General features: G+C 63.4%; 58 protein-coding genes, 1 tRNA gene and 1 other RNA gene (2 of these 60 running past the window's edge). 37 read left to right on the forward strand and 23 right to left on the reverse strand.

All coding sequences use genetic code 11. The features are described 5' to 3' along the window. From ACGYLQ_RS13750 to ACGYLQ_RS13765, 4 genes are all read left to right on the forward strand, one after another. On the forward strand, nt 1-403 hold the 3' portion of the coding sequence (locus ACGYLQ_RS13750) for an RNA polymerase sigma factor (protein WP_394443444.1). 194 nt of this gene lie to the left of the window's left edge; 403 of the gene's 597 nt are visible here — the last part of the coding sequence; its start codon lies beyond the left edge, outside the window; the stop codon is at nt 401-403. Further along, entirely contained in the window at nt 396-752 is a 357-nt protein-coding gene (locus ACGYLQ_RS13755; protein WP_394443445.1) for a hypothetical protein, read from the forward strand. Before ACGYLQ_RS13750 ends, ACGYLQ_RS13755 begins: the two co-directional genes overlap by 8 nt. A gap of 1 nt (nt 753) precedes the next feature. Continuing rightward, on the forward strand, nt 754-1272 hold the full coding sequence (locus ACGYLQ_RS13760) for a periplasmic heavy metal sensor (RefSeq protein WP_394443446.1): 519 nt from the start codon (nt 754-756) through the stop codon (nt 1270-1272). Between the two features lie 123 nt (nt 1273-1395). After that, nucleotides 1396-1902 (forward strand): hypothetical protein, encoded by a 507-nt coding sequence (locus tag ACGYLQ_RS13765; protein ID WP_394443447.1) that lies wholly within the window; start codon nt 1396-1398, stop codon nt 1900-1902. Here the strand turns inward: ACGYLQ_RS13765 and ACGYLQ_RS13770 are convergent. The 3 genes from ACGYLQ_RS13770 to ACGYLQ_RS13780 are packed head-to-tail and all read right to left on the reverse strand — an operon-like array spanning nt 1899 to nt 4419. Next, on the reverse strand, nt 1899-2447 hold the full coding sequence (locus tag ACGYLQ_RS13770; protein WP_394443449.1) for a TadE/TadG family type IV pilus assembly protein: 549 nt from the start codon (nt 2445-2447) through the stop codon (nt 1899-1901). The two genes, ACGYLQ_RS13765 and ACGYLQ_RS13770, sit on opposite strands and share 4 nt — an antisense overlap. Beyond that, nucleotides 2447-2986 (reverse strand): TadE/TadG family type IV pilus assembly protein, encoded by a 540-nt coding sequence (locus tag ACGYLQ_RS13775; RefSeq protein WP_394419224.1) that lies wholly within the window; start codon nt 2984-2986, stop codon nt 2447-2449. The genes ACGYLQ_RS13770 and ACGYLQ_RS13775 overlap by 1 nt, the downstream gene beginning before the upstream one ends. Further along, the gene (locus ACGYLQ_RS13780; protein WP_394443450.1) at nt 2983-4419 is read right to left on the reverse strand and encodes a pilus assembly protein TadG-related protein; all 1437 of its coding nucleotides are present in this window, start codon (nt 4417-4419) and stop codon (nt 2983-2985) included. Before ACGYLQ_RS13780 ends, ACGYLQ_RS13775 begins: the two co-directional genes overlap by 4 nt. A gap of 340 nt (nt 4420-4759) precedes the next feature. Between ACGYLQ_RS13780 and ACGYLQ_RS13785 the strand changes: the two genes are divergently transcribed. From ACGYLQ_RS13785 to ACGYLQ_RS13835, 11 genes are all read left to right on the forward strand, one after another. Further along, complete coding sequence (locus ACGYLQ_RS13785) at nt 4760-6190, forward strand: Glu/Leu/Phe/Val dehydrogenase (protein ID WP_168612392.1); 1431 nt, start codon at nt 4760-4762, stop codon at nt 6188-6190. A 152-nt stretch (nt 6191-6342) separates the two neighbouring features. Further along, nucleotides 6343-7596 carry a sarcosine oxidase subunit beta family protein gene (locus tag ACGYLQ_RS13790; protein WP_394443452.1) on the forward strand — a complete coding sequence of 418 codons (1254 nt, stop codon included), beginning with the start codon at nt 6343-6345 and terminating at the stop codon, nt 7594-7596. A 12-nt stretch (nt 7597-7608) separates the two neighbouring features. Next, entirely contained in the window at nt 7609-7881 is a 273-nt protein-coding gene (locus ACGYLQ_RS13795) for a sarcosine oxidase subunit delta (RefSeq protein ID WP_394443454.1), read from the forward strand. Beyond that, on the forward strand, nt 7878-10814 hold the full coding sequence (locus tag ACGYLQ_RS13800; RefSeq protein WP_394443456.1) for a sarcosine oxidase subunit alpha family protein: 2937 nt from the start codon (nt 7878-7880) through the stop codon (nt 10812-10814). Before ACGYLQ_RS13795 ends, ACGYLQ_RS13800 begins: the two co-directional genes overlap by 4 nt. Next, on the forward strand, nt 10807-11343 hold the full coding sequence (locus ACGYLQ_RS13805; RefSeq protein WP_394443458.1) for a sarcosine oxidase subunit gamma: 537 nt from the start codon (nt 10807-10809) through the stop codon (nt 11341-11343). Before ACGYLQ_RS13800 ends, ACGYLQ_RS13805 begins: the two co-directional genes overlap by 8 nt. 51 nt (nt 11344-11394) lie before the next feature. Continuing rightward, nucleotides 11395-11703, forward strand: a complete 309-nt coding sequence (locus ACGYLQ_RS13810; RefSeq protein WP_394443460.1) for a hypothetical protein — start codon at nt 11395-11397, stop codon at nt 11701-11703. A gap of 114 nt (nt 11704-11817) precedes the next feature. Further along, entirely contained in the window at nt 11818-13812 is a 1995-nt protein-coding gene (gene dnaG, locus ACGYLQ_RS13815) for a DNA primase (RefSeq protein ID WP_394443461.1), read from the forward strand. A gap of 135 nt (nt 13813-13947) precedes the next feature. Further along, on the forward strand, nt 13948-15930 hold the full coding sequence (gene rpoD / locus ACGYLQ_RS13820; RefSeq protein WP_067264850.1) for an RNA polymerase sigma factor RpoD: 1983 nt from the start codon (nt 13948-13950) through the stop codon (nt 15928-15930). A 101-nt stretch (nt 15931-16031) separates the two neighbouring features. Continuing rightward, nucleotides 16032-16445, forward strand: a complete 414-nt coding sequence (locus ACGYLQ_RS13825; protein WP_394443463.1) for a hypothetical protein — start codon at nt 16032-16034, stop codon at nt 16443-16445. A gap of 70 nt (nt 16446-16515) precedes the next feature. After that, nucleotides 16516-16995 carry a hypothetical protein gene (locus ACGYLQ_RS13830; protein ID WP_394443465.1) on the forward strand — a complete coding sequence of 160 codons (480 nt, stop codon included), beginning with the start codon at nt 16516-16518 and terminating at the stop codon, nt 16993-16995. Nucleotide 16996: 1 nt separating this feature from the next. Next, a complete protein-coding gene (locus ACGYLQ_RS13835; protein ID WP_168612400.1) occupies nt 16997-17413 on the forward strand; it encodes a secondary thiamine-phosphate synthase enzyme YjbQ in 417 nt (138 codons plus the stop codon). An 18-nt stretch (nt 17414-17431) separates the two neighbouring features. Here the strand turns inward: ACGYLQ_RS13835 and ACGYLQ_RS13840 are convergent, their stop codons facing one another. After that, nucleotides 17432-18103 carry an SDR family oxidoreductase gene (locus ACGYLQ_RS13840; protein ID WP_394443467.1) on the reverse strand — a complete coding sequence of 224 codons (672 nt, stop codon included), beginning with the start codon at nt 18101-18103 and terminating at the stop codon, nt 17432-17434. 186 nt (nt 18104-18289) lie between these two features. On the opposite strand from ACGYLQ_RS13840, the gene nrdR reads away from it, so the two are divergent. Next, nucleotides 18290-18757, forward strand: coding sequence for a transcriptional regulator NrdR (nrdR, locus tag ACGYLQ_RS13845; protein ID WP_067264800.1), 468 nt, complete (start codon nt 18290-18292; stop codon nt 18755-18757). Between the two features lie 29 nt (nt 18758-18786). After that, nucleotides 18787-19866 (forward strand): bifunctional diaminohydroxyphosphoribosylaminopyrimidine deaminase/5-amino-6-(5-phosphoribosylamino)uracil reductase RibD, encoded by a 1080-nt coding sequence (gene ribD / locus ACGYLQ_RS13850; RefSeq protein WP_394443515.1) that lies wholly within the window; start codon nt 18787-18789, stop codon nt 19864-19866. 3 nt (nt 19867-19869) lie between these two features. Here ribD and ACGYLQ_RS13855 read toward each other — a convergent pair whose 3' ends face one another. The 3 genes from ACGYLQ_RS13855 to ACGYLQ_RS13865 all read right to left on the reverse strand — a co-directional run bounded on the left by ACGYLQ_RS13855 (nt 19870) and on the right by ACGYLQ_RS13865 (nt 24441). Beyond that, a complete protein-coding gene (locus ACGYLQ_RS13855; protein WP_394443469.1) occupies nt 19870-21894 on the reverse strand; it encodes a capsular polysaccharide biosynthesis protein in 2025 nt (674 codons plus the stop codon). Nucleotides 21895-21903: 9 nt separating this feature from the next. Next, nucleotides 21904-23034: a polysaccharide biosynthesis/export family protein gene (locus ACGYLQ_RS13860; RefSeq protein WP_394412893.1), complete on the reverse strand. Its 1131-nt coding sequence runs from the start codon at nt 23032-23034 to the stop codon at nt 21904-21906. A gap of 114 nt (nt 23035-23148) precedes the next feature. Next, complete coding sequence (locus tag ACGYLQ_RS13865) at nt 23149-24441, reverse strand: capsule biosynthesis protein (protein ID WP_394443471.1); 1293 nt, start codon at nt 24439-24441, stop codon at nt 23149-23151. Between the two features lie 130 nt (nt 24442-24571). Here ACGYLQ_RS13865 and ACGYLQ_RS13870 point away from each other — a divergent pair, with 130 nt between their 5' ends. From ACGYLQ_RS13870 to nusB, 4 genes are all read left to right on the forward strand, one after another. Then, nucleotides 24572-25159 (forward strand): riboflavin synthase, encoded by a 588-nt coding sequence (locus ACGYLQ_RS13870; RefSeq protein ID WP_394443472.1) that lies wholly within the window; start codon nt 24572-24574, stop codon nt 25157-25159. Between the two features lie 81 nt (nt 25160-25240). Next, nucleotides 25241-26365, forward strand: a complete 1125-nt coding sequence (gene ribB, locus ACGYLQ_RS13875; RefSeq protein WP_067264809.1) for a 3,4-dihydroxy-2-butanone-4-phosphate synthase — start codon at nt 25241-25243, stop codon at nt 26363-26365. 5 nt (nt 26366-26370) lie between these two features. Continuing rightward, entirely contained in the window at nt 26371-26922 is a 552-nt protein-coding gene (locus tag ACGYLQ_RS13880) for a 6,7-dimethyl-8-ribityllumazine synthase (RefSeq protein WP_209219320.1), read from the forward strand. Further along, nucleotides 26919-27395, forward strand: a complete 477-nt coding sequence (gene nusB / locus ACGYLQ_RS13885) for a transcription antitermination factor NusB (RefSeq protein ID WP_067264814.1) — start codon at nt 26919-26921, stop codon at nt 27393-27395. Before ACGYLQ_RS13880 ends, nusB begins: the two co-directional genes overlap by 4 nt. Before the next feature lie 58 nt (nt 27396-27453). On the opposite strand, the gene ssrS is transcribed toward nusB, so the two are convergent. From ssrS to ACGYLQ_RS13900, 3 genes are all read right to left on the reverse strand, one after another. After that, nucleotides 27454-27608, reverse strand: a non-coding RNA gene (gene ssrS, locus ACGYLQ_RS13890) — 6S RNA. A 75-nt stretch (nt 27609-27683) separates the two neighbouring features. Beyond that, nucleotides 27684-28460, reverse strand: coding sequence for a hypothetical protein (locus ACGYLQ_RS13895; RefSeq protein WP_394443473.1), 777 nt, complete (start codon nt 28458-28460; stop codon nt 27684-27686). Next, entirely contained in the window at nt 28457-29782 is a 1326-nt protein-coding gene (locus tag ACGYLQ_RS13900; RefSeq protein WP_394443474.1) for a hypothetical protein, read from the reverse strand. The genes ACGYLQ_RS13895 and ACGYLQ_RS13900 overlap by 4 nt, the downstream gene beginning before the upstream one ends. A gap of 89 nt (nt 29783-29871) precedes the next feature. Between ACGYLQ_RS13900 and ACGYLQ_RS13905 the strand changes: the two genes are divergently transcribed. After that, the gene (locus ACGYLQ_RS13905) at nt 29872-30348 is read left to right on the forward strand and encodes an MmcB family DNA repair protein (RefSeq protein WP_394443475.1); all 477 of its coding nucleotides are present in this window, start codon (nt 29872-29874) and stop codon (nt 30346-30348) included. 60 nt (nt 30349-30408) lie between these two features. On the opposite strand, the gene ACGYLQ_RS13910 is transcribed toward ACGYLQ_RS13905, so the two are convergent. After that, the gene (locus ACGYLQ_RS13910; protein WP_209219317.1) at nt 30409-30597 is read right to left on the reverse strand and encodes a DUF6324 family protein; all 189 of its coding nucleotides are present in this window, start codon (nt 30595-30597) and stop codon (nt 30409-30411) included. A 337-nt stretch (nt 30598-30934) separates the two neighbouring features. Here ACGYLQ_RS13910 and ACGYLQ_RS13915 point away from each other — a divergent pair. Together ACGYLQ_RS13915 and ACGYLQ_RS13920 are read left to right on the forward strand one after the other, a co-directional pair. Then, nucleotides 30935-31011 (forward strand) — tRNA-His (locus ACGYLQ_RS13915). A 183-nt stretch (nt 31012-31194) separates the two neighbouring features. Then, nucleotides 31195-31650 (forward strand): PRC-barrel domain-containing protein, encoded by a 456-nt coding sequence (locus tag ACGYLQ_RS13920; RefSeq protein ID WP_394443476.1) that lies wholly within the window; start codon nt 31195-31197, stop codon nt 31648-31650. A 78-nt stretch (nt 31651-31728) separates the two neighbouring features. Here the strand turns inward: ACGYLQ_RS13920 and ACGYLQ_RS13925 are convergent, their stop codons facing one another. Together ACGYLQ_RS13925 and ACGYLQ_RS13930 are read right to left on the reverse strand one after the other, a co-directional pair. Beyond that, the gene (locus ACGYLQ_RS13925) at nt 31729-32211 is read right to left on the reverse strand and encodes a PaaI family thioesterase (protein ID WP_271689593.1); all 483 of its coding nucleotides are present in this window, start codon (nt 32209-32211) and stop codon (nt 31729-31731) included. A gap of 81 nt (nt 32212-32292) precedes the next feature. Continuing rightward, nucleotides 32293-33159 carry a methylenetetrahydrofolate reductase gene (locus tag ACGYLQ_RS13930; RefSeq protein WP_067264828.1) on the reverse strand — a complete coding sequence of 289 codons (867 nt, stop codon included), beginning with the start codon at nt 33157-33159 and terminating at the stop codon, nt 32293-32295. A gap of 94 nt (nt 33160-33253) precedes the next feature. On the opposite strand from ACGYLQ_RS13930, the gene ACGYLQ_RS13935 reads away from it, so the two are divergent. Beyond that, a complete protein-coding gene (locus ACGYLQ_RS13935; RefSeq protein WP_394433435.1) occupies nt 33254-34159 on the forward strand; it encodes a LysR family transcriptional regulator in 906 nt (301 codons plus the stop codon). A gap of 85 nt (nt 34160-34244) precedes the next feature. On the opposite strand, the gene ACGYLQ_RS13940 is transcribed toward ACGYLQ_RS13935, so the two are convergent. Further along, nucleotides 34245-35285 carry an NADP-dependent oxidoreductase gene (locus ACGYLQ_RS13940; protein WP_394443478.1) on the reverse strand — a complete coding sequence of 347 codons (1041 nt, stop codon included), beginning with the start codon at nt 35283-35285 and terminating at the stop codon, nt 34245-34247. Between the two features lie 167 nt (nt 35286-35452). Between ACGYLQ_RS13940 and ACGYLQ_RS13945 the strand changes: the two genes are divergently transcribed. Next, nucleotides 35453-36238: an inositol monophosphatase family protein gene (locus ACGYLQ_RS13945; RefSeq protein WP_394443480.1), complete on the forward strand. Its 786-nt coding sequence runs from the start codon at nt 35453-35455 to the stop codon at nt 36236-36238. Here the strand turns inward: ACGYLQ_RS13945 and ACGYLQ_RS13950 are convergent, their stop codons facing one another. Then, a complete protein-coding gene (locus ACGYLQ_RS13950; protein WP_271691728.1) occupies nt 36239-36529 on the reverse strand; it encodes a DUF6476 family protein in 291 nt (96 codons plus the stop codon). Between ACGYLQ_RS13950 and ACGYLQ_RS13955 the strand changes: the two genes are divergently transcribed. Further along, nucleotides 36528-37574, forward strand: a complete 1047-nt coding sequence (locus tag ACGYLQ_RS13955) for an RluA family pseudouridine synthase (protein ID WP_394443482.1) — start codon at nt 36528-36530, stop codon at nt 37572-37574. The genes ACGYLQ_RS13950 and ACGYLQ_RS13955 overlap by 2 nt on opposite strands. Before the next feature lie 173 nt (nt 37575-37747). After that, a complete protein-coding gene (gene rpoH / locus ACGYLQ_RS13960) occupies nt 37748-38644 on the forward strand; it encodes an RNA polymerase sigma factor RpoH (protein WP_067262445.1) in 897 nt (298 codons plus the stop codon). 56 nt (nt 38645-38700) lie between these two features. Here the strand turns inward: rpoH and ACGYLQ_RS13965 are convergent, their stop codons facing one another. After that, entirely contained in the window at nt 38701-39336 is a 636-nt protein-coding gene (locus tag ACGYLQ_RS13965; RefSeq protein ID WP_394443483.1) for a GntR family transcriptional regulator, read from the reverse strand. Nucleotides 39337-39423: 87 nt separating this feature from the next. On the opposite strand from ACGYLQ_RS13965, the gene ACGYLQ_RS13970 reads away from it, so the two are divergent. From ACGYLQ_RS13970 to ACGYLQ_RS13980, 3 genes are all read left to right on the forward strand, one after another. Further along, on the forward strand, nt 39424-39984 hold the full coding sequence (locus tag ACGYLQ_RS13970) for a hypothetical protein (RefSeq protein WP_394443485.1): 561 nt from the start codon (nt 39424-39426) through the stop codon (nt 39982-39984). Nucleotides 39985-40183: 199 nt separating this feature from the next. Next, nucleotides 40184-40570 carry a hypothetical protein gene (locus ACGYLQ_RS13975; protein WP_322329411.1) on the forward strand — a complete coding sequence of 129 codons (387 nt, stop codon included), beginning with the start codon at nt 40184-40186 and terminating at the stop codon, nt 40568-40570. A 166-nt stretch (nt 40571-40736) separates the two neighbouring features. Then, nucleotides 40737-41006 (forward strand): DksA/TraR family C4-type zinc finger protein, encoded by a 270-nt coding sequence (locus ACGYLQ_RS13980; RefSeq protein WP_394443487.1) that lies wholly within the window; start codon nt 40737-40739, stop codon nt 41004-41006. A gap of 2 nt (nt 41007-41008) precedes the next feature. On the opposite strand, the gene ACGYLQ_RS13985 is transcribed toward ACGYLQ_RS13980, so the two are convergent. The 6 genes from ACGYLQ_RS13985 to ACGYLQ_RS14010 all read right to left on the reverse strand — a co-directional run bounded on the left by ACGYLQ_RS13985 (nt 41009) and on the right by ACGYLQ_RS14010 (nt 47035). Then, nucleotides 41009-41251 (reverse strand): hypothetical protein, encoded by a 243-nt coding sequence (locus ACGYLQ_RS13985; RefSeq protein WP_394443489.1) that lies wholly within the window; start codon nt 41249-41251, stop codon nt 41009-41011. After that, nucleotides 41251-43071, reverse strand: a complete 1821-nt coding sequence (locus tag ACGYLQ_RS13990; RefSeq protein ID WP_394443491.1) for a M3 family oligoendopeptidase — start codon at nt 43069-43071, stop codon at nt 41251-41253. Before ACGYLQ_RS13990 ends, ACGYLQ_RS13985 begins: the two co-directional genes overlap by 1 nt. Nucleotides 43072-43127: 56 nt before the next feature. After that, nucleotides 43128-44726 (reverse strand): ATP-dependent DNA ligase, encoded by a 1599-nt coding sequence (locus tag ACGYLQ_RS13995; protein ID WP_394443493.1) that lies wholly within the window; start codon nt 44724-44726, stop codon nt 43128-43130. Continuing rightward, on the reverse strand, nt 44723-45727 hold the full coding sequence (locus ACGYLQ_RS14000) for a ligase-associated DNA damage response exonuclease (RefSeq protein WP_394443495.1): 1005 nt from the start codon (nt 45725-45727) through the stop codon (nt 44723-44725). The genes ACGYLQ_RS13995 and ACGYLQ_RS14000 overlap by 4 nt, the downstream gene beginning before the upstream one ends. A gap of 70 nt (nt 45728-45797) precedes the next feature. Further along, complete coding sequence (locus tag ACGYLQ_RS14005; protein ID WP_394443497.1) at nt 45798-46745, reverse strand: alpha/beta fold hydrolase; 948 nt, start codon at nt 46743-46745, stop codon at nt 45798-45800. Then, on the reverse strand, nt 46745-47035 hold the full coding sequence (locus tag ACGYLQ_RS14010) for an SCP2 sterol-binding domain-containing protein (protein WP_067262473.1): 291 nt from the start codon (nt 47033-47035) through the stop codon (nt 46745-46747). The genes ACGYLQ_RS14005 and ACGYLQ_RS14010 overlap by 1 nt, the downstream gene beginning before the upstream one ends. A gap of 74 nt (nt 47036-47109) precedes the next feature. Here ACGYLQ_RS14010 and ACGYLQ_RS14015 point away from each other — a divergent pair, with 74 nt between their 5' ends. From ACGYLQ_RS14015 to ACGYLQ_RS14035, 5 genes are all read left to right on the forward strand, one after another. Next, nucleotides 47110-47667, forward strand: coding sequence for a hypothetical protein (locus ACGYLQ_RS14015; RefSeq protein ID WP_067262476.1), 558 nt, complete (start codon nt 47110-47112; stop codon nt 47665-47667). A gap of 15 nt (nt 47668-47682) precedes the next feature. Further along, nucleotides 47683-50667 (forward strand): helicase-related protein, encoded by a 2985-nt coding sequence (locus ACGYLQ_RS14020; protein ID WP_394443499.1) that lies wholly within the window; start codon nt 47683-47685, stop codon nt 50665-50667. After that, nucleotides 50668-51051, forward strand: coding sequence for an RNA-binding S4 domain-containing protein (locus ACGYLQ_RS14025; protein ID WP_322329420.1), 384 nt, complete (start codon nt 50668-50670; stop codon nt 51049-51051). A 51-nt stretch (nt 51052-51102) separates the two neighbouring features. Then, nucleotides 51103-51438 (forward strand): ferredoxin FdxA, encoded by a 336-nt coding sequence (gene fdxA, locus ACGYLQ_RS14030; RefSeq protein WP_067262482.1) that lies wholly within the window; start codon nt 51103-51105, stop codon nt 51436-51438. A 313-nt stretch (nt 51439-51751) separates the two neighbouring features. Next, a complete protein-coding gene (locus ACGYLQ_RS14035; protein ID WP_007120274.1) occupies nt 51752-52264 on the forward strand; it encodes a CarD family transcriptional regulator in 513 nt (170 codons plus the stop codon). Between the two features lie 51 nt (nt 52265-52315). On the opposite strand, the gene cobS is transcribed toward ACGYLQ_RS14035, so the two are convergent. Then, nucleotides 52316-53122, reverse strand: coding sequence for an adenosylcobinamide-GDP ribazoletransferase (gene cobS / locus ACGYLQ_RS14040; RefSeq protein ID WP_394443501.1), 807 nt, complete (start codon nt 53120-53122; stop codon nt 52316-52318). 80 nt (nt 53123-53202) lie between these two features. Here cobS and cobT point away from each other — a divergent pair, with 80 nt between their 5' ends. Next, nucleotides 53203-54209: the 5' portion of a nicotinate-nucleotide--dimethylbenzimidazole phosphoribosyltransferase gene (cobT, locus tag ACGYLQ_RS14045; protein ID WP_394443503.1), read on the forward strand. 7 nt of this gene lie beyond the right edge of the window; the window shows 1007 of its 1014 coding nt (coding positions 1-1007); it begins with the start codon at nt 53203-53205; its stop codon lies off the right edge, out of view.

Here is a 54209-nt window from a genome sequence, read left to right on the forward strand (position 1 = left end):
GCTTTGGCGTCAGGCGCCGAAGTGGCGCGCGGGCGAGGCCAAGGTGACCACTTGGCTTTACCGTGTCGTGGCCAACCTCTGCACCGATCGTCTGCGCCGCCGGGGGGCGGGGGTGGCCGGGCTCGATGATGTGGCGGAACCTGCCGATCCGACCCCCGGTGCCGCGCAGCAGATGCAGCAGGCCGCCCGTGTGGACGCGCTGCAACAGGCGCTGGCCACTTTGCCCGACCGCCAGCGGCAAGCGGTGGTGTTGCGCCATATCGACGGTATGGCCAATCCCGAGATCGCCGAGGTGCTGGGCATCGGGGTCGAAGCGGTGGAAAGCCTGACCGCGCGGGGCAAACGGTCATTGGCCGCGCAACTGTCGGCACAACGGGACGCATTGGGGTTTGAAAATGAGTGACTTCGACGATCTGGAAGATTTCTTTGCCGCGGCCCGGGCCAATCCGCCACAGGTCTCGGCCGATTTGCAGGCCCGCGTTCTGGCCGATGCCGAAGCGCATATGCCCAAAGCGCCGCGCCAGCCGTGGCATCAAGCGCTCTGGCAACTCTTGGGCGGTGCGGCGGGGCTGAGCGGTCTTGCCACTGCCGCGGCTGTCGGGGTTTGGGTCGGCGTGGCACCGCCCGAGGGCATGCCGGATTTGGCCGGGCAGCTCGTGACCGGCACATGGGAGACCGAGACCTCGGACCTCACGGCGGCTGACACAGGCAGCGAATTCGGTGGATTTGGCTGGGACATGGAGGAAAGTTGAGATGACACAGGATCCGACACCACGGCGCAGGCGCCTCATGCGGGTGGCCCTTGGCCTGTCACTGGCGCTGAACGTGATGATCCTCGGCGCGCTAGGCGGGGCGATGTGGCGTCACGGCGGGCCGGGGCCGCACGGCGGGGGTGATTTGCCGGGGCTGCGCAGCTATGCCTCGCCCTATGTGCAGGCGCTGCCGCCCGAAGCGCGACGCGGGTTGCATGGCAAAATGCGCGCCAGCGGCAAGGCGCATCACCTCGACCGGGAAGCGCGGCGCGCGCTTTACGACGAAATGCTCGCCGCGCTTCGGGCCGAGCCGTTTCAGGCGGATGTGGCCGCCGCGGTGCTGGCCGCGCAAGGCGAGGCCGCCGCGGGTGTTCAGCAGGTCGCCCATGACGCCTGGTTGGCCGAGGTCAGCGCAATGGATGCCGCCGCCCGTCAAGACTATGCCGACAAGCTGCAACAGCGGCTGGAAGCGGGGCCGCCGCGCAAGAAAGGCAAACGCGACGGTAAGCCCGAACGGTGAGCGGGCCGGGTGCCGCCCGCTTCCCGGTCTTGCCCTTTGCCGGACGGCGGGCTAGGCCGAGGGCGAATGACCCCGGCAGGGGGCGGCGTTAACCGGCCCCTTGCCCCTTAGAAAGCCCGGCCCATGACCGACACCTCTCAGACGATGCACAGTGGCGCGGAGACCGTGCTGGCCACGGCCAAGGCGTCACCCGCGCGGCGGGCGGTGGGGCTGTTGTCACTGGCGGGGCTGGGGCTGTTGCTGATCTATTCCGCGCTGACCCGCTCGCCCGATCCGGTTTGGCAGAGCGTTCTGGTGCTGGTGGGGCTTGGTTTTATCGCGATTGCCGAGGTGATGCGCCGCGCCACCGCCAGCGCTGTGGAACTGACCGAAGAGGGGCTGCGCGATGCCGATGGCCGGGTGATCGTCCGCATGGACGAGATCGCGCGCATTGATCAGGGCGCTTTCGCGGTCAAACCCTCGAACGGGTTCCTGCTCAAGACCAACCGCCGCGTGGCGCGGGGCTGGCGCTTGGGCCTGTGGTGGAGCCTTGGCCGCCGGGTCGGTGTGGGCGGCATGACCCCGGCCAATGAAACCAAGCTGATTGCCGAGATCATCCGCGCCAAACTGGCCGAGCGTGAGACCGCTTAACCGTCCGACCAGACCGTGCGTGGCGCATAGCGCGGGCGGGTGAAGACGAAGTTGTGAATGTCCCGCCGCACCAACCCGGTTTTGAACAGCGGCTCGAAGTCACGCCAAGTCTCGACCAGCGTGACGCGTTCGTTGTTGGGCATGACGGGCAGCTTGTCATGCCAATTGCGCACATCGTCGCTGGTCAATGGCTGGACCGTTCCCCGCACTTGTGACCAATCCGCGTGGTAGCGGTCGTTCGCCTGATCATACCAGATTGAGCTGACCCGAAGGGCCGTTTGCCCGGTGCCGCGGGTGAGATACTCGAAAAGCTGTTGCATCCCGCGCAGATAGTCCGCGTCAATCGCCTGCGTCTCGCGCGAGATGGCATCGCCCACGGTGTAGGCCGCCGTCTGGTTAAGGTTGTACATCCGGAAGGTGTCAAAGGTCGAATACATGGCCAGATAGGCCCAGAACATCAGCGGCAACATGATCACCGTCTCGACGGCGATGGAGCCATCCTCGCGCCCTTTGAACCGGGCCAGTAGATTGCGGAGAGCGCGCATCAATTCGGCTCCTGTACGAAGGCCGCGCTCGAGACCATGGAAACACGGCCCGCGCCGTCTTTCTCAAGGGCATAGCCAAGGCCGGTGGTCGGAAAGAAGGGCTCAAACCGTGCGCAGGCGCGCAGCAGCATCAGTTGATGCTCGACCCCAAGGGTCCAGCCGCGCACCGGTCTGGGGTCTTCGGAAGTGTCGACGCAATCGGGCGACTGGTCGAAGCTGGCGAAATTGCGCGGGTCCACGCGGATCATCTCAAGGCGCAGGGTCTCTTCGCAGTCATCCAAAAAGATCGCGGCCTCGCAGATTTTGTCCTTGATGGTCTGATGCGTCATCGGGGTATTGGTGTTCAGCCGGATGTAGCGCACCGTCATGTCGAGCCCCCGGTCAAGGAGCATGTGGCGGATGGCGTAAAAGCTCATCTCGACGGACATGAGCAAGCAGCCGAAGAGCAGCGGCGACAGGATGGCGAATTCCATCAACATGGCCGAGCCATCCTCATCGCCGCGAAACCGGCGCCATGCCTTGATGCAGCGCTGTATCATTGCGTCAGCCTCAACTGGTTGATCTGGCGGGCGATGGCCTCGAACGCGCTGACGATTTCCACCCCTTCGACGCGGAAGAAATGGCTGTCGGAGGAGGCGCAGTTCTTCATCACCGATGCGCCATGGTCGGTCACTTCAAAGCCGATCGACCAGATCACGATGCCCTTGGCCTTGGCCGCGTCGCAGATGTTGTCGAGCAGGGTATCGGCCTGCGATGCGCTGTATTTCGTCCAGTACCAGCGGTGACGCTCGCTTGAGCGGACATTGCGGTTCAGCCACCAGTAGAAAGGGTAATCGCTCCAGTGGCGGTAATGGTCCCGGTTGGCATAGACTTGGCGGTTGATCCGGCGGGTGGTCACGTTCACCCCGTCAGTCATCAGGATCACCGTTTTCAGCGTGTCGATATCGCCGTAATCAGCCGGGCGCCCTTGGAAAGCCGCATCGCCGCCGATGGCTTGATTGATCGCGCGGAAGGACGGGTCGAGCAGGGCCACGCCCCATTTCATGCCCAGATGAATGGCGGTGTTTGCGCGGGGCTGGAAATTGGAAATCCGGGCTTTCAGCGCGGCGGCGTTCTGCGAATAGGGCGCGACTTCTTCGTAGTCCTGCTTCGGGCAGCCGGGGTTGTAGATGTTGTCATAACGGCCGGTGTTGTCGCGATGATAACCGTTCCAGCTATAGCCCGCCTCAAAGTGCTGCATATGCTCATAGCTGCGGGTCTGGCTGATGGCGGTGAGGTCAAACTCGCTGTCGTCGAAATCAACGCAATGGGAGAAGGAATGCAGCTGGGTGACGTTCAACTCATCCATGATGTCCTTCCCGACGTTGACCTGCGCGGTATAGGGCACGACGGAGATCGAGATCAGGTCTGCGTTTTCGGGCTTCAGCACGGTGTCGATGAAGGCATCGCTCGCGTCATGCAGGTTGGCCATCTTGCCGTTCTCCCGCATGGAGCCGGAGATATCGAGCACCATGGAAATCTCGACTTTGTTCACCTTTTCCTCCGCCGTGGATTTGGCAGGGACATGCAGCCGGTCTTGGCCGAATTTACTCATGAACATCGTGTTGAGCGTGCGCGAGGCATCGACGGTGACGCGGCGGTAGTTCAACCCTTCGTCGACCGTCACGCTGGATACATATTCGGCCAGCCCCGCCTTGTCGAAATAGTCGCGGGCCACGGCCTCGGGGCTGAGCGTCTGGTCGAGGTCCGCCGCCGCCAGCACGGCGCGGTCGGCCACGGCCTGCACCCTTGCGCGTTCGCGCTCATGGCGCATCAGGTCCACGCCGATGCCGCCCATGAGGATCATCAGCAGGATCATCAGAATGGCAAAGACCGTGACCAGCCCGTCTTCTTCGCGCGCGAAGCGGCGCAACAGCGCGGGCAGGGGCTGGGGGGGAATTTCCGAACTGTGAGTGCTATCGCGCATCGTCATCAACCTCTCTTCCTGTGGCGTCCTGCGGGCGCCAAAGGGAATGGGCGGCATTTGCCTTGCCCTGTTGTGCTGCGGGAAAGTGTCCAGAGTTTGGCGCCTCTGGGGCAATAGGCGGCGCTTGGGGCCGGTATTCGGGGGCATTTTGGGCCGATTTCCACCGGGCGGGGAGGGTGGCGCGCGCCGCCCCTACCCACGGTTGATAAAGTTTCGCAAATCGCGAGGAATTGGGTCGCGCCCCGCCATGAGGCGTCCTACGGTGCGACTGCATGCCCCTAGGGCAGCCAGATGAGTCGCGCCCGCAAACAAAGGGACCGCGACCGGACAAGAAGAGGAGAGACCGATGAATCCAGCCAATGAGCCGAGTTTCCGCGACAGTGTGGACCTGATGTTCAATCGCGCGGTCGCGCTGATGGATTTGCCGCCCGGTCTCGAAGAGAAAATCCGCGTTTGCAACGCCACCTACACGGTGCGTTTCGGCGTGCGTCTGCGGGGCCGGATGCATACGTTCACCGGCTACCGTTCGGTCCATTCCGAACATATGGAGCCCGTGAAGGGCGGTATCCGCTATTCCATGGCCGTGAACCAGAACGAGGTCGAAGCGCTGGCCGCGCTGATGACCTATAAATGCGCGCTGGTAGAGGCGCCCTTTGGCGGCTCTAAAGGCGGGCTTTGCATCGATCCGCGCGACTACGATGAACATGAGCTTGAACTGATCACCCGGCGTTTCGCCTATGAGTTGATCAAACGCGACATGATCCACCCCGCGCAGAACGTGCCCGCCCCCGATATGGGCACCGGCGAACGTGAGATGGCTTGGATCGCGGACCAGTACAAACGCATGAACACCACCGACATCAACGGTGTGGCCTGTGTCACCGGCAAGCCGATCAACGCGGGCGGCATCCAAGGCCGGACCGAGGCGACAGGCCGGGGCGTGCAATATGCGCTCCAAGCCTTCTTCCGTGATCCCGAGGGGCTGAAGAAAGCGGGCCTTTCGGGCAAGCTCGACGGCAAGCGGGTCATCATTCAGGGTCTCGGCAACGTGGGCTATCACGCCGCCAAGTTCCTCAGCGAAGAAGATGGCGCGAAGATCACCGCGATCATCGAACGCGATGGCGCGCTACACAGCGAAGACGGGCTCAACGTCGAGGCGGTGCACAAGTGGATCGAAAAGCACGGCACGATCAAAGGCTATGCCGATGCGAAGTTCGAAGAGGATGGCGCCAAGTTTCTGGAAGCGGACTGCGATATCCTGATCCCCGCCGCGCTTGAGGGGGTGATCAACCTCACCAATGCCGAGCGTATCAAGGCGCCCCTGATCATCGAGGCCGCGAACGGTCCGGTGACCGCCGGGGCGGATGAGGTGCTGCGCAAGAAGGGGACGGTGATCGTGCCGGATATGTATGCCAACGCAGGCGGTGTGACGGTCTCTTACTTCGAGTGGGTCAAGAACCTCAGCCACATCCGCTTTGGCCGCATGCAGCGCCGCGCCGAGGAATCGCGCCACCAACTGGTGGTGGATGAGCTTGAGCGGCTGAGCGCGGACAAGGACCTCGGCTGGACGCTGAGCCCCGACTTCAAAGAGAAGTACCTGCGCGGTGCGGGGGAGTTGGAACTGGTCCGCTCCGGTCTCGATGACACGATGCGCACGGCCTATGAGGCGATGGCCCACGTTTGGCACAGCCGCGACGATGTCGATGATCTGCGCACGGCGGCCTATCTCGTCTCGATCGAAAAGGTCGCGGCGAGCTATCACGCCAAGGGGCTTTGAGGGGCGTATCGCCTCTCTTGAAGTGACCGAAAAAGGGGCGTCCTGCGCCCCTTTTTGCCGTCGGGGGGCGTAGTGGGTGCGAGAGGCGTTTTCTGTCATTGATACTTGCGCCCCAAGTTGCTTGACTGCGCCAAGACCGGGGGAGGCGAAAGATGCGATTTTCAGGACTGCGGGTGTTGCGCGAAGGCTTGACCGGCAATCGGGGTTGGACGGCGCAATGGCGCGATCCAGAACCGCAGGCGGAATATGACGCGGTGATCATTGGCGGTGGCGGGCATGGGCTGAGCACGGCCTACTACCTAGCCAAGAACCACGGCATGACGAATGTCGCGGTGCTTGAGAAAGGCTACCTCGGCGGGGGCAACGTGGGGCGCAACACGACCGTGGTGCGCGGCAATTACTTTCTGCCAGGCAATTCCGAGTTCTACAGCCATTCGCTGAAACTCTGGGAAGGTCTGTCGGAGGAGTTGAACTATAACGTGATGTTCAGCCAGCGCGGCGTGATCACCCTGTTTCACTCAGACGCGCAGCGCGATGCTTCGGCCCGGCGCGGCAATGCGATGATCAATCAGGGCGACGATGCGGAACTGCTCGACCGCGAGGGTCTGCGCAAAGTGCTGCCCTATCTGGATTACGACAACGGGCGCTTTCCCATCTACGGCGGGTTGCTGCACCGACGCGGCGGCACCGCGCGCCACGATGCGGTGGCGTGGGGCTATGCGCGCGGCGCGGACCAGCGCGGTGTCGATCTGATCCAGCAATGCGAAGTCACCGGCATCGACATTGAAAACGGCCGCGTGCGCGGCGTACAGACCACGCGCGGGGCGATCCGGGCCAAGAAGGTGGCGATCGTGACGGCGGGGCGCTCGGGGCAGGTGGCGGCGATGGCCGGGATGCGCCTGCCGATCGAGAGCCATGTCTTGCAGGCCTTCGTCTCCGAAGGGTTAAAGCCTGTGATCGACCATGTGATCAGCTTTGGCATGGGGCATTTCTATATCAGCCAGTCCGACAAGGGCGGGTTGGTCTTTGGTGGCGATCTGGATTTCTATGCCTCCTACGCGCAGCGCGGCAATCTGCCGATGATGGAACATGTGATGGAGGCGGGGATGACCCTGATGCCGATGATCGGCAAGGCCCGCGTGCTGCGCTCTTGGGGTGGGATCATGGACATGACACCCGATGGCAGCCCGATCATCGACAAGACCGAGACCGAGGGTTTGTTCGTCGACTGCGGCTGGTGCTACGGCGGCTTCAAGGCGGTGCCCGCCTCGGGCTATGCGCTGGCGCATCTGATGGCCACCGGGCAGCCCCATGAGACGGCGGCGGGCTTTAGGCTCGACCGGTTCCGCTCGGGCGAAGGTCTGATGGATGAAGAGGCCACCGGGTCTCAGCACAACTTGCACTGAGGGAGGGCGAATATGCGGATCGAATGCCCCATCTGCGGCAGCCGGGATCGGCGGGAGTTCTATTATCGCGGCGATGCCATCGCCTTGGCCCGGCCTGCGCCCGATGCCTCGGATGAGGAATGGGACGCCTATCTGCACCTGCGCGACAACCCGGCGGGAGAGACCCGCGACCTGTGGCAGCATGAGACCGGCTGCGGCGCTTGGCTCGTCGTCACCCGCGATACGGTGACCCATGCGGTGCGGGCCGTGGAATTGGCATCGGATGTGAAAAGGGCCATGGCATGAGGATTGCAGGGCGCGGATTGATCGACCGGGAGACGCCGGTCAGCTTTACCTTCGACGGGCGGCGCTACGGCGGCTTTGCGGGCGATACGGTCGCCTCGGCCATGCTGGCGAACGGGCAGCGGTTGATGGGGCGGTCGTTCAAATACCACCGCCCGCGCGGGGTGCTGAGCGCAGGCAGCGAAGAGCCGAACGCGCTGGTGACCACCGGCGTCGGCCCCGCGTCAGAGCCCAATGTCCGCGCCACCATGCAAGAGATTTACGAAGGTTTGCAGGTGCGCAGCCAGAACGCTTGGCCGAGCCTCGATCTTGACCTCATGGCGGTGAACGATTTGGCATCGCCGTTCCTCGGGGCGGGGTTCTATTACAAGACCTTCATGTGGCCGCGCAATTTTTGGCGGCGCGTCTATGAGCCGGTGATCCGCCGTGCCGCGGGGCTCGGGCGGCTGAGCGGCCAGCCCAATGCGGACGCCTATGAGAAAGCCTATGCCTTTTGCGATCTTTTGGTGATCGGTGCAGGCCCGGCGGGTCTGATGGCGGCATTGGTGGCGGCGCGGGCGGGGGCGGATGTGATCCTCGCCGATGAAGATGTGCTGATGGGCGGGCGGCTGAATGCCGAGAACGAGCGTGTCGATGGTGAGCCGGGTCATGTATGGGCGGCGGGCGTGGTCGCGGAACTCGCGGCGATGGACAATGTGCGCCTGATGCCCCGCACGACGGTGACCGGCGCCTATGACGGCGGGATGTTCGGCGCGTTGGAACGGGTCAACCAACACCGCGCGCGGCGGGGCGAAGGCGCGCCGCTTGAGTGTTTCTGGCGCATCGCAGCCAAGCAATCCATCCTCGCGGCAGGTGCTTTGGAGCGCCCCGTCGCCTTCGCCAACAACGACCGCCCGGGCATCATGACCGCGGGTGCGGTGCGGGTCTATCTCAACCGCTGGGGCGTGGCTCCGGGCAAGCAGGTTGCGGTCTTTGGCAATAACGACGACGCCCATCGCACGGCCCGCGATCTGGCGGCAGCAGGTGTGCATGTGGCCGCACTGATCGACAGCCGCGAGGGGGTCAGCCGCGATGGCGCGGATTTCCCGGTGCTGCGTGGGGCGGTGGTCTGCAACACCTCGGGCGGCAAGGAGCTGGAGGCGGTGTCGATCCGCACCGCGGCAGGCGTGCATAAGATACAGGCTGATTGTCTGGCCATGTCGGGCGGTTGGAACCCCTCGCTGCATCTCACCTGCCATATGAACGGGCGACCGACATGGTCGCCCGAGATCCACGCCTTTGTGCCGACCCCCGGCGCGGTGCCGGGGATGCATGTGGCGGGGGCCTGTAACGGCAACTTCTCGACCCACGGCTGCCTTGCGGCGGGTGTGGCGGCGGCAGGGGACGCGTTGGCGGCTTTGGGCCGCAAGCCAGTGCCCATCGATCTGCCACAGGCCGATGACGCGCCCTACCGCCTTGCCCCGCTTTGGGCGGTGCCGGGCAAGGGCCGGGCGTGGCTGGATTTCCAGAACGATGTCTGCGTGAAGGATGTGCAGCAGGCGGCGGCCGAGAGCTTCCGCTCGGTCGAGCATATGAAGCGTTACACGACCCAAGGCATGGCCCCCGATCAGGGCAAGAACTCCAACGTGGCGGCGCTGGCGGTGCTGGCCGATGCCACCGGGCGCGGCATTGCCGAGACGGGCACGACCACCTTCCGCCCGCCCTATACCCCGGTTGCGATTGCAGCGATGGGCGCGGGCGGGCAGGGCAAGGGCTTTGCGCCTGAACGGCTGACCACCAGCCACGCGGCCAGCCTTGCCATGAACGCCCCGATGGTGGAGGCGGGGCTGTGGTATCGCCCCGGCTATTTTCCGCGCGGGCAGGAGCGCAACTGGCGTCAATCCTGCGACCGCGAGGTCGGGTTTGTCCGCAAGACGGTGGGCATCTGCGATGTCTCGACCTTGGGCAAGATCGACATTCAGGGGCCGGATGCGGCCAAGCTGCTCGATCTGGTTTATACGAACAAGTTCAGCACCTTAAGGGTCGGTAAGGTGCGCTATGGGCTGATGCTGCGCGAAGACGGTTTCGTCATGGACGATGGCACCTGCGCGCGTTTGGGCGAGACGCATTACCTGATGACCACCACCACCGGCGCTGCCGGTGAGGTGATGCGCCATCTGGAATTCGTCACGCAATGTCTGCACCCCGAATGGCAGGTGCATCTGTCTTCGGTCACCGAACAATGGGCGCAATTCGCCGTGGCAGGGCCGAAGTCTCGCGAATTGCTGAACGGGCTGCTGGAGCAGCCGATCGACAATGAGAGCTTCCCCTTCATGGCCTGCGGCGATGTGCGGCTCGGCGGGGTCGCGGCGCGGCTGTTCCGCATCTCCTTCTCCGGCGAACATGCCTATGAGATCGCCGTGCCCGCGCGCTATGGCGCGGCGCTGTTTGATCTGCTGGTCGCGCGGGCCGAGGCGTTGGAGGGCGGCGCCTATGGGATGGAGGCGCTCAACGTGCTGCGGTTGGAGAAGGGCCATATCACCCATGCAGAGATCGACGGCCGCGCCACGGCAGAGGATATCGGCATGGGGCGGATGCTGTCGGATGCCAAGGACTGTATCGGCAAGACCATGTCCGAACGCCCCGGCCTGCGCGACCCAAACCGCGCGCAACTGGTCGGGCTGCGGCCCGTCGGCGCGGTGAAACAACTCACGGCAGGGGCGTTTCTGTTCGAGGCCGGGGCCGAGGCCAGCCGCGAGAATGCGCAAGGCCATACGACCTCGGTCGGCTTTTCGCCGGATGTCGGCACGTTTATCGGGCTGGGCTTCGTCACCCGGGGCCGCGCCCGGCATGGGGAGGTGATGCGCATGGTTGACCATCTGCGCGAAATCGAGGCGGAGGTAGAGATCTGCGCCCCGGTCTTTGTGGACCCTGAAGGAGGGCGCGCCCGTGGTTGAATTGAAAGCGCAAACACCGTTCGGCGATCTGCTCCCGCTGCACATCGGTGAGATGACGATGGCGGCCCGCGATCTGGGCCAGTTGACCGTGCTGGGCGTGTTCGATCCGGCGGGCCTCACCAAGGCGCTGGAGGCCGCCCATGGGGTTGCCCTGCCGGAGCCGCTTCAGAGCACCGCCAAGGGCGATGTCCAATGCCTTTGGTTTGGCCGGGAAGAGGCGCTGCTTGTCGGGCCCGCACCGGATGAGGCGCTTGCGAAACATGCAGCCCTCGTCGATGTCTCGGACGGATGGGCAGTGGCGGAGTTGCAGGGGCCGGCGGCCGAGGATGTACTGGCGCGGCTTGCCCCGGTTGACCTGCGCGCGGCGGCCTTCAAACCCGGTCAGACCCTGCGCAGCGCATTGCGCGACATGCCCGCCGCGATCACCCGCACCGATACCGGCTTTTTGTTGATGGTCTATCGGTCGATGGCCGCCACTTTGGTGCAGGAGTTGCGCCGCGCTATGGAAGCGGTGGCATCGCGGCGCTAGGTTGTTCGGCAGGGGCCCGAATCCCCGTTTGGCAAACAACGGAGCATAGACATGAACAAAACGATTTTCGCCGCATTGGCCGCGATCGGCATGGCGGTCTCGGGCCCGGCGCTGGCGGCCTCGAAGAAAGAGACGAGCTGCATGCATCAGGCCGCCGTGGTCGCCGCCGTGCAGCAGGCCCGCCTCGACCGCGTGAAAGAGCGCCAAGTCCCCGCCGCCGTAAAGGCCAAGGCGACATGGCCCGAGAGCTTTAACACCGCGATTCCGCTGGTGACCCCTTGGGTCTACGAGATGAAGATGCGCGACGTGAAAAAGAACGATCTCGCCGCCGCGTGGAAAGAAATGTGCCTCGCCCAGTAGGCTGACCAACGCCGTGCCGGGCAGGGGGCGCTGCCCGGCAAAAGGGGCGTTTAACCGCCCGCCGCCGCGCCGCCTCCTCTGGACTCTGAACTGCCCCAGCCGGTATATGAAGCCATGAGCCTGCCCCCCGGATTTTTGGAAGAACTGCGTGACCGCGCCAGCCTGTCTCAGGTGGTGGGGCGCAAGGTCATTTGGGACAACCGAAAGTCCAATCAGGGCAAGGGCGACATGTGGGCGCCATGCCCCTTCCATCAGGAAAGATCCGCCAGCTTTCACGTCGATGAGCGCAAAGGGTTCTACTACTGCTTTGGATGCCACGCGAAGGGGGATGCGATCTCTTTCGTGCGCGAGACCGAGAATGTGAGCTTCATGGAGGCGGTGGAGATCATCGCCCGCGAAGTCGGCATGACGATCCCCAAGCAAGACCCCCGCGCGCAGGCCAAGGCCGACAAGCGCACGCAATTGGCCGAGGTGATGGAGCAAGCGGTGCAATGGTTCCGCCTGCAACTGCGCACCGGGGCGGCGGGGGCGGCGCGCGATTATCTGGCCAAGCGCGGGTTGTCGGAACAGGCGCAGGCCCATTGGGAGATTGGCTTTGCCCCGAACAGTTGGCAGGGGCTTTGGGATGCGCTCAAGTCAAAGGGCGTGGCGGATGAGTTGATCCTCGGGGCGGGGCTGGCGAAACCCTCCTCCAAGGGCGGCAAGCCCTATGACACGTTCCGGGGGCGCATCATGTTCCCGATCCGCGATGCGCGGGGCCGGGCGATTGCTTTCGGCGGTCGCGCGATGGACCCCGAGGATAAGGCGAAATACCTCAACTCGCCCGAGACCGAACTCTTTGACAAGGGCCGCAGCCTTTACAACGTCAAACACGCCCGCGCCGCCGCAGGGCGGGGGCAGCCGCTGATCGTGGCCGAAGGCTATATGGATGTGATCGCCCTGCATGGGGCGGGGTTCGAAGGGGCCGTGGCCCCCTTGGGCACCGCGATCACCGAGAACCAATTGCAGATGTTGTGGCGGATCGCGCCTGAGCCGATCATCACGCTGGATGGCGATGCGGCGGGCCAACGCGCGGCGCTGCGCCTGATCGATCTGGCCCTGCCACTGTTGGAGGCTGGACAGAGCCTGCGTTTCGCGGTCATGCCCGAGGGGCAGGATCCTGACGATCTGCTGCGCGCGCAGGGGGCCGGGGCCTTGCAAAAGCTCTTGGACAACGCCCTGCCCATGGTGCGCCTGCTGTGGCAGCGTGAGACCGAAGGCAAGGTTTTCGACAGCCCTGAACGCAAGGCGGCGCTGGACAAAAGCCTGCGCGAAAAGATCAAGCTGATCCGCGACCCGTCGATCCGCAGCCATTATGGGCAAGAGATCAAGGATCTGCGGTGGGAGCTGTTCCGCCCGCAAAAGAAACGGCCCGAATTCCGCCCCGTCGGGGGCAAAGCGCCGGGCAAGGGCAAAGCCGGCAAGGGCGCTGCTTGGGGCGCGCCGCTGGCCCCGCTGGCCAGCACCAAAGCCTCGGCCCTCGTGGCGATGAGCGATGAGCAGGTGGGCATGCATCTGCGCGAGGCGGTGATCCTTGTGGCCCTCGTCGATTGCCCGCAGTTGATCGAGACCTTCGAGACCGGGTTGGAGGCGATGCGCTGCGATGACCCTGATCACGCGCGGCTGCGCGATCTGCTGCTGCGCTTTGGCCATGCGGGCGAAGAGCGGCTGCGCGAGGAGATTTCCTATTCCCTCGGCTGGGAGACACTTGAAAACATGAAGGGGCAACGCCACGTTGCCATCACGCCCTGCATCCGGAATCCCGGCAATGTGGACATGACCCGCCTGACCGTGGCCGAGGAACTGGCCAAACTGGATGCTGCCCGTGGGCTGAACGAAGAGATCGCCGAAGCCGTCGAAGACCTCAGCGGCCCGGCGGATGAGGGGGTCACCTGGCGCTTGAGCGAAGCGGCCCGTGCTGCCGATCTTGCCCGCCGCAGCGCACAGGAAGAAAGCAACGGGGAATTCGACGTGGGCGACAACGGCATGACGATGGACCGCGATGAGCGCAGCGCATTGGACGCGCTGTTGGGAACGATTAAATATGACAAGTCAAAGGGCCGCGGATGAGCATTGGCGTGGCCCATTTGCAGGACTTTTTGAAAATGCTGGGCAACGGGTTTAAGAATCACCCATAACCCCGCATGATTCGGAAAACCGAATCGTCTGCGGATGATTCGCGCTGACGCGCTGAAGGAGCATGAGATGGCTGCCAAAGATACGAATGACGACGCAAAGAGCAACGATTCAGAGGCCGGCCACTCGCTCGACATGAGCCAAGCCGCCGTTAAGAAGATGATCGGTGAGGCCCGCGAGAAGGGCTATATCACCTACGATCAGCTGAACACGGTGCTGCCGCCCGATCAGGTCAGCTCGGAACAGATCGAAGACGTGATGTCGATGCTCTCGGAAATGGGCATCAACATCATCGAAGACGAGGAAGCCGAAGAGGAAGAGAACAAAGGCTCGACCGAGGTTGCGACCACTGAGTCCAACCGTGATGTGGCGCTGTCCTCCGGCACCTCCGAGAAGCTCGACCGCACCGATGACCCGGTGCGCATGTACCTGCGCGAGATGGGCAGTGTCGAACTGCTGAGCCGCGAGGGCGAGATCGCCATCGCCAAGCGCATCGAAGCTGGCCGCAACACCATGATCGCGGGCCTTTGCGAAAGCCCGCTGACTTTCCAAGCGATCACCATCTGGCGTGACGAACTTCTGTCTGAAGACATTCTGCTGCGTGACGTGATCGACCTTGAAGCCACCTTTGGCACGCAGATGGGCGATGAGGAGGAGACCTCTCCGGTCGTCGCCCCCGCCGCCGGGGCCGAGACCAAGACCGAAGAGTCCAAGCCCGAATATGACGCCGACGGCAATCCGATCTCCTCGGATGACGACGACGACGAGGACGAACAGGCCAACATGAGCCTTGCGGCCATGGAAGCGGCGTTGAAACCGCAGGTTCTCGAAGCGCTCGACATCATCGCGGATGACTATGAAAAGCTCAGCGCGATGCAGGACAGCCGCATCTCGGCCACGCTGAACGAAGACGGCTCTTTCACCAAGGAGCAGGAAGAGACCTATCAGAAGCTGCGGTCGGAAATCGTGCTTTTGGTGAACGACCTGCATCTGCACAACAACCGTATCGAAGCCCTGATCGACCAGCTTTACGGCATTAACCGCCGCATCATGCAGATCGACAGCGCCATGGTGAAGCTCGCCGACCAAGCGCGCATCAACCGCAAGGAATTCGTCGACAACTACCGCGGCTATGAGCTTGATCCCAACTGGATGGAGCGGATGGCCGAGAAGTCCGGTCGTGGCTGGCAGATGTTCATCGAACGCTCATCCGAAAAGGTCGAAGAACTGCGTGCCGACATGGCGCAGGTCGGCCAATATGTCGGGCTGGATATCTCGGAATTCCGCCGCATCGTGCAGCAGGTCCAGAAGGGTGAGAAAGAAGCCCGTCAGGCCAAGAAAGAGATGGTCGAAGCGAACCTGCGCCTCGTGATCTCCATCGCGAAGAAATACACGAACCGCGGGCTGCAATTCCTTGATCTTATTCAGGAAGGCAACATCGGCCTGATGAAGGCCGTCGATAAGTTCGAGTACCGCCGCGGCTACAAGTTCTCCACCTACGCGACATGGTGGATCCGTCAGGCGATCACCCGCTCGATTGCTGACCAAGCACGCACCATCCGCATTCCGGTGCATATGATCGAGACGATCAACAAACTGGTCCGGACCGGTCGCCAGATGCTCCACGAGATTGGCCGCGAGCCGACGCCGGAGGAACTGGCCGAGAAGCTGCAAATGCCGCTCGAAAAGGTCCGCAAGGTGATGAAGATCGCCAAGGAGCCGATCAGCCTTGAGACGCCCATCGGCGACGAGGAAGACAGCCAACTGGGTGACTTCATCGAGGACAAGAATGCCGTGCTGCCGCTCGACAGCGCCATTCAGGAAAACCTCAAGGAGACTACGACGCGGGTGCTGTCCTCGCTCACGCCCCGCGAGGAACGCGTGCTGCGGATGCGCTTCGGCATCGGCATGAACACCGATCACACGCTCGAAGAGGTCGGCCAGCAATTCTCGGTCACGCGCGAACGTATTCGCCAGATCGAAGCCAAAGCATTGCGCAAGCTCAAACATCCGAGCCGCTCGCGCAAGCTGCGCAGCTTCCTTGATCAATAATTCAAAACGCGGTCCCGGTGGCCGCGTTTTCTTTTGCGGGGCGGGTCTTTGACCTGCCGCCCACGCCGCTTACATCAAGGGGGTATCCCAAGAAGGTTCCCATGATGCGCAAAACTGTCCTTACCCTTCTTTGCCTTATGCTGCCGCTGCAAGCCGCCGCACAGGCCTACCGGGCCGAGAACCGGCTGATCGTCGTGCCCCTCACCGCGCAGGAGTTCGAGGTGATCGAAGACCACGGCGCGGGCGCGCGTCACATCTGGTGCGCCGCAGCGGAGTTTGCGCAGGACGTGCTGGGCCTCCCGCGCGGGGAGCGGCTTTATATCAAAACGCCCCGCGGCCCGTCGGTGAGCGGCGTGGGCCGCACCGGCGTGGTTTACACCACCAATCCTGAGCGGGTGAGCGGCGACAGGGGGCAGTCCTATTCCGTCACGATCAACCGCGCGGGAGAGAACTTGCCCAGCCACCATGCCCGGCAGTTCTGTCTGGATCGCATAATTGAGTTGCGGGATTTCTGAACTGGGGAAGCCGTTGTTTTCACCCGGTGGCGGTCTTATTCTGCGGGTATTGTTACGACGGATTGATCTCATGCGTTTCGTGCTCGCCAGCCTGTTTCTGACCCTCGGCACCAGCCAAGCCCTTGCCCATTGCCACCATCGCAGCGCCACGGTTCTAACCTGTACGATTGACCAAGGGGCGAAGCAGTTGGAAGTCTGCCTCGACGGGGAAGAGGTGATCTACCGCTTCGGCCCGACTGACGCGCCCGGTCTGACCCTGAGCGCCCCGATTACGGAGGTGGCGCATCAGCCTTGGCCGGGCATAGGTCGCGCCATCTGGGAAAGCACGACCTTTCGGAATGGCGCTTTCACATATGAGGTCTATGGCTCTTTCAACAAATTCGATCAGATCAGCGATGGTGGGGTGACGGTGCGCGAGAATGGGCGCGAGATCGCCTCGCTTTCCTGCGACAGGGGGACGGCGGAACTCGGCCTCTTTGCCATAAGCGACGCGAAAGAGGCGGCTGGCCAATGTTGGGACCTAGAGGCGCAGCACTGGGGAGCCTGCTGAGATGCAGACAGTTTTTACCATTCAAACCCGCGGTCAGGCGCTCTACGAGTTCACGAATGATGTGGCACGCTGGATTGCAGGGCAGGGGGACGGGCTGCTGACGCTCTTGGTGCAGCACACCTCGGCCTCTCTGCTGATCCAAGAGAACGCAGACCCGGATGTGCAGCGCGACCTCTTGGCCTATTTCGCCCGGCTGGTGCCGCCAGCCGATGCGCCAGAAATGCGCTATCTCACGCATCTGATGGAAGGGCCGGATGATATGCCCGCGCATATCAAAGCCTCGGTCCTGCCGGTGAGCCTTAGCATCCCCGTCGCGCGGGGGCGGATGATGTTGGGCACGTGGCAGGGCATTTACCTGTTCGAGCATCGCGACGCCCCGCATCAGCGGCGCATCGCGGCGCATTTCCGGCCCGACTGACGCCGGACCGGGCAGGGGTCACCCCGTCGGCATCAGGTGAATTTCACGCACCGCCGCCCGCGCGGGCGCTTCGAGCGCATGCATCACCGCATCCGCCACGTCCTCAGGCTGCAGCTTGTCAGGCTTGGCCTCGTCGAAAAAGGCAGTGTCGACCATGCCGGGTGAGACGACCATGCAGCGGCCACCCCATTCGGCCATCTCATCCGCGAGATTGCCTGCGTAGCCGTGGATAAACCACTTGGTCGCCCCGTAGATCGACCCTTGGATATGCCGCCGCCCGGCAGCAGAACCGGTCACGATATATTGCCCCGTGGTCTTGCGCAGATGCGGCATGGCGGCATGGGCGGTATAGAGCGCGCCCATGATGTTGAGGTCGACCATCGCTTTCCAATCCTGCGGGTCGCCATTCTCTGTCCCCGCCGGGCTGGTGCCGCGTCCGGCGTTGGCAAAGGCGGCGTCGACCTGTCCGAAATGGTCAGCCAGTTTGTTGATCGATTGTTTCTGCGCGTCGTAATCGGTGGCGTCGCCCACAAGCACGAGTGCTTGGTCGCCAATCTCGGCGGCGAGGTCGTTCAGCTTGTCTTCGCTCCGGGCAAAGAGGCCGATGTTCCAGCCCGCTTTCGCGGCGGCGCGGGCGGTGGCGGCGCCGATCCCGCTGGAGGCGCCGGTCAGAAAAAGTGTCTTGGTCATGGTATGCTCCGTTTATAGCCTTCGTTGACCAACGCAGGGGCATGCCGTTGGGTCCATGACACATATTTGAACGCAAGATATAGCTGTGGAAATCTTCTCTACCCAAAACCTCGCGGCTCCCCTATAAGTTTTGACAAGAGGGCCGCGCGCCCCACAAGTGAGGCAGGATGAAGAGGGGGACGGCCGATGCGCTGCCCGTTTTGCGGAAATATCGACACTCAAGTGAAAGACAGCCGCCCGGCCGAGGATCACGTCTCGATCCGGCGCAGACGGTTCTGCCCGGCCTGCGGGGGCCGCTTCACCACCTATGAGCGGGTGCAACTGCGCGACCTTGTGGTCATCAAAACCTCCGGCAAGCGCGAGGATTTTGACCGCGACAAGCTGGAACGCTCGATCCGCATCTCCATGCAGAAACGCCCCATTGATCCCGAACGTATCGATCAGATGATCTCGGGCATCGTGCGCCGGTTGGAAAGCATGGGCGAGACCGACATCAGCTCGAAACATATCGGTGAGATCGTGATGGAGGCGCTGGCCCGGATCGACACCGTGGCCTATGTGCGTTTCGCCTCTGTTTACAAGAACTTCCAAGCCGCGGACGATTTCGACAAATTCGTTCAGGAACTGCGGCCCGACGCCCTGCCGGAAGAGTGACCGGCGAGAGGGTGAGCGACGCGCGGTTCATGGCGCTGGCGCTGTCCTTGGGGCGGCGCGGGCAGGGCAACGTCTGGCCCAACCCGGCGGTGGGCTGTGTCATCGTGCAAGGTACGCGGATCGTCGGGCGCGGTTGGACCCAGCCGGGCGGGCGCCCCCATGCCGAGCCGCAGGCGCTGGCGCAGGCGGGTGCGGCGGCGCGGGGGGCGACGGTCTATGTCACGCTTGAACCCTGCTCCCACCACGGCAAAACGCCGCCCTGTGCGCAGGCGCTGATCGACGCAGGCGTGGCCCGCGTGGTGATCGCGACGCAGGATGACGACGCGCGGGTCAACGGGCGCGGCATCGCGATGTTGCAAGATGCCGGGATCGAGGTCTCAGTCGGGCTGCACGAGGATGCGGCCCGCGCGGATAACGCCGGTTTTTTCTGCCGCACCGATCTGGGCCGCCCGATGCTGACGCTGAAGCTGGCCAATTCCTTTGACGGGCGCATCGCCACCGGCACGGGCGAAAGCCAGTGGATCACCGACGCCCCCGCGCGGCGGCTGACCCATGCCATGCGCAGCCGTCATGACGCGGTGATGGTCGGGGCGGGCACCGCCCGCAAGGACGACCCGAGCCTGACGGTGCGTGGTCTCGGGCTTGCCCAGCAACCGGCGCGCGTTGTCGTCTCCCGCAGGCTCGACCTGCCGTTGATGGGGCAACTGGCGCGCACGGCGGCTGAGGTGCCTTTGATCCTCTGCCACGGTGCGGATGCAGATCCGGCTTTGGTCAAAGCCTGGGCCGATCTGGGGGCGACACTGCTGCCCTGTGCCGCGCGGGGGGCGCAGTTGGACCCCACCGATGTGATGCGGCAACTGGCAGGCCATGGTCTCACAAGGATCTTCTGCGAGGGGGGGAGCGCCTTGGCTGCCTCGCTCATCGAGGCGGATTTGGTCGACCGGCTGGTGGGGTTCACCGCCGGGCTGGTGATCGGGGCCGAAGGTCTGCCCGGCATTGGGGCGCTTGGCCTGTCGCGGCTGGCCGAGGCCCCGCGCTTCGCGCTGCAATCCAGCCAGCAGATCGGGCCGGACCTGTTGCACATCTGGCGGCGCAACGCAGCCGATTGAGCGCTATCGCCGCCAGAGGTGGCTCTGGCTGGCAAAGACCCCTTGGAGCTTCGATAGCATTCGGTTGCCCAACCCCGCGCGGGGCAGGCGGCCCGTGGCCAGCCGTTCGACCACCACTTCGACGGGGCAGGGCAAGCCGCTGACCGGGTCGCGGTAGCGCGGGTAGTCGATGAGCGCGGCATGGACGAGCCCTTCGAGCGTCGGTGTCGCGCGGCGGCGGGGCGGGACATCGCCCCGGTCTTCGGTCAGCCCCCAGCCCGCGTAGAACGGCGCGCCCAAGGTCACCACCGGCACCCGGCGGAGGAGCGCTTCGAACCCCAAGAGGGAGGTCATGGTCCAAACCGCGTCGACTTGACCCAAAAGCGCCACCGGGTCGGCGCGATGTAGGATCAGATCGGCGTCGCCCGCCTCCGTCGCGCCTTTGCGCAGGCCCGCTTCAACATCAGGGTGGGGTTTGAAGAGGATCACGGCATCCGGGTTTGCGGCGCGGGCGGCGGCCAGCAGGGCCGCGTTGCTGCACACATCGCCCGTGCCGGTGAGGATGGAGGCGTCGTCTTCCACCTGTCCGGGGACAAGGATGCGCCGCCCCGGCGGCAGGTCGGGCGCCGCACCGCCGAGGTTGTATTTGCTGAGGCCCGCCCCGGTGAGCGCCGCGATCAGCACGCGGGCGCGGGCCAGTTGATCGGGGCGCAGGTCGGCACGTTTCTCGATCCATTTTTCCAACCGGCTGGGCCCTTGGGGATCGTAGTAAATGCCCAGATCGTCACAGACCAGCGACAGGGGCGGAACCAGTTCGGCCCCCAGCCCGCGCGAGCGCAGAAACCCGTCCTCGACCCGCAGCGCATTTTGGGGCGCGACCTCGGCCTTGCTGGCCCAGACCATGGCGCGGCGGGGCGGCTTGGGGGGTTCTGCTGGGCCTTTGCGAAAGCGGAGGGGCGTGGCGGTTCCGAAGAACTGTTGCAGGGGGCGGCGCTTCCACAGGCGCATGCCCCATGCGTCCCAGCCGCGATGATCCTCTCGCCACGCGCGGGCCTGCGCGGCGAGGGCGGAGAGGGCCGTCTCGAAACTGCCGAGTTCGTCGCGATAGGGATCGTACCACGTTGGATAGAGGATCATCGCGGCGGCGAAAAGTTGCGCGCGGCTAAGGCGGCGCTGGCGGCGTTGGACGGGGAACTCATCATCCGTCAGCCCCCAACCGGCATAGAAGGGCTGGCCGAAGACACGCGGCCTGTGGCCTGCAAAGATCGCCTCGAACCCCATTTGCGATGAGACGGTGTAGACACCCACCACCCCTTCGAACAGTGCCCAAGGGCTGATGGGATCGGTCAGCAGGGTGATCCGCTCGTTGGTATCCTCGGGGCCGTAATGCCCGGCGCGGAAGCCCTTTGCCGTCTCGGGGTGGCTCTTGATGATGACCCGCGCGCCGGGGTGTTCCTCTTGCGCGAAGACAAGCATTTCCAGAAACCGTGCACGATCCGCGCCTGAGGCGGTGACGGAGGCGTCGCCGCGCGTTTGGTCGATCACCAGCACATAGCCCGGCTCCGGCGCAGGCAGGTCGGGGTCAAAGCCCGCATATTTCGTCAGATGCGCCTCGGCCATCTGTGCCATGCCGCCCCGGGCGCGGTCCAGAAGGGCGGTATCGTCCAGCGGGTGATGGGCGAGCAGCTCTTCGAGGTCTGAGGGCTGGGCAGGGTCGAAATGCGCCCCCCGGCTGTCGATCAGCAGGCCCAAGGGCGGCTCGCCCGCGCGACCGGGGTGGAGCGAGCGCAGCCATGCGTCCTCCACCCGGATCACCGGCACGTCGCGCTTGGCGGTTACGGCCAGCCCGCGATGCGCGGTGGGGGAGTTGCCCCAGACCACCACCGCATCATCCGGCGCGGGCAGGCCGAGGTGCAGGGAATGGCCCGAGAGTTGCAGGATGCGCCGCAGGCGGCGCTGCGTCAGAAACCCACCGTTATATACGAAAAGCCGCCGGCTCCTTTCGGGACCGGCGGCGGGGTGTTGGTATGGGTCAGCTTCGAATGCCACCGGGGTGGATCATTCGGTCAGCGAGGTGATGCTATCTGCCGAACCCGCCGTACCGGTGATGGCCGAGATTACCTTGCTCCACTGGGTGAAGGGCGCTTCGGTCACATAGATTGTGTCGCCGTCGCGGATCACGAAATCGCGGGCCATGAACATGCCGTTGGGTTTGGTCAGGTCGGTGACATAGACCATGCGCTGCGCGCCAGTCAGATCGCTGCGGCCCAGCACCTGTTCGGCGACTTCCTCGGGCTCATTGCGGAACACGAAAACGCCGGTGGGGTCGGCCGAGAGGGGGCTGAGCCCGCCCACTTGCGCGATGCCTTCCAAAAGCGAGAGGTTTTGCGATTCAAAGGGCACGCGGGCCTGTCCGCCGGTGGCGCCAAGTGCGGTGAAGGAACGGGTGTCTTCCTCGACCAGAATTCGGTCGCCCGGGCGCAGGGCGATGTCGAGTTCGGGGTGGTCATAGAGGTCTTGGAACCAAATCTTACCGCGCTGCCCGCCGCGGATCACGGTGACCTGCGCGATTTCGGGGATGATGGTCACACCGCCCGCGCGTGCCAGCATGGCGGCCAACGTGCGGGTCGGCCGCTCGATCGGGTAGACGCCCTGCGCCCCGATGGAGCCAATGAGCGAGACGGTCGAGCCGTCACCGGCGGCGCGGCGCACTTCGACCTGCGGGTCTGGGGTCTGTTCGCCCAGCTTGTTGGTGATGATGCGGCGGATCGCTTCGGGCGTGTTGCCCGCAGCGCGAATGCGGCCCGCGTAGGGGATGAAGATAAAGCCTGCGCCGTCGACCTGCACCTCTTCCAGCATGGTGGCCGGGGCGCCTTCGACGCCGAGAAGCGGATCGTCCACGTTCTCATAAACCGTGATGCCAAGGATGTCGCCCGGCTGGATCGTGTCGGAACCGACCCGGCCCGCGTTCTTGAAGCTTTCCGAAAAGCCAAGCGCCGGGGCCACGGCGGTGGCGCGGGTCACACGGTCATTCACGCTGACGACAAAGGCATCGCCTTCGCGCTGAACGGAGCCTGCGTAGATTTGCCGTTTGTTCGGCCCGACCTGCGGCAAACCACATGATGAGATGACGGCCACCGCCGCCAGCGCTGCGATGGGGCGCGCCCACCGGAAAGATACGGATTTCACTGCCCGGTCTCCTCGACCTGAAATATCTGCCTCGAAATCGCCAATTGTCTTGACGTATTACTTTGCAACTTAGCGCAGCCTAGCGAAAAAATCTACAGGGCGGAATGGGTTAACTCAGGTGACGACCCGCAACTGTTGCCGAGGGGCCGCGGTGCCCTGTTCCAGTGCGTCATAGGGATCCTCGGCGGCGAGCATCATATCGACCACTTGGCGCAGCAATTGCCGCCGCCCGCGTGCGGCATAGAAACCGCCCGGAACCTGAGAGGTTTCAAGCAGATAGCGGCGATAATCCTTATACGCGCGGTTGTCGGGGCGGTTGGCGGTAGCAAAGAATTCCGGCAGCGGCTGGTCCGAGACAAACTCAGGCTGGGAATAGACCGCGCGGCCAAAAGCCTTGAGGGGGATGCCGCGCCAGAGCACCTGTTGCCCGGCGGTGGAATTCACCGTGACAGCACTGCGGGTGTCATTGAGAAGCTGTGCCAGCTTGCCGCCGCGCACGAAATGCACACGGTCGGAAACCCCATGCGCGCGGGCCAGCCGTTTGACATCGCGCCGCACCGGCACGCGGCCATCCTCCAGCGGATGCGCCTTAATGACGAGGTGGTGATGTTGCGGCGCGCCCTTGGCGAAACCTTCGATCACCAGTTCAAGGAAATCGGCCATCGTGTTGAAGGGCGAATGTTTCTGGAAAGAAGAATCATGCTCCAGTTGCAGCAGCGCGAGATGATAGGGAAAGCCGCCCAGCCGGATCTTCAGCGTGGCCAGCAGGCGGTCGGCGGCCAGCACCGGCATCAGCAAGAGCCGCTTGAGGTAGAGACGGAATTCCTTGGTCACCGGCAGGCTGCGGTGTGGTTTGAAATTGCGGTATTCGCCGTTTCGGAACATCACGAACCAATGGTAAAGCGCGCCGTAGAAGATGTGGTGGCGCATGTCGCCCCAATGGCCCGGCGGCAGGGGGGCTTCCATGTCCGAGCGGGCGAGGGCGGCCTGCATCTGGGGAATGGTCATCTCCATCAGCCGCGAATTGCCGTTCGAGCCGCCGCGCTCATAGGTGACCCAATAGGGCCGCATATAGCCTTCCTCGAAGACATGCACGGTGATGCCACGGCGCTTGGCCTCGGCCACCGCTTCGGCGTGGATGGGACGGGTGTCGCCGTAAAGCACGATGTCGGTGACCTGCTTCTCGTCCAGCAGGCTGGCAAAGACGCGCGGCCAATCCTCGACCCTGCCGCGATAGGGGATGTAGGTCGACGGGTGAAACCAAAAGGCCCGGTCGCCCGCGTTGAAGCCCACGCGCCAGACCTCGGCCCCCGCGCGCCGCAGCATCTTGCCCAGACTGTTGAAGAAAGGGCCATGCGGTCCTTGCAGGAACAGGAAGGTTCTGGTCGGGGCGGCGGTCACGGTCATTCTGGTCCTTCGGTGGGTCTTTGCCCCCTTAACCACCATATAATAGGGGCGACAATGTGGCGTCACCCGCTCTTGCCTGTGGCGGTGACCGGGTTTACCACTGCGCGGAACCAGCAAAGGAGCCTACCCCATGTTCACCGGCATTATCACAGACGTTGGCACCGTGACCAAGCTGGAGCAGGAAGGCGACCTGCGCGCGCGCATCCAGACCGGCTATGACACCAGCGGCATCGACATGGGCGCCTCCATCGCCAGCGATGGGGTTTGCCTGACGGTCGTGGGGCTGGGCGCGGATTGGTATGAGGTGCAGATCAGCGCCGAGACCGTGGCTAAGACAAACCTCGGCCAGCATTGGGCCGAAGGGCGGCGCGTGAACCTCGAACGCGCCTTGAAGGTGGGAGACGAGTTGGGCGGGCATATCGTCTCGGGCCATGTCGATGGCGTGGCCGAGATCATTGAGATGAAAGACGAGGGCGACAGCACCCGCGTGACCTTGCGCGCGCCCAAGGATCTGGCGCGGTTCATCGCGCCTAAAGGCTCGGTGGCGCTGAATGGCACCTCGCTGACGGTGAATGATGTTGATGGCTGCGATTTCGGCATCAACTTCATCCCGCATACCAAGGAGGTGACGACTTGGGGCGATGCAGGCGTCGGCGATCTGGTGAACCTCGAAATCGACACGCTGGCCCGTTATGTGGCACGCCTGAACGAGATGTGACGCCGCGCCCTTCGGGGCGCGCTCTGGCCAAGCGGCGCGGGTCAGGCTAAGAGCCGGGCAACAGATAGATGGAAGCAGCCGATGCAATTTGACAAACCCGGACCGGTCGAGACAGGGCTGAGCGATGCGATCTCGCCCATCGAAGAGATCATCGAAGACGCGCGCCAAGGCCGCATGTTTATTCTGGTGGATCATGAGGACCGCGAGAACGAAGGCGATCTGGTGATCCCGGCTGAGTTTGCCGATGCCGCGGCGATCAATTTCATGGCGACCCATGGGCGCGGGCTGATCTGCCTGCCGATGACGGCAGAGCGGGTCGATCACCTCGGCCTGCCGATGATGGCGGTGAACAATTCCTCGCGGCATGAAACGGCCTTTACCGTCAGCATCGAAGCGCGGGAGGGTGTCAGCACCGGCATCTCTGCCGCCGACCGTGCACTGACCGTGGCCGTGGCGATCTCGGAACAATCTGGTTCGGCGGATATCGCCACCCCCGGTCACGTCTTCCCCCTGCGCGCCCGCGATGGTGGCGTGCTGGTGCGGGCAGGCCATACCGAAGCGGCAGTCGATATTTCGCGCCTCGCGGGGCTGCACCCTTCGGGCGTGATCTGCGAGATCATGAAAGACGATGGCGAAATGGCGCGGCTGCCCGATCTGGTGGAATTTGCCGCCGCGCATGGGCTGAAAATCGGCACGATCAGCGATCTCATCACCTACCGCCACAAGCATGACAATCTGTTGGTGGAGCGCGACAGCCGCACCGTGACCTCGGCCTATGGCGGCGATTGGCAGATGCGGGTGTTCTCCGACCAAATCACCGGGACCGACCATGTGGTGCTGACCAAGGGCGACATCTCGACCCCCGAGCCGGTGCTGATCCGCACCCATGCGATCAACGCGCTTGAAGATATCCTCGGCCTCGGCCCCAGTCCGGCGGACGAGTTGCCCCGCGCCATGCAGATCATCGCCGAAGAGGGGCGGGGGGCCGTGGTGCTCTTCCGCGATCCTTACCCGCGCCTCAAGCTCGACCCAGAGGATGACGACCGCCCGCGCACGATCAAACGCACAGGACTTGGCGCGCAGATCCTCTCGACAATGGGGCTGCATGAACTGGTCCTGCTGACCGACAATCCCGACACGCGCTATCTGGGCCTCGACGCCTATGCGTTGGAAATCGTGGGCACCCGGCCCATCACTACGGAGTAATCGCCATGGCATCCGCCGAAGAGCATACCATCCTGCCGCGTCCCAGCTTCGACGAACCGGTGAAGCTGCTGATCGTCGTCTCGCCCTATTACTCGGACATCGCGAATGGCCTGTTGACCGGCGCCAAGGCCGAGTTGGAGGCTGCGGGCGCCAGTTATGAGGTGATCGAAATGCCCGGCGCGTTGGAGATTCCCACCGCCATCGGCATTTCCGACCGGGGCAGCAATTTCGACGGCTATGTCGCGCTTGGTTGTGTCATCCGGGGCGAGACCACCCATTACGAGACCGTCTGCAACGACAGCAGCCGCGCCTTGCAACTGCTTGGCCTGCAAGGGCTTTGCATCGGCAATGGCATCCTGACGGTCGAGAATAAACAACAGGCCGAGGTGCGCGCCGACCCCGAGGGGCAAAACAAAGGCGGCGGTGCAGCCGCTGCGGCCTTGCATCTTATCGCGCTCGCTCGTAAATGGGGCCGCCAGAGCAAGGGCATCGGGTTCAAGCCATTCGGGCAGGACACTTTGATGGCCGGCGACACGGATGGATCAAACATCGCATGACCAGCAACGGGCCTTCGGGCAACCAGAAACGTAAGATGAAGTCGGCCTCGCGGCTCTATGCCGTGCAGGCGCTGTTCCAGATGGAGCATTCCGCGCAGACGGTCGATGTCGTGCGTCACGAATTCATCGACCACCGTTTCGGTGCCGTCTATGAGGGCGACGAGATGCAGGAGGGGGATGTCGATCACTTCTCTCGCGTGCTCGAAGATGCGGTGAACTATCAAGCGCCGATCGACCAGATGGCCAACCGCGCCATCGTCGCCAAATGGGCCATTGCCCGGATCGACCCGACCCTGCGCGCGCTGTTCCGCGCCGCCGGGGCCGAGTTCCGCCATGACGACACGCCGCCGCGCGTGGTGATCAAGGAATATGTCGACGTGGCCCATGCCTTCTTCCCCGATGGGCGCGAGCCGAGCTTTGTCAACGCCGTGCTTGACCATATGGCCCGCGAGGCGCGCCCCGAAGCGTTCTAAACGCGCGGGAAAGTGGCCCCGAGGGGGCCATCTACCACATTGATGTCTTGGGAAAGTGACGGGAACCGCGCCTGCCGCTGCTGTTTTATATTCCCGAGGACCTGTATGTACAGGTGGGCGCCAGGTAACCGAACCAGGGCTCGGACAGAGCCAGCTCCCTCGGATTTGCTTAAGGCCACTGGAATGTAACGTTCACGAACAGGGCAGAACCCGTCGACCCCCGATGTAGGGGCCAAGTGGGGCTGCGGCAAGGGGGCGGAAGTGGATTTGCAAAACTTCTCTGCCGGTTCAATCTTCGGCGGGGATAAAGCCGTAGCGGCGCAATTCTTCGGGCAGCAGCACATAGATTTCATCGGGTGGCGTGACCAGCGCATGCTGCATCACCATCGGATCAATGCCCATATCATCGAGGTATCGCATCACCTCACCTTGGCCGCGCTGGATGTCTTCCACAGCGACAAAGGCGGGTAGGATCGTGCTTTCGCCAAAGTAATGCTGATGCACCCCGACCGAGGCGCTCTCGGGCACGGTCCGTGCCGCGCCGGCGGCCAGCAGATAGGGGCAGGCGGAATAGCAGATGTCCCCCTCCCGCAGTGCGGTGTTTAGCTCTTCGCGCCGAAGATAGCGGCCCAGTTCCAAAGCGTCGCGGACCGATCCGCCGGGGGAATTGAGATAGATTTCCTCGGGCGCGGGGGTCAGTTCGCTCAACTGTTTGACGATCCGCTCTGCATCGCCCGCTTCGATGGCCCCCTCCAACAGCGCCGCACGCCCGCCCGAGACGGGGGTGAGCACCAGCCGGTCGGGCAGGGCGGTCTCGGGCATCGGCTGGCCGGGGGTTGGCGCGCGTTCGGGGCGGAAGCGGCGGGTCTGGTCGCCGGGGCGGATCGGCTCGGTCAATTCCGGGGCGCGCGGGCCGAAGCCCGGCAGGCGCAGCCCTTCCCCTAGGTCCCCCCAGAACAGCAGCACCGCGAGGCCAAGTTGAAAGATCAGCACGCCGATCAGCACCCGCCCGACAATCGGCTTCCGGTGGGGGGCCTCGGCTTCCGGTGGGGTCTCTTCGCTCATGTGCTTTTGATCGATGTGACGGGGCCGGGGGCCGGCTCTTCGGTCGCATCAGCGGCGGGCGGCGCTTCGGCGGCGGGGCGTTTGTGGGCGGGGCTTTCCTGCATCGCCACATCGACATCACGCACGGCGGCCAGCGCGGCGCGTAGTTCTGCAAGGGTCAGCGTGTCTTCGACTGCGGCCCCCTCCCGGCCCGAGCGGATCGCCCCTTGGGTGATGGAGAGGATCAGCACCAGCACGGCGGGCAACAGGTCAATCGCGATGGCCCCGGCCCAAGAGGGCACGAAATTGCGCGCATAGAGGATCACCGCATCGGCGCTGGAGATCGGCGTATAGGTCGTGTCGGCGGCGGGCGGCATGGTCTGCACGTCCTGCGCTGCGCGCTCCAATGTCGCTGCACGCTGGGCCAGCACCTCCAGAACCGAGGTTATCGTCGCCCCTTGCGCGCCGCGTTGCTCTTCGTTGCTGCCGTCAAGCTCAGGCAGCACGACGGAGGCCGCCAAATCCTGCGCTGCGCGTTCCACCAGCGGGGCCACGGAAAGCTGCCGTAGCCGGGTGATCAGACCTGCAAGCCGCACGGCCTGTTCGGAAAACTCGACCGAGCGCGCCTGAACCGGGCCGGGCTCTACCGTCAGGGCGCGCATGCGACTGAGGATCTGGTTCCCCTCGGCGAAGGCGTCATTCACCAGCGGGGTCTGGGTGGCGATCTGCGCCTCCAGCGCGCCCAGTTCCGCCGACTTCTGCCGCAGCACCCGGAACACCGCGCCGCGCCCGGCAAGGCCCGACAGGCTGCCAGCCGCCTCTTGCTCGCTCAGGTCTTCAAAGCTCTGTCTGACCCGCGCCACGTCCCGCTCAAGCCCTTGAGCAGACAGGGCAATCTCATGTGTGCGCTCTAACGCGCCTTGGTAGTCTTGCACCGTCTCGGCGAGATGCTGCTCCACTGCCGCCGATCCGGCAAGCGCGGCGGCGTTCAGCCAGCTCGACATCGCGATGATCGCCACGGAGCCGAGCCCCATCGCCCCCAGAAGCCCCATCCGCGCGCGTGTGGTGCGCACAGCGGGGAAGAGCCGCAGCAGATAGGACCAAAAGACAAAGATGCCCACGGAGACCGCCACCGAATAGGCGATCGCGGCAAAGGCCGACATAGCGCCGTTGTCATCCAGCAGCGATGAGACGCCAAGGTAGGTGTAAATGCCCGAGGCCACGGCCAAAACGCCAAGCGCCGTGCCCGAGAATGTATCGAGCCATGTCAGGTGGCCCTCCAATTCACGGGCGTAACGCACCCCGCGCGCCTGTGTCTCACTCATCGGTTCGCGTTGTGCCATGGGCCTCCCTCGCTTTGCTGGGGTGAAGATAGGGGGTCACGGGGGAATTACCAAACTTTCCGATGCTGCCCCTTGTGGATGTTCATCAAATGTTCATATTTGTCGCCATGATGGAGAATGACATACGACAACTCCAACCCGGCCAATTACTGGCGCGGGGGGTGATGCGGCATTTGGCCGATCTTGGGTTCGCCTCGGTGGAGGAACTTGTGCCGACGCGCGGTTTGCGGGTCGACGTGATGGCGCTTGGCCCGAAGGGGGAGATTTGGATCGTCGAATGCAAATCCAATCGCGCCGACTTCATGGGCGACGCAAAATGGGAGGGCTATTTGGAATGGGCCGACCGGTTCTTTTGGGCCGTGGACAGTGATTTCCCGGTGGAACTGCTGCCCGAGGAAAGCGGCCTCATCATCGGTGACGCCTATGGGGCGGAGATTGTGAGGATGTGCGATGAGACCAAGCTTGCGCCCGCCCGGCGCAAGGTGATGGTGCAGAAATTCGCGACCCATGCCGCCCGGCGCCTGCATCGCCTACGCGATCCCGACATGGCGCCGAACTGGTCTTGAAAGGGGAGCGTGATCTGAGGTCGCTCGTCTGTATCGTGGGCGAACCCGCGCGTAGGCGGCTTAGCGCCCTTTTTTGCCTGCGCGGTTCGCGGCGGCCATAATCTCTTCCGCGATTTCGCGGGCTTCTTCCGGGGTGAAATCCATCGGAATTTCAACGCCGCCGCCTTCGACGAAAAGGCGGACCATGCCCTTGTCTGTCGGGCCGATTTGCAGGTTTGCTTCGATGTCGCGTTCGGTGTCGATGCCCATGGGAGCCTCCGGTTTGGTGGGGCTTATCGCTAGCGCGGCATGGGCGGAAAGGCAAGATATCTTGGCGGGTTGCGTCGCAGGGGAGGGGGCGCGTTGGCCTTAGGTGACGGGTGCGTCATCACCATTTTGCACGAGGGTAGGGTGCCGGTCTGGCGGATCGGGAGATTGCCGCGACGCGCAGCTTGGAGACCGAGGGTGAAATCGCCGCGTCATCCACCCGCGTTTCCCGTATGAGTGCCGATGACACAGGGCGTGCGAAAAATCTGAAGGAAACCGGCATTTCTTCTGACTTTGAGGTCTTGCATTCCTCCGCCACGGGCGCTAAATCCGCCCCAGTGCCGCCTTAGCTCAGTTGGTTAGAGCGCTTGATTGTGGATCAAGAGGTCCCTGGTTCGAGACCAGGAGGTGGTACCACCCCCCCCCCACTTTTTTAGTATAGCGTGCGTTTTACAGCGTGTGGCCAGTTGCCGTCAGTCTCTCCCCGCGCGGGTGGTGCCGCCCCGCCGGGCCCCTAACCCATAGAAAATCTTATATTTCTTGGAACGTTCTCCCTGAACTTTCGTTGAGATCATAGCAAATAACGAAGAGGAGAGAGACATGAAAACGCTTACAGCCAGCACTCTTGCCCTGACACTCGCAGGCACCGCCGCTCTCGCTGAAACGCATATGACCGACTATTCCAACGTCGACAGCATGCAGATGAACGAAATGCGCGGCGATCTGATCCGCTCGCGCGATATCACCGGCGGTGAGATCTACACCCTCAACGAAGCCGGCGACGAATGGAGCCCTAACACGGCCTATAACGAAATCGGCGCCGACTGGAACGAGATCGGTGAAATCGAAGACATCGTTCTGTCCAAAAACGGCCAGATGGTCGGCATCGTGGCCGAGGTCGGTGGTTTCCTCGATATCGGTGACAAACACGTCATGATCTCGACACCCGATGTGAACCTCGTGGCCGTCGATGACCAGACCTACGCCTATGTCACGCGTCTGAGCGAAGAAGAGCTCGAAGCGCTGCCCGGCGTTGACGAAGGCTTCTGGGACTAATTTAAGCGGTAAACGCTTAAGTTGAATTTTCAGACCCCGGCGTGGAGCCCTCCGCGCCGGGGTTCTTTGTGAATGGGCTTAGCTTAGCTTCATTACGATGCAAGTGGTGGAGCCTGTGGCATAAAGCTTGCCATCCTCGACGCCGCGAATCTCGCCATGCGCGACACCGGTCGAACGGCCCACATGATCGGTCACCCCGATACAGTCGATCTCCATCCCCAAAGGCAAGCCGCGCAGGATATTAATCTTATATTCCAAAGTGGTATAGACCGAGCCGCGGGGGATTTTCGTCATCACCGCGCAGGCCATCGCTGAATCGAGCAGCGTGCCGTACCAACCGCCGTGCACCGTGCCCATCGGGTTTGTCATGGCAAAGCTCGGCGCGCCGCGAAAGACGATGCGGCCCTCTTCGACCGAATGCAGCGCATAGCCCATGGTCTGGCCGATGGGCGGCCCGGGGTTGGTGCCGTCGAGAATGGCCTGCATGAACTCCAGCCCCGAAAGCTTGAGCGCTTCGGATTGGGACAAAAGGTCAGCAGGGCTTTGGGCGATGCGGGGCATGGTCTTCTCCGGCAAGTGAATTTCGCCGGAGGATACGCCCGCGCGGGGCAGGGGCAAGCCCCCCTGCCAGAGGGGCGGCGCTTACGCGACGTCCGAGAGATCAACCTGCGGGGTCACACCGATGGCGCGGCAGACGTCGCGGGTGAGTTCCGCGCGGTTGAGCGTGTAGAAATGCAGCGCATCCACGCCTTCGTCGATCAACTCGCTGCACAGTTCGGTGCACATGGCTTGGGCCAGCAGATCGTGCCGGTCATCGCGGATCGCAGCCTCATAGGCTTGGTCGACCCATTCTGGGACCGGCGTGCCGCATTTGACGGCGAATTTACGGGCCGAGGTCCAGTTCACCACCGGCAGGATGCCCGGCGTGATCGGCTTGTCGATGCCTGCTTTCACACAGGCATCGCGGAAACGTAGGAAGGTCTCCGCCTCAAAGAAAAACTGGGTCAGCGCCTCATCCGCGCCCGCGTCGAACTTGCGTTTCAGCCAGTCGATATTCGCCTGTTGGTCTGCCGCTTCGGGGTGCGGGTCGGGGTAGGCGCCGACGCGGATGGTGAATTTGCCGGTTTTCGCCAGCGCCTCGATCAGCTCGCAACTGTCGGCGAAGCCTTCGGGGTGGGGCACGAACTTGTCGGTGCCTGCTTGCGGGTCGCCGCGCAGGGCGACGATGTCTTTGATGCCCGCTTCGGCGAATTTATCGGCCACGTCGAGCGTCTCTGCCCGGCTGGCGCCGACGCAGGTCAGGTGGCCTGCGACAGGCAAGCCCGAGGTGCGGTGCAGCACATGCGCCGAATCATGGGTGAGATCGCGCGTCGTGCCACCTGCGCCATAGGTGACGGAGAAGAAGCGCGGGGCCAGCGGGGCCAATGCCTGCGCCGCATCCCACAGTTTGAACGCCGCGCCGACGGTGCGGGGCGGGAAGACTTCGAAGGAAACGGCAGGGGTGGTCATTGAGAGATCCTTTTGGCGGTTTCACGTCTTGTCTCACATCTAGGCTTGTGAGACAAACTCATAACATTCATCTTGAACATGAGTAATGCCTCAAATGCACATTGAGTTCCGTCACCTGCGCACAATCAAGGCCATCCACGAGGCGGGCGGCTTGGCCCGCGCGGCGGATCAGATGAATATCACGCAATCGGCGTTAAGTCATCAGGTGAAGGGGTTGGAGGATCAGGCGGGGGTCGAACTCTTTGTGCGGCGCTCGAAACCGTTGAAGTTGTCGCCCGCCGGGCAGCGGCTGTTGAAGCTCGCGCAGCAGGTCTTGCCGCAGGTCGAAGCCTTGCAGGACGAGTTTTCGGGTCTGCGGGCGGGCAGCACGGGGCGGATGCATATCGCAATCGAATGTCACGCCTGTTTCGAGTGGCTCTTCCCTGTGTTGGAGCAGTTCCGCCGCCATTGGCCGGATGTGGATGTCGATATCCGCCCCGGTCTCGCCTTTGACGCGCTGCCTGCGCTTTTGCGGGAAGAGGTTGATCTGGTGGTCTCCTCGGACCCTGAGGAACTGCCGGGCGTCGAATTTGTCGAACTCTTTGATTACAATCCTGTTTTCGTGGCCTCGCAGAACCACCCGCTGGCCGAGAAACCCTTTGTCGAGGCGGCCGATTTTCGTGGGGAGACGCTGATTACCTATCCGGTGGAACGGACCCGGCTGGACGTGTTCAGCCAGTTGTTGATCCCCGCCAAGGTCGAGCCTGCGACGATCCGGCAGGTGGAACTGACGGCGGTGATCCTGTTGCTGGTGGCGTCCAACCGCGGGGTCTCGGTCCTGCCGGATTGGGTGGTGCGGGAGGTGAAATATTCCTCCGATTACGTCACGCGGCCTTTGACGGCCGAGGGGATCACACGGCGGCTTTATGCAGCGGTGCGCAGGGATGATCTGGGCAAACCGTTTATGGATGAGTTGTTGAAGCTGGCCGGGCAGGAGGCGCGGAAGTTGCAGCGGGCCTGAGTGGTGTGCCGAGGGGCAGCGGCTTGACGCCGGGCCGGGTGGGTGAACGCGCCGTTCCACAAGGCGGAACAACGCATTCCAAAGCTTACTTCACCTTAACGATAGCCTTGCCGGTGTTCCCGCCATTCAGCATGTCGATGAAGGCCTGCGGCGCCTTCTCCAGCCCTTCGGTGATGTCCTCTTTCACCTTCACGCGGCCATCGGCGACCATCGGCGCCACTTCGCGCTGGAACTTCGGCATCTGGTCCCAGTGGTTCGAGATGATGAAGCCGCGCACGGTGAGGAAGTTCACCAAAATCGTGCGCCACAGCCGCGGCGCGGTGAGGCCAGCCCCCTCGGCATCGGCGCCCAGCCCGCCGGCGTTATACCATGCGATCATGCCGCAAAGCGGGATGCGGCCATGGGGGTTCATCAGCGGCAACACCGCATCCAGCACCTTGCCGCCGACGTTTTCGTAATAGATATCAATGCCATCCGGCGCAGCCTCTTTCAGGGCGGCGCGCAGGGATTTTGCATCGTCATAGGCGCGGTGATCAAGGCAGACGTCAAAGCCGAAATCGCGGGTGGCGATCTCGCATTTGTCGGCGCCGCCTGCGATGCCCACAGTGCGCAGCCCTTTGGCCTTGGCCAATTGCCCCACAATCGAGCCGACGGGGCCGGTGGCCGCGGCCACCACGAGGGTCTCGCCTTCTTTCGGCTGGCCGATGTCGTTCAAACCGTACCAGCCGGTCAGGCCGGGCATGCCGAGCACGCCGAGCGAGGCGGTGATCGGCACGCCTTCGGCATCGACCTTCTGACATTGTTTCGCCGGGGCGACGCCATGGGTGGCCCAGCCGAAGGCGCCAAAGGCAAAATCGCCCTCGTCGAAGCTCGGGTCATTGGAGGCGATCACCTTGCCCACGCTGCCACCTTCCATCAGGCCGCCGAGGGGCACAGGTTCGGCATAGGACTTCGCATCGTCCATTCGGCCCCGCATATAGGGGTCGAGCGACATGTAATGCACTTCGACCAGAATTTCGCCGTCGCCCGGCTGGGGGATATCCGCGCTTTCAAGGCGGAAGTTCTCGGGCGTCGGTGCGCCATCTGGGCGGGAGGCGAGGACGATTCTTTGCATCTGGTCGGACATGGAGTTTCCTTCGTGCTGGTTGCTACAGCGTCCAAGGTGTTCCCTCGCGCTCTGAATGCAACCCGTGAGGTGCGCAAGAATCAATAAGCGGTGCAGGTTTCTGCCCCCTTGGCAATTGCGCTCTTGCGCCCTATACGTCCCGCCTTATCCATCAAAGGGCGCGAACAATGATCGGCAGTGCGAATCTCAACATCATGATCAAGGCAGCACGCAAAGCGGGGCGTGCATTGGTCAAGGATTTCCGCGAGGTCGAGAACCTTCAGGTCTCGGTCAAGGGCGCGGGCGATTTCGTAACCAAGGCCGACATTGGCGCCGAGAAGATCATCAAAGACGACCTGATGGGCGCGCGCCCGACCTATGGCTGGCTGGCCGAAGAGGGCGGCGAGGAAGAGGGCCAAGACCCGACCCGTCGCTGGATCGTCGACCCGCTGGATGGCACCACCAACTTTCTGCACGGTCTGCCGCATTGGGCCATCTCCATCGCGTTGGAGCATAAGGGCGAGATCGTCGCCGGTGTGGTCTTTGACCCCGCCAAGGACGAAATGTTTTTTGCCGAGAAGGGCACCGGCGCTTGGATGAACGAAGGCCGCCTGCGGGTTTCGGGCCGTCACCGCATGATCGAGTCGATCTTTGCCACAGGTCTGCCTTTCGGGGGCCGTGCCGATCTGCCTGAAACGCTCAAAGATTTGGGCCGCCTGCTGCCCGTCTGCGCCGGTGTGCGCCGCTGGGGCGCGGCTTCGCTCGATCTCGCCTATGTCGCCTCGGGCCGTTACGATGGCTTCTGGGAGCGTCGTCTGAAGCCGTGGGATGTGGCCGCGGGCATGTTGATCGTCAAAGAGGCCGGTGGCCTTGTCGAGCCGATCTGCCCTGAGCGCAACATCCTGCAACATGGTGAGATAATCTGCGCGAACGAGCCGATCTATTCGACCTTCGCCAAGACGATCCGCGGCTGATCACTCGATCACGACCGTCTGGCGCAATGCGCCGGTCAGTTGGTCAAAGATCAGGATCTCATCCGCATCCGTTACCACCGCATACCAGCCGCGGCCTTGCGTAAACGCTTGGGCGCTGCTGCCATCGGGCAGGGTGATGCTGCGCGGCATGGTCGGGCCCTGATCGCTCAGACGGGTGACAAGCACGAAGATCAGCACTAGAACCCCGCCAATCATCACGACGGTCAAGACCGTCACCATCCGCCGCAGAAACCGCAGGTTCGCCGGTTCATCAGGGTTGTCCGTGTCCATGTCTCACCGCCGCATTGATTTCATTCTGGGCGATAGCCCGCCCGCCCGTCTTGATAAGGCGCTGGCCCGCGATGTGCCAGAGGAAGCGAACCTGTCGCGCACGCGGTTGGGCCGTTTGATCACCGAAGGCGCGGTGACGCTCGACGGTGTCGTGGTCCAAGACCCCCGCGCCAAAGTCGCCGAAGGGCAGGCGGTGCAGATCACGGTTGAAGAAGCGGCAGAGAGCCACATCCTGCCCGAAGACATCCCGCTGTCGGTGGTGTTCGAGGACGACGATCTGATCGTGATCGACAAGCCCGCGGGCATGGTGGTGCACCCCGCGCCGGGCTCGCCCTCCGGCACGCTGGTTAACGCATTGTTAGCACATTGCGGTGATGATCTATCCGGCGTGGGCGGCATGAAGCGGCCCGGCATCGTGCACCGGATCGACAAGGACACTACGGGGCTGCTGGTCGTCGCCAAATCCGACGCGGCGCATCACGGGCTGGCGGCGCAGTTCGAGAAACATACCGTAGAGCGTTATTACCAGACCCTCGTCTATGGGGTGCCGGATGCCAATGACCCGCGCCTGCGGGGCGTCAAAGGCGCGTCCTTCGAGGCGGGGAATATCCTGCGGATGACCACCCAACTGGCGCGGCACAAGACCGACCGCCAGCGGCAGGCGGTGCTGTTTCAAGGCGGGCGGCACGCGGTGACCCGTGCCCGCACGGTCGAGCGTTTCGGCACCCCGCCCGTACTGGCGCTGCTGGAATGTTGGCTTGAGACGGGGCGCACGCACCAAATCCGCGTGCATATGTCCCACGCGGGCCATGGTTTGGTGGGGGATGCGACCTATGGCGGGCGGCGCAAACTGGCCAAGACGGCCTTGCCTGAGGCCACCGCCGAAGCAATCCGTGCCTTCCCCCGGCAAGCGCTGCACGCCGCCGTTCTGGGGTTCGAGCATCCGGTGACTGGTGAGAACCTGCGTTTTGAGGCACCGCTGCCGCCCGATATGGCGGCCCTGCTGGACCTGCTGCGCGACGGCACCACCGCCCCATCGGCGTGACCCCGCCGCCCCGCGGAACCGCCTAAGGATCGGTTACGTTTTGTTCACAGAAACTGTGCAGTCATGAACAAAAGCGTGAATGCTTCTGTCTTGAAAGCACGAAGGGGGCCGCCCATATTGCATGTTAAGCGAAATAACATAGGCCCCGATTAAACTGGGGAAAGGGACAAGACATGGCAAATTATGCAAATCTGCCCGCACCAACGCCCGAAGGCGGGCTGAACCGCTATATGCAAGAGATCCGCAAGTTCCCGCTGCTGGAGCCTGAGGAAGAATACATGTTGGCCAAACGCTGGGTCGAAGAACAAGACACCGAAGCCGCGCATAAGATGGTCACCTCTCACCTGCGCCTCGCGGCAAAGATCGCGATGGGCTACCGCGGCTATGGATTGCCACAGTCCGAGGTGATCTCGGAAGCGAACGTCGGCCTGATGCAGGCGGTGAAACGTTTCGATCCTGAGAAGGGCTTCCGCCTTGCCACCTATGCGATGTGGTGGATTCGCGCCTCGATTCAGGAATACATTCTGCGCAGTTGGTCGCTGGTCAAGCTCGGCACGACGTCGGGTCAGAAAAAGCTGTTCTTCAACTTGCGTAAGGCCAAGAACAAGATCGGCGCGCTGGAAGAGGGCGATTTGCGCCCCGAAAACGTGAAAGAGATCGCGACCCAACTCGGCGTGACCGAGGATGAGGTCGTCTCCATGAACCGGCGGATGTCGGGCGGGGATGCCTCGCTCAACGCCACCGTCGGGTCCGAAGGCGAAGGCACGATGCAGTGGCAAGATTGGTTGGAGGATGAAGACGCCGACCAAGCGGGCGACTATGCCGAGCGTGACGAGCTGGAGACCCGGCGGGAGATGCTGGCGGAGGCCCTGGACGTGCTGAACGAGCGCGAGAAGGACATTCTGACCCAGCGTCGCCTGTCGGATGAGACGGTCACGCTCGAAGACCTCTCGGCGCAATACGATGTCAGCCGCGAGCGGATTCGCCAGATCGAGGTGCGCGCCTTCGAGAAGCTCCAAAAGCGGATGCGCGACTTGGCGAAGGAAAAGGGCATGTTGGCGGCCAGCTAACGGCTGATCCCGATGATACAGAGGGCCCCGCTTCTATGGAGCGGGGCTTTTCTTTATTAAATTCGGGGTTCGACGAGCTGGCTTTCGAGCTTTGCGACTTCTTCGAAACAGGCGGGGATCGTGCCCGACTGCATCGCCCGGGCAGCGGCTTGCAGCACGGCCCGCAGTTGCGCGATCTGAGGTTCCGGCGCGGTGGCGAAATCCCGCAGGGACCATCTTATCAGCCGCCAATAGGCCGCGCGAAAGGCGTCGCTGAGGATCGGGTTCTCGATCATCTCCGATAGGGCGTTCAAAAGCCGGGCGCGGATATCGAAAAAGGCCTCAGCATTGTCCAGCGGGGCGAGGTCCATCATGCCCAGAATCCCGGCGAGTGACATGAAGTGCGCCGGTGGGGCGGGGGAGGGCACTGCACATTTGCCGGCCGCTTCGATAATCGCCACAGCCGCGCGGATGTCATCCGCGCGCATGGGCGCGTCCAAAGGGGTCACAACAGACCCCACGCCGGATTTCACGGCGATCATGCGTTCATAGGCCAAACGTTGCAACGCTTGCCGGATGGGCGTGCGGGACACGCCGAAACGTTGGGCGAGGGCCACCTCATGCAGCATGCCGTCGGCAATGTTGCGGTTCAGGCAGATGTCCGTCCGAAGCGCCTCTGCAATCGCCGCGCTGGATTTGACTTGGGTCGACATTGCCCGGCATCCTTCGTCTGTTCGTTTTTATCAATTTAACATGTATACAGGTGACGTTGCCGTTACTCAAATTCTATGGATGTTTTTATGTCTCGTGATGTGCCTTTTTTTGATCCTGAAGCGACCTCGATACGCGCCGTTATCCCCACGCCCCGCGGCGGGCATTTGGCGATGACGGGCTTTCCGGGGCTGTTGACCCATGTGGATGGCAGCGCTTACCTCGATCCTCAACAGATGCGGGAAACCTTGGAAGGCCTGCGTGCGGCTGGGGCGCGGGAGTTGCTGGTTCTTACCGAGGAGACCGAGCTTCCTGACAGAGCTTTTCACCTGATTTCAAAGACTTCACAGTCTCTTGGTTTAAGGCTCTCCTTCGCGCCGATCGAAGATTTTAACGTCCCTTGCGATAGATTCCTAACCGAATGGCCTGCACACCGGGTGCGTTTCGAGGCGGCGCTAGAGGCGGGAGAGACGGTTGCCCTTTCCTGCCAATACGGCGCGGGGCGCAGTGGGCTGATCGCGGCGTGGTTGCTGATCGGGGCCGGAATGCCCGCCGCGGAAGCCATCGCCTTGGTGCGCAGCCATTTCCCCGAAGCCATCGAAAACCGGCTTCAGGAGAACTGGCTGCTAGAGGTCGAAAAGGAGGGGTGACCTCCCCTTTCGCATAGGAAACGTGAAAAAATTTTGACGAATTATACGATTGCCCGATTGTCGGCAAGTTCTTGCCCCATTTCTGCCACAATTGAGCCCGACAACATGTATACAGGTTGGGCAGAGGCGCACCTCAGGGAACGCAAAGGCCCATAGAAAGGGAAGATAAGCGACCAGATCACTAGGAAGAGGATCAGACATGCCAAGCCGCTCCACCGCGCCAGAAACACCCGGCCCCATCACGTCCCTCAATGCAGGGGACATTCTCCGCCGCAAACGCAGCTATGATCCCGTCACCCTTGGTCACCCGTCCGATGAATGCCCCGTCACACTTACCATCTGCGACGCCCGATTTCACAGTGTACACTATGCCCGCGACTTTGGCCGGGTCGAGGCGATGGTTGAAGTGACCTATACCTGCCATCCCGCCGCCATGCCGCAAAGGGTCTACCTGCGCACCAACGTTCCGCTGCGCCCTGCCGGCCAGCGACAAGAGCTTCGCCGACGGCTCATTCAAAGCGCCGTCACCCTGTCCACCCTGCTAAACCGCTTGAATGGAGGAGATACGACCCTGCGTGCTGCTTGACTCACAGCCCAATGCCTAGCAACTGCACCCCCTTTTGGGGGTGTTTTTTTGTCTGCGCGCCCCCATCTAATGGCCCTTGGGGTGAGGGCCATATCCCGGGTGAAGCCGTGACAAGCCGCCGCTGCGCCCCATATCTATGAAGTGAACCGCATGAGGAGGGCGCAACATGGAAGGTGGATGGACACGCGATGGCGCGGTGAGCGAGCAGATCGAAGCCTCCATTTCCGACGAATTGGCGCGGCTAAAAGCACGCCGCGCGCCAGTGGGCGAGAGCCGCACTCATTGCACGGAATGCGAAGAGCCGATTCCAGAGGCGCGGCGCATGGCGCTGCCGGGGGTAAAGCTTTGTATCGACTGCGTGCGAGAACGAGACGGGCAGGCGCAGATGCGCGGCGGGATCAATCGGCGTGGCTCGAAAGACAGCCAGTTGAAGTGACCTCAAGGCCGCTCAGGCCGCCGTCTGCGGCGAAGGGAGCGCCAGCGCCGAAATAGCCGCACATCCATCGCTGCCACCATGAGGCCAAGCGGCAGCATCCAGAAGCCGAGGATCGGCAAGAACCCGAGGATGCCGCCGCAGATCAGTAGCAGGCCGAGCGCAAATCTAAATCCGGGCGGCACCCGCCGCTGAATCCAGACAAAGAAGGGGGCGAACCTTTCTTTCATGCGCTCGGCGCGGGACATCAGTCCTCCATCGCTTCCAATTCGTCGATCATGTCAGAGATCATCGACAGGCCCTTGTCCCAGAAAGCCGGGTCGCTGGCATCAAGGCCAAAGGGGGCGAGCAGTTCTTTGTGGTGCTTCGATCCGCCCGCTTTCAGCATGTCGAAATACTTTTCTTCAAAGCCCTCTTCACCTTCCGCGTAGACGGCGTAGAGCGCGTTCACCAGACCGTCGCCAAAGGCATAGGCATAGACGTAGAAGGGCGAATGCACGAAGTGCGGGATATAGGCCCAGAAGGTCTCGTAGCCCTCCATGTACTCGAAGGCCGGCCCGAGGCTCTCTGCCTGAACGCTCATCCATAGCGCGTTGATGTCGTCGGGTGTCAGTTCCCCGCCGCGGCGCGCCTCGTGTAGTTTGCACTCGAAGTCATAAAAGGCGATCTGGCGCACGACCGTGTTGATCATGTCCTCGACCTTGCCCGCCAGCAGCACCTTGCGCTCGGCTTGGGTCTGCGCCTTGTCGAGCATCTTGCGGAAGGTAAGCATCTCGCCGAAGACCGAAGCCGTCTCGGCCAATGTCAGCGGGGTGGAGGAGAGCATTTCGCCCTGATCGGCGGCCAGCACCTGGTGCACACCGTGGCCGAGCTCATGCGCGAGCGTCATCACGTCGCGCGGTTTGCCGAGGTAGTTCAGCATCACATATGGATGCACGTCCGTCACCGTGGGATGCGCGAAGGCGCCCGGCGCCTTGCCCGGTTTCACGCCCGCGTCGATCCAGCCCTTGGTGAAGAACGGCTTGGCCAGTTCGCCCATACGCGGATCGAAGGCGTTATAGGCCTCCATCACGGTCGCTTCGGCCTGCGCCCAGTCGACGACCTTGGGGTCTTCCATCGGCAGCGGCGCGTCGCGGTCCCAGACCTGCATCACATCAAGGCCCAGCCATTTGCGCTTGAGCTCATAATAGCGGTGGCTCAGTTTTGGGTAGGCTTCGACCACGGCGTTGCGCAGGGCTTCGACGACCTCGGGCTCAACGTGGTTGCTGAGGTGGCGTCCGGTCTGCGGTGTCTCCATCCCGCGCCAGCGGTCGATGACCTCTTTCTCCTTCACCTGCGTGTTGTGCACGCGGGCAAAGGTGCGGATGTTGCGGCCCAGCACATTGGCCAACTCGCGCGCACCGGCCTCGCGCTTGGCGCGGTCAGGGTCGGTCAGCAGGTTCAGCGTGCCTTCGATGTTCAGCGTCTCGCCGTCGACCTCGAACTCCAACCCCGCGATGGTCTCGTCGAACATGCGCTCCCATGCGTCGCCGACGACGCCGAGGTCATGCAGGAACTTCTCCATCTCGTCCGACAGCTGGTAGGGCTTCATCGCGCGGATGCGGTCGAAGACGGGCTTGTAGCGCGCAAGATCGGGATTCTCGTCCAGCAGTTTGGCGAGGTGATCGTCGGGCAGCTTGTTGAGCTCCAGCGTGAAGAACACCAGCGGCGTGGTGTAGTCTGTGATTTTTTCCTGCATGTCGGACATGAACTTGGCCCGGCCCGCGTCGGTGGTCTGCTGGTAGTAGCGCAGGCCCGCGAAGGACATGATGCGCCCGGCGACCTGATTGATTTTCTCGTTGCGCAGCACGCAGTCGAGCAGACCCTTGGCATCCAGCGTGGCCAGATTGCCTTCGTAATCGGCGGCGAAGCTGGCGCAGGCTTCCTCCAGCCAATCGAGGTCGCGTTTCAATTCGGGCGCGTCCTCACTGGTATAGAGATCGCTCAGATCCCATTCCGGCAGATCGCCAAGGTCTTTGCCCCCGGCGCTGGCGTTGGCATCGTGAAGCGGGAAGGGAAGCTGAAACATCGGTGTACCTCATTTGCGTTTCGTCACATCTATGCCTCCGGGCGGGCCGGAACAACCTATCCGTAGATGCGCAACATTTCTTTCAGATCGTCGAGGGTGTTGGCCTCTTGCAGCGGCTTGTCCTTGCGCCAGCGCAGCATCCGGGGAAAGCGCAGGGCGACGCCGGATTTATGGCGCGGGCTGGGCTGGATGCCCTCAAAGGCGATCTCGAAAACATGGTGCGGGGTGACTTGACGCACGGGGCCGAAGCGTTGCTGCGTGTTCTTGCGCACCCATGCGGTGATCTGGCGGAATTCGGCGTCGGTGAGGCCGGAGTAGGCCTTGGTGAAGGGCACCAGATCGTTGCCGTTCCAGACCGCGAAGGTGAAATCGGTAAAGAGGTTCGCGCGGCGGCCCGAGCCCGATTGCGCGTAGATCATCACCGCGTCGATGGTCAGCGGGTCGAGCTTCCATTTCCACCAGTCGCCCTTCTTGCGGCCCGAGAGATAAGGGCTATCAGCGCGTTTTAGCATCAGCCCCTCGGCCTGCGCCTCGCGCGCCGTTTCGCGCAGGGTGGCGAGTTGATCCCAGTCGGTGAATTGGTGCTGCGGCGAGAGACGCACGGGTGCGTCTTCGGGCAAATCGGCGGCGGCCTCTTCCAGCAGCGCACGGCGCTCGGCAAAGGAGCGGTCGCGGATGTCTTCGCCCTGCCATTCCAGCAGGTCGTAGGCGTGCAGTACGACAGGGGCCTCCTTGAGCAGCTTCTTCGGTACGGTCTTGCGTCCGATGCGGGCTTGCAAAGCATTGAAGGAGGAGGGGAATTCCGCCCCCGGCTGCCAGACCAGCAATTCGCCGTCGAGCACGGTGCCCGGCGGCAGGTGATCGGCGGCGCGGGCCAGTTCGGGGAAACGGTCCGTCATCAACTCCTCACCGCGCGACCAGACGAAATAGTCGCCGTCGCGCAGGATGAGCTGGCCACGGATGCCGTCCCATTTCCACTCGGCCCGCCAGTCTTCAGGGTCGCCTAAGTCCTCCGGCCCATCCTCCAGCGCATAGGCGAGGTAAAAGGGGTAGGGGCGCGAGGCGTCGGCGCTGGCGTCCTCGGCTTCGATCAAGCTGTGCCATGTGACGTCGTCGGGGTGCCAGTTGCCCATCAGGCGGTGCGCCATCTCCGCCTCGGGCCTCCCGGTGGCGCGCGAGAGGGCGCGGGTCATCAGCTTCTGGCTGATGCCGATGCGAAAGCCGCCGGTGATGAGCTTGTTGAAAAGAAACCTTTCGGTGCCGCCAAGCTGTTGCCACGCCGAGAGGACAAATTCCTTGCGCGCCGCGTCGTCGACATCCTTCAGCCCGCGCAGAGCGTTGATCCAAGAGGTGAGCGTGCCGGTGTCCTCGCTTTCGACCGGTGGCAGGACCAGCGCGATGGTCTCGGCCAGATCGCCGACGATGGCATAGCTGTCCTCGAAGAGCCACAGCGGCACGCCGGAGGCCTCGGAAGCCCATTCGCGCAGGCGGGTCGTGGTGACCGCGCGTTTCGGGCGGCGGCCTGAGAAGAGCGCCACGGTCCAGAGGCGGTCGTCCTCGGCGGCGGTGGTGAAATACTCGGCCAGTGCTGCGACCTTCACCGTGGTCTTGGTGGTCTGGTCGACGGCGTTAAAAAGCGCGGCAAATTCCTTCATTCGCTGTCGCCCCCGTCGCCTTCGAACTGGGTGGGCACGACTTCGGCGTTCCATCCCTGATCGTTCAGGTATCGCGTGAAGATATCCGTGTAACCATGTGTGACATATATGTTTTCCGCCCCGGTCTCGCGGATCGCCCAGAGCAGCCCATGCCAATCCGCATGGTCCGAGATGACAAAGCCCCGGTCGCCCGCACGCCGCCTGCGCACCCCGCGCAGCGCCATCCAGCCTGAGGCGAAGGCGCTTTCCTGCGCGCCGAACCGCCGCGCCCATTGGCTACCGAGCGCAGAGGGCGGTGCCAGCACCAGCGCGCCGGGATGTTCCTTGGGGTTAAGCTCGGGCGTCACCAGCGTGGTCTCGGGCAGGGCGATGCCTTGGCCGCGCAGCACCTCGTTGGTGTTCTCCACCGCCGTGTGGGTCAGGATCGGGCCGATTTCGGGGTCGAGCATCGACAGCAGCCGCTGTGCTTTGCCCAGTGAATAGGCCCCGAGGAAGGCGGTCTTGCCCGCCGCCTTGCAACCCGCCCACCAGTCGTTGATCTGTGCGGCCACCTCGGCCTGTGGCGCCCATCGGAAGACCGGCAGGCCAAAGGTGCTCTCAGTAATGAAATGGTGGCAGCGGACCGGCTCGAAAGCCTCGGACATGCCATCATCGATCACTTTGTAGTCACCCGAGGCAACCCAAACCTCGCCACCGACCTCGACCCTGATCTGCGCGCTGCCGGGGACATGGCCCGCGGGGTGGAAGGAGACCGTGGCCCCGCCGATCTGGCGCGTCTCGCCGTAAGCGATGCCCTCGATGGCGATCTCGCCCAACCGGTGGCGCATCACCGGCAGGGCGGCATGGGTGGCCAGATAGCTGCCCATGCCGTCGCGGGCATGGTCGGCGTGGCCATGGGTAATCAGTGCCCGGGCGACGGGGCGCCAGGGGTCGATGTAGAAGTCACCAGCGGCGCAGTAGATGCCGTTTTCGGTGAAGCTGAGGACGGGTTCGCGTGTCATCCCAAGCAATCTAGGCGGCGCGGACGGATTGCACAGGAAAATGACGCGGGCGAGCGGTTAAGGCGAGGGGTTAACTGGTGATATTGCCCAGATAGAGCTTTTCCAGCCCATCGAAGATCGGATTGCGCAACTCGGGCCTCTCCAACAACACCTCATGCTCGCCGCCCGGTACGATCTCAAGCCGCCCGCCTTTCCACTGCGCCATGCGCTTGTGGACGCGGTCGGTGGCGACGATACGCTCGTTGCTGCCAAGGTAGGTGACGCAGGGAATGTTGGGCGCCGAGCGTCCGGCGAGGTGTTTCGTCTCGGCCAGTGCCTCGCGCAGCCAGACGAAGCTCGGGCCGCCGAGGCTCAGCTCGGGGTGGGCGGCCAGTTGATCGCGCATCATGTCGTACATCTGCGGATCGGTGGTCAGCAGGTTGTCCTCGAAAGGGGCGATGGCGGGATAGGCTTCGATCTTGGTGCCCGGGGGCAGGCGGTGGCCCTGTCCGACGCGGGGCATGAACTGCGCCAATGACCACGCCAGCGCGCGCAGATGCGGGACGACATAGATGCCCCACATCGGGCCGGTGAAGGAGACGGCCTGCACCGGCAGCCCTTCCATCACGGCGCGCAGGCCGATGCAGCCGCCCATGGAGTGGGCCAGCAGGAAATAGGGGCGCGGCAGGTTCAGGCTGCGCGCGGCGCGCAGCATGGCGGCGACGTCTTTCTGATAGTCGCTGAAAACATCCACATGGCCGACGCGCGCGTCGGGCAAAAGCCGGTCCGACAGCCCCTGACCGCGCCAGTCGATCGCCATGGTGGCAAGGCCGCGCCGCGCGAAATCGGCGGCGCAAAGCCCGTATTTTTCGATATATTCGGTCCGCCCCGGGAAGAGCAGCACCGTGCCCCGCGCGCCTGCGCAGGGCCAATGACCCAGCCTGATCCGCTTGCCATCCGATGTCTCGGCCCAATGGGCTTGGCCCCCTTCGGGGCCGGGGGCGATATCGGTGTAAAGCGGGGCCGGGTCCAGATGCATCAGCCGAGAACAGCGGCGAGCTTCATCGCCATGCCCATGTCGCCGTCGATCTTGAGCTTGCCGGTCATGAATGCGGATGTGGGGTTGGTGTCGCCTTCGAGGATGGACTGGAAGGTTTCGGCATCCGCGCTCAGCGTCACGTCGGCCTCTTCGTCCGCCGCGCGGGCGCCGTTTTCGTCCATCATCACGGTGCCTTCACCTTCGATGTCGAACTTGGCCGTGCCGTCAAAATCGCTGCCGGCCAGCTTTTCGTTCAGCACCACTACCGCTTCGTTCACAATATCGCTCATCGCTCGCCCTTTTTTGGCATTTGGCCCCGCTACGTCTGGAATTGCGGCGGCAGCCTGTTACATTCAGTTTTGTTATGCGCATCATACCCGTCAACCTCAAACATACCGTTGCGGCAGTTGGTAGCTTTGTGTTGCTTGCGGGCATGGCCGTGGCCGAGAAGGCCCCGCCCGAGCTGATGCAAAAGCTGCGCGAGGCCCCGGCGGAGGAGGCCCCCAGAATCGCCCATGAGATCGAGGCGCATTGGCAGCGCTCCGGTTCGGCTGCGATGGATTTGCTGCTGACGCGGGGGCGGGAGGCGATGGCGGATGGCGATGCACGTCTGGCGATCGAGCATTTGACCGCGCTGACCGATCACGCCCCCGGTTTCGCCGAAGGGTTCCATGCCCGGGCGCAGGCCTATTATGGGGCCGACCTCTATGGCCCCGCGCTGGATGATCTGGAGCGGACGCTGGCGCTGAACCCCGACAATTACAACGCGATCTTCGGCCTTGCCGTGATGATACAGGAGTTCGGAGATCTGGGCCGTGCGGCCGCACTTTACCGCAAGACGCTCGCCCTCAACCCGCATCACGAAGACGCCCGCGCGGCCCTTGAAGGGCTGCGCCGGGACGGCATCGGGCGCGAGCTTTAATTCAAGGATAGACAGGTGGCAGGCAACAAGCGCGTCGTGGCCGTTCTCGGCCCGACAAATACCGGCAAGACGACCTATGCAATCGAACGGATGCTGGCCCATCGGACCGGGGTGATCGGCCTGCCGCTGCGGCTTTTGGCGCGTGAGGTCTATGACCGGATCGTCAAGGCACGCGGCCCCTCGGTGGTGGCGCTGGTCACGGGCGAAGAGCGGATCGTGCCGCCGCGCACGCAGTATTGGGTCTGCACTGTTGAGGCGATGCCGCAGGAGATGGGCGCGGATTTCGTGGCCATCGACGAGATCCAGCTTTGCGCCGATCCCGAGCGTGGCCATGTCTTTACCGACCGTCTGCTGCGCGCGCGGGGCCTGCATGAGACGCTGTTCATGGGGGCCGACACCATGCGCGGCACCATCGCGGCGCTGGTGCCGGGGGTCGATTTCATGCGCCGCGACCGGATGAGCGAATTGATCTATGCAGGTCAGAAAAAGATAAGCCGGATGAAGCCTCGTAGCGCAATCGTCGGCTTTTCGGTTGAGAATGTATATACCATCGCCGAGCTCATCCGTCGCCAAAAGGGCGGTGCGGCGGTGGTTATGGGGGCTCTCTCACCACGCACGCGCAATGCGCAGGTGGCGATGTATCAGAACGGAGAGGTCGACTATCTGGTTGCCACCGATGCCATTGGCATGGGGTTGAACCTCGACGTTGATCATGTGGCCTTCTCGGCGCTCAGTAAGTTTGACGGGCGGCGGATGCGACCCTTGGCCCCGAATGAACTGGCGCAGATCGCGGGCCGGGCAGGGCGTGGTTTCAAATCCGGCACCTTTGGCACCACCGGGGACGCGCCCGCGCTGGACGATCACGTTGCCCGCGCGATCATGGATCACAACTTTACCCCGCAGAACAAGATCAACTGGCGCAACCACGCTTTGCAATTCGGCAGCATTGATCGTTTGATCAAGACCTTGGAAATGCCGCCCGAAGACGAGCGGCTGGTCAGGGCGCGGGAATCTGACGATCTGAGGGCACTCAAGGCGCTGGCGCAGGTGGATGAGGTGTTTGCCCGGGCCACGGATGGCGCTTCCGTGCGGCTCCTGTGGGATGTCTGCCGGATTCCCGATTTCCGCGGCATCAGCCATGCGGAACATGCGGGGCTCTTGGAGACCATTTTCAACGATCTGCACCAGCGCGGATATATCCCCGATGATTGGCTCGCACGACAAATCAAACGAATTGATCGAACCGATGGCGACATTGATGCGTTGTCCAAACGACTCGCGTTTATTCGCACATGGACCTACGTTGCGCAGCGCAAGGGCTGGACAAAGGACGAAAGCCATTGGCGCGACACGACGCGTGTCGTAGAAGACCGCTTGTCGGACGCTCTGCACGAGCGTTTGACTCAAAGATTTGTAGATCGGCGCACAAGTGTATTGCTGCGCCGGCTTGGACAGAAGGAAGCCATGGTGGCCGATGTAAACGAGACCGGTGAAGTCACCGTTGAAGGTGAATTTGTAGGCAAGCTGGACGGGTTCCGCTTTCGGGTGGACAAGGGCGCGGGTGCGGCTGAAGACAAAACGGTGAAGACCGCCGCATTGCAGGCCTTGGCTCCGCAGTTCCATTTGCGCGCCGACCGGTTCTACAACGCCCCGGACACCGAGATTGATTTCACCGAACAGGGCGGCCTCATGTGGGGCAGCGCTGCGGTGGGTAAACTGACCGCTGGCAGCGACGCGCTGAAGCCGCAGGTCGAAGTCTTTGTCGACGATATCGCCGGGCCTGAAGTGGCCGAGAAGGTGAAACGCCGCCTCCAGCACTTCATCGACCGCAAGGTCGCGGCCCTGTTCGAGCCGCTTTTGGGGCTGAGCAAGGATGATACGCTGACCGGTCTGGCCCGTGGCTTTGCTTTCCAACTGGTTGAGAATTTCGGCATTCTGCCCCGCGCCCAAGTGGCCGAGGATGTGAAGGCGCTGGATCAAGACGCCCGCGGTGCGCTGCGCAAACATGGCATCCGTTTTGGACAGTTCACCATCTTCATGCCGCTGATGCTCAAACCCGCGCCGACACGTCTGCGTCTGGTGCTCTGGTCGCTGGCCAAAGGGCTGAACGAATTCCCTGAATCCCCCCCGCCCGGTCTGGTGACCATCCCAGTCGAAGCCGAAGCGCCCGCCGGGGCCGACACCATGTCGGGCTACCGCAACGCCGGCAAACGCGCGATCCGCATCGACATGCTGGAACGTCTCGCCGATATGCTGCGGGCCGAAGATTCGCGCGGCGGGTTCGAGGCCAAGCCGGACATGCTGTCGATCACCGGCATGACGCTTGAGCAATTCGCCGACCTGATGGAGGGTCTGGGCTACAAGGCCGAGAAGGATGAGCGGACCAAGGTGAAACCCGTCGATGTGGTGATGCCCAAAGACGGCAGCCATGACGCGATGGACCCCTCCGCCGATACCGTGGTGCCCGAGAAGCTCGATAGCGATCTGCCCGGTGACGATGCAGCCGACAAGCCGATCATGGATGTCGCCGCCGAGGAACCTGCGGGCGGTATCATCGAAACCCCTTCGGATGAGACCAACCCCGACGACCGCCCTGCGGATGTGGCGCAGATGCCCGACGATGGCATCGCCCCCATGGCCGATGTGGCCTCCGAAGAGCCTGAGGTCGACACCAACATCCCCGAAGTCCCAGTGGAAGAGATCCCACAGGGCACTGCGCCCGACGCCGATGTCGCCGGACCGGAGATGGAGACCTATTATATCTTCACATGGGCCCGCAGCCCGCGCGGCAATGGCGGTGGCAACCGTCGCGGCGGGGATCGCAACCAAGGGCAGGGCAAGCCGCGTAGCAAACCTGCCAAGGGCAAGGGGCGCAAGCCCGGTGGTGACAAAGGCGGCAAGTCGCAGAACTTCTCTGCCCGTCCCCCGCGTAAGGAAAAGCAGATCGACCCTGACAACCCCTTTGCCGCCGCGCTGATGGGGCTGAAGGACGACAAGTAAGTGGAGGCGGGCGCGAAACTGCGGCTGGACAAGTGGCTGTGGCACGCCCGCTTTTTCAAGACCCGTTCGCTCGCTGCCGCGCAGGTGGCGGGCGGCGCGGTTCGGATCAACGGCACGCCGACGCAGAAACGCGCCAGCAACGTCGGCCCCGGCGATGTGCTGACCTTTTCGCAAGGTGACCATGTGCGGGTGATCCGCATCGAGGCGATCGGCCATCGCCGCGGCCCGGCCCCCGAAGCGCAGACGCTCTACACCGATCTGTCCCCGCCGCAGCCCAAATCAAAGGACAGACAGCCCGAAAATCCCGGTTTTGAGGGAAAGGGCCGCCCGACCAAGCGCGACCGCAGGCAGCTTGATCTTTCTAAGGCGCGCCACCTTGAATGATCCCGCGCCCCGGTTTAGCTAGTCCCTCACATATCCAGCCAGAGTTTCCGCATGACCTATATCGTGAATGACGCCTGCATCGCTTGCAAATACACCGACTGCGTCGAAGTGTGCCCGGTGGACTGCTTTTATGAAGGCGAGAACATGCTGGTGATCCACCCCGATGAATGCATCGATTGCGGCGTTTGCGAGCCCGAGTGCCCCGCCGATGCGATCCGTCCGGACACCGAGCCGGATATGGAAAAATGGGTTGAGTTCAACCGTAAGTATTCCGAACTTTGGCCCGTCATCATCACCAAGAAAGACCCGCTTCCCGAAGCGGAAGAGATGGATGGCAAAGAGGGCAAGATGGAGCTCTTCTCGGAAAAACCGGGCGAGGGCGGCTAAGGCACTGCGATTCGCGCTTTGTTGCGCCTCTGTGACCTCAACTCTGCGTGTTAACCCGCTGAATTGACCGGGAAACCGCCGATGGCGGCTTGGGGGCGCTTCCGAAAGGCGTGATTCTGTGCTATAGTGTCTTCAAGCTGTAACACACGAGCCTGATAATGTTTCGACCCTGCTGCCAAGGTTGACCTCACATTTCTAACTCAAACGCACCCGAACGCAGACCGCTCAGGCTGCGCTTCGCATGCGTTTTACGTGCTGTTCAGGTGTCTGAGTTAATGGCGGGGCTTCCCCCGCGCGCCAAGGAGCGATCTATATGACCAAATCGAAAAAGCTTGATTTCCGCCCCAATGAATTCGTCGTCTACCCTGCGCATGGCGTCGGGCAGATCGTCTCGATTGAGGAGCAGGAAGTTGCCGGCATCGCGCTGGAGCTCTTCGTGATTTCCTTTGAAAAAGACAAGATGACCCTGCGGGTGCCGACCCATAAGGCGACCGAAATCGGCATGCGCGCCCTGTCGACGCCCGATGTGATCAACCACGCGATGAAGACCCTCAAGGGCAAGGCCAAGGTCAAGCGCGCCATGTGGTCCCGCCGCGCGCAGGAGTATGAGCAAAAGATCAACTCCGGCGATCTTATCGCCATTGCCGAGGTCGTGCGCGACCTGCACCGCACTGACGACCAGCGCGAGCAGAGCTATTCCGAGCGTCAGCTTTACGAAGCAGCGCTTGAGCGCCTGACCCGCGAAGTGGCCGCTGTATCGGGGGGCGATGAACTCGCCGCCGCAAAGCAGGTTGGCGACGTGCTGGAAAGCCGTGTGGCCGCTTAAGCGGTGCACAATTTAAGATAAGGCCGCGTCCCTTCCGGGGGCGCGGTTTTTTTATGGAATGGCCTGCCAGCCGTAGGCCATCATCTGGCAACCGGTCAGCAGGGCGATCTCGGTCACCTGTTGGGTCGCACCCAAGACATCGCCGGTCTGTCCGCCGATCTTGCGTTTGGCGATATGGCGGACCACCAGCGCCGCAAGCAGCGCCAACAGGGCCAAGCGCCATGCGGAATAATCCGGCGCCAGAACGATCACGACCACGCCGATCAGCACCGTCACCGCCGTCGCCAATTCACCGGGGCGGCCCGTGCGGTCAGACAGCCCATCGCGGCGGGCGGTGGGCAGGCTGTCCATCACCCAGACCATCGCCGCCCGCGACCCGCAGGAGGCGACGACCAGCGCCCAGATCAGTGCCTCATCCGTGATCAATTCGCTGATGAGATACCAACGCAGCAAAAGCGACAGCACCAGCGCCACGACGCCATAGGTGCCGATCACGCTGTCTTTCATGATTTTCAGGCGCTTTTCGCGGGTCCAGCCGCCCCAGAATCCATCGGCGCAATCGGCAAGGCCGTCTTCATGCATCGCCCCGCTCAGCATTACCAGCGTCAGCAGCACGAAGGCGGCCACCAATGGGGGCGTCGCCCCCATGCGTGTCAGCGCCACGCCGACGGCCCCGGCAATCAGCGCCAACGCGATTCCCACCAAGGGATAGGCCCAAGCGCTCCGGGCCGGGGGGCGGTGCGGCTCGGTCGGGAAATGGAAATGCGGAAGGGGCAGGCGGGTCAGCAGGGCAAAGGCCACGGCGATGTCGCGGGGCCGGAAGGCCTGCCTCAGGGCGGTGATGTCGGGAATGGCCATTATTTCGCCCCTTCGGCACTTTTCAGCGCCGACAGGCTAAGGCTAGAAACGATTGAATATCAATCCGCAAAGGGCCGCATATGAACACGTCTTTCGCCAGTCTTACCGAATTTCGCAGCCTGCTGCGTGCGATGCCCGCCTGCGACGACGCGGCGATGGCAGAGGCGCGGGCCCATGACGCCATGTTGACCAAACCCCCCGGCGCGCTTGGCCGGTTGGAGGACCTCGCGGTCTGGTATCGGGGCTGGCGCGGCGGGGCGCGGGCCGAGATCGTCGCGCCCCAGATCATCGTGTTTGCAGGCAACCACGGGGTCGCCGCGCGGGGCGTCTCGGCCTTCCCGGCAGAGGTGACGGCGCAGATGGTGTCGAACTTCGAACAGGGCGGGGCGGCGATCAATCAGATTGCACGGGTCAATGGGGCGAGCCTCGACGTGGTGCCGCTGTCCTTGGACAGGCCCACCCAAGATTTCACCGTCGCGCCCGCGATGGCGGAAGACGAATTCACCGAGGCGCTGCGGGCGGGCTGGGAGGCGGTGAATCCCGAGGCCGATCTGCTTGTCGTGGGTGAGATGGGCATCGCCAACACCACCTCGGCGGCGGCACTTGCCACGGCGCTTCTGGGCGGCGGGGCGGAGTTCTGGACCGGGCGCGGCACCGGGGTGGATGACGCGGGCCTGTCGCTGAAGACCGAGGTCGTGGCCGAGGGGGTCGCCCTGCATGCGGACAAGGGGGATGGGCTAGAGCAGCTGCGCCGCCTCGGGGGGCGGGAACTGGCCGCGATGGCCGGAGCTTTGGCGCGGGCGCGGGCCTTGCGCATCCCGGTGATCCTTGACGGTTTCATCTGCTGTGCCGCCGCGCTCAGCCTCGCGCGCACGGCACCCGGCGCGCTGGATCACTGCGTCGCGGGGCATCTCAGCGCGGAAAGCGGTCACCGGCGGCTCTTGGGCGCGTTGGACAAGGAGCCGCTGCTGGAGTTGAACCTGCGTCTGGGGGAGGGCTCAGGCGCGGGCTTGGCGATTGGCATCCTCAAGACCGCGCTTGCTTGTCACGCGGGCATGGCCACCTTTGCCGAAGCAGGCGTCAGCGA

Origin of the sequence: Sulfitobacter sp. 1A12779, from assembly GCF_043557315.1 — a bacterium.
In the GTDB taxonomy this organism is placed as follows: domain Bacteria; phylum Pseudomonadota; class Alphaproteobacteria; order Rhodobacterales; family Rhodobacteraceae; genus Sulfitobacter; species Sulfitobacter faviae.

What these genes read in the sequence shown, in the direction of transcription:
- ACGYLQ_RS14015 (WP_067262476.1), top strand. Translation starts at nt 47,110, where the DNA reads ATGCGCATCATACCCGTCAACCTCAAACATACCGTTGCGGCAGTTGGT.
- rpoD (WP_067264850.1), top strand. Translation starts at nt 13,948, where the DNA reads ATGGCTGCCAAAGATACGAATGACGACGCAAAGAGCAACGATTCAGAG.
- ACGYLQ_RS13935 (WP_394433435.1), top strand. Translation starts at nt 33,254, where the DNA reads ATGCACATTGAGTTCCGTCACCTGCGCACAATCAAGGCCATCCACGAG.
- ACGYLQ_RS13795 (WP_394443454.1), top strand. Translation starts at nt 7,609, where the DNA reads ATGCGGATCGAATGCCCCATCTGCGGCAGCCGGGATCGGCGGGAGTTC.
- ACGYLQ_RS13835 (WP_168612400.1), top strand. Translation starts at nt 16,997, where the DNA reads ATGCAGACAGTTTTTACCATTCAAACCCGCGGTCAGGCGCTCTACGAG.
- ACGYLQ_RS13770 (WP_394443449.1), bottom strand. Translation starts at nt 2,447, where the DNA reads ATGCGCGCTCTCCGCAATCTACTGGCCCGGTTCAAAGGGCGCGAGGAT.
- ACGYLQ_RS13765 (WP_394443447.1), top strand. Translation starts at nt 1,396, where the DNA reads ATGACCGACACCTCTCAGACGATGCACAGTGGCGCGGAGACCGTGCTG.
- ACGYLQ_RS13995 (WP_394443493.1), bottom strand. Translation starts at nt 44,726, where the DNA reads ATGAAGGAATTTGCCGCGCTTTTTAACGCCGTCGACCAGACCACCAAG.
- rpoH (WP_067262445.1), top strand. Translation starts at nt 37,748, where the DNA reads ATGGCAAATTATGCAAATCTGCCCGCACCAACGCCCGAAGGCGGGCTG.
- ACGYLQ_RS13775 (WP_394419224.1), bottom strand. Translation starts at nt 2,986, where the DNA reads ATGATACAGCGCTGCATCAAGGCATGGCGCCGGTTTCGCGGCGATGAG.
- ACGYLQ_RS14000 (WP_394443495.1), bottom strand. Translation starts at nt 45,727, where the DNA reads ATGACACGCGAACCCGTCCTCAGCTTCACCGAAAACGGCATCTACTGC.
- ACGYLQ_RS13985 (WP_394443489.1), bottom strand. Translation starts at nt 41,251, where the DNA reads ATGTCCCGCGCCGAGCGCATGAAAGAAAGGTTCGCCCCCTTCTTTGTC.
- dnaG (WP_394443461.1), top strand. Translation starts at nt 11,818, where the DNA reads ATGAGCCTGCCCCCCGGATTTTTGGAAGAACTGCGTGACCGCGCCAGC.
- cobS (WP_394443501.1), bottom strand. Translation starts at nt 53,122, where the DNA reads ATGGCCATTCCCGACATCACCGCCCTGAGGCAGGCCTTCCGGCCCCGC.
- ACGYLQ_RS13895 (WP_394443473.1), bottom strand. Translation starts at nt 28,460, where the DNA reads ATGAGCGAAGAGACCCCACCGGAAGCCGAGGCCCCCCACCGGAAGCCG.
- ACGYLQ_RS13920 (WP_394443476.1), top strand. Translation starts at nt 31,195, where the DNA reads ATGAAAACGCTTACAGCCAGCACTCTTGCCCTGACACTCGCAGGCACC.
- ACGYLQ_RS13760 (WP_394443446.1), top strand. Translation starts at nt 754, where the DNA reads ATGACACAGGATCCGACACCACGGCGCAGGCGCCTCATGCGGGTGGCC.
- ACGYLQ_RS14005 (WP_394443497.1), bottom strand. Translation starts at nt 46,745, where the DNA reads ATGCATCTGGACCCGGCCCCGCTTTACACCGATATCGCCCCCGGCCCC.
- ACGYLQ_RS13905 (WP_394443475.1), top strand. Translation starts at nt 29,872, where the DNA reads ATGTTCATATTTGTCGCCATGATGGAGAATGACATACGACAACTCCAA.
- ACGYLQ_RS13785 (WP_168612392.1), top strand. Translation starts at nt 4,760, where the DNA reads ATGAATCCAGCCAATGAGCCGAGTTTCCGCGACAGTGTGGACCTGATG.
- ACGYLQ_RS13965 (WP_394443483.1), bottom strand. Translation starts at nt 39,336, where the DNA reads ATGTCGACCCAAGTCAAATCCAGCGCGGCGATTGCAGAGGCGCTTCGG.
- ACGYLQ_RS13830 (WP_394443465.1), top strand. Translation starts at nt 16,516, where the DNA reads ATGCGTTTCGTGCTCGCCAGCCTGTTTCTGACCCTCGGCACCAGCCAA.
- ACGYLQ_RS13990 (WP_394443491.1), bottom strand. Translation starts at nt 43,071, where the DNA reads ATGTTTCAGCTTCCCTTCCCGCTTCACGATGCCAACGCCAGCGCCGGG.
- ACGYLQ_RS13925 (WP_271689593.1), bottom strand. Translation starts at nt 32,211, where the DNA reads ATGCCCCGCATCGCCCAAAGCCCTGCTGACCTTTTGTCCCAATCCGAA.
- ACGYLQ_RS13955 (WP_394443482.1), top strand. Translation starts at nt 36,528, where the DNA reads ATGTCTCACCGCCGCATTGATTTCATTCTGGGCGATAGCCCGCCCGCC.
- ACGYLQ_RS13790 (WP_394443452.1), top strand. Translation starts at nt 6,343, where the DNA reads ATGCGATTTTCAGGACTGCGGGTGTTGCGCGAAGGCTTGACCGGCAAT.
- ACGYLQ_RS14010 (WP_067262473.1), bottom strand. Translation starts at nt 47,035, where the DNA reads ATGAGCGATATTGTGAACGAAGCGGTAGTGGTGCTGAACGAAAAGCTG.
- ACGYLQ_RS13755 (WP_394443445.1), top strand. Translation starts at nt 396, where the DNA reads ATGAGTGACTTCGACGATCTGGAAGATTTCTTTGCCGCGGCCCGGGCC.
- ACGYLQ_RS13940 (WP_394443478.1), bottom strand. Translation starts at nt 35,285, where the DNA reads ATGTCCGACCAGATGCAAAGAATCGTCCTCGCCTCCCGCCCAGATGGC.
- ACGYLQ_RS13980 (WP_394443487.1), top strand. Translation starts at nt 40,737, where the DNA reads ATGGAAGGTGGATGGACACGCGATGGCGCGGTGAGCGAGCAGATCGAA.
- ribD (WP_394443515.1), top strand. Translation starts at nt 18,787, where the DNA reads ATGGCGCTGGCGCTGTCCTTGGGGCGGCGCGGGCAGGGCAACGTCTGG.
- ACGYLQ_RS13930 (WP_067264828.1), bottom strand. Translation starts at nt 33,159, where the DNA reads ATGACCACCCCTGCCGTTTCCTTCGAAGTCTTCCCGCCCCGCACCGTC.
- ACGYLQ_RS13825 (WP_394443463.1), top strand. Translation starts at nt 16,032, where the DNA reads ATGATGCGCAAAACTGTCCTTACCCTTCTTTGCCTTATGCTGCCGCTG.
- ACGYLQ_RS14035 (WP_007120274.1), top strand. Translation starts at nt 51,752, where the DNA reads ATGACCAAATCGAAAAAGCTTGATTTCCGCCCCAATGAATTCGTCGTC.
- ACGYLQ_RS13780 (WP_394443450.1), bottom strand. Translation starts at nt 4,419, where the DNA reads ATGACGATGCGCGATAGCACTCACAGTTCGGAAATTCCCCCCCAGCCC.
- ACGYLQ_RS13870 (WP_394443472.1), top strand. Translation starts at nt 24,572, where the DNA reads ATGTTCACCGGCATTATCACAGACGTTGGCACCGTGACCAAGCTGGAG.
- ACGYLQ_RS13900 (WP_394443474.1), bottom strand. Translation starts at nt 29,782, where the DNA reads ATGGCACAACGCGAACCGATGAGTGAGACACAGGCGCGCGGGGTGCGT.
- nusB (WP_067264814.1), top strand. Translation starts at nt 26,919, where the DNA reads ATGACCAGCAACGGGCCTTCGGGCAACCAGAAACGTAAGATGAAGTCG.
- ACGYLQ_RS13865 (WP_394443471.1), bottom strand. Translation starts at nt 24,441, where the DNA reads ATGACCGTGACCGCCGCCCCGACCAGAACCTTCCTGTTCCTGCAAGGA.
- ACGYLQ_RS13910 (WP_209219317.1), bottom strand. Translation starts at nt 30,597, where the DNA reads ATGGGCATCGACACCGAACGCGACATCGAAGCAAACCTGCAAATCGGC.
- ACGYLQ_RS13880 (WP_209219320.1), top strand. Translation starts at nt 26,371, where the DNA reads ATGGCATCCGCCGAAGAGCATACCATCCTGCCGCGTCCCAGCTTCGAC.
- ACGYLQ_RS13945 (WP_394443480.1), top strand. Translation starts at nt 35,453, where the DNA reads ATGATCGGCAGTGCGAATCTCAACATCATGATCAAGGCAGCACGCAAA.
- ACGYLQ_RS13810 (WP_394443460.1), top strand. Translation starts at nt 11,395, where the DNA reads ATGAACAAAACGATTTTCGCCGCATTGGCCGCGATCGGCATGGCGGTC.
- fdxA (WP_067262482.1), top strand. Translation starts at nt 51,103, where the DNA reads ATGACCTATATCGTGAATGACGCCTGCATCGCTTGCAAATACACCGAC.
- ribB (WP_067264809.1), top strand. Translation starts at nt 25,241, where the DNA reads ATGCAATTTGACAAACCCGGACCGGTCGAGACAGGGCTGAGCGATGCG.
- ACGYLQ_RS13840 (WP_394443467.1), bottom strand. Translation starts at nt 18,103, where the DNA reads ATGACCAAGACACTTTTTCTGACCGGCGCCTCCAGCGGGATCGGCGCC.
- ACGYLQ_RS13950 (WP_271691728.1), bottom strand. Translation starts at nt 36,529, where the DNA reads ATGGACACGGACAACCCTGATGAACCGGCGAACCTGCGGTTTCTGCGG.
- nrdR (WP_067264800.1), top strand. Translation starts at nt 18,290, where the DNA reads ATGCGCTGCCCGTTTTGCGGAAATATCGACACTCAAGTGAAAGACAGC.
- ACGYLQ_RS13800 (WP_394443456.1), top strand. Translation starts at nt 7,878, where the DNA reads ATGAGGATTGCAGGGCGCGGATTGATCGACCGGGAGACGCCGGTCAGC.
- ACGYLQ_RS13970 (WP_394443485.1), top strand. Translation starts at nt 39,424, where the DNA reads ATGTCTCGTGATGTGCCTTTTTTTGATCCTGAAGCGACCTCGATACGC.
- ACGYLQ_RS13975 (WP_322329411.1), top strand. Translation starts at nt 40,184, where the DNA reads ATGCCAAGCCGCTCCACCGCGCCAGAAACACCCGGCCCCATCACGTCC.